Source organism: Methylobacterium sp. BI1 (assembly GCF_056680125.1).
The window spans coordinates 166,536-224,206 of record NZ_CM155267.1 but is presented as its reverse complement, the minus strand read 5'-3'; the positions used below and the strand labels follow the sequence as shown (position 1 = coordinate 224,206).

General features: G+C 61.3%; 36 protein-coding genes and 21 pseudogenes (2 of these 57 cut by a window edge). 28 read left to right on the top strand and 29 right to left on the bottom strand.

All coding sequences use genetic code 11. The annotated features are described in order from the left end of the window. The 3 genes from AC1MGR_RS01100 to lpdA form a co-directional block, all read left to right on the top strand. Positions 1-577, top strand: the 3' end of a protein-coding gene (locus AC1MGR_RS01100) for a 2-oxoglutarate dehydrogenase E1 component (RefSeq protein ID WP_108035627.1). Its footprint begins 2,396 nt before the window's first position; the window shows 577 of its 2,973 coding nt (coding positions 2,397-2,973); its start codon lies off the left edge, out of view; the stop codon is at positions 575-577. A gap of 83 nt (positions 578-660) precedes the next feature. Then, entirely contained in the window at positions 661-1,968 is a 1,308-nt protein-coding gene (gene odhB / locus AC1MGR_RS01095) for a 2-oxoglutarate dehydrogenase complex dihydrolipoyllysine-residue succinyltransferase (protein ID WP_480233386.1), read from the top strand. Between the two features lie 114 nt (positions 1,969-2,082). Continuing rightward, positions 2,083-3,483 (top strand): dihydrolipoyl dehydrogenase, encoded by a 1,401-nt coding sequence (lpdA, locus tag AC1MGR_RS01090; RefSeq protein WP_108035625.1) that lies wholly within the window; start codon positions 2,083-2,085, stop codon positions 3,481-3,483. Positions 3,484-3,598: 115 nt separating this feature from the next. Here the strand turns inward: lpdA and AC1MGR_RS01085 are convergent, their stop codons facing one another. Continuing rightward, positions 3,599-4,183 (bottom strand): phospholipase A2 family protein, encoded by a 585-nt coding sequence (locus AC1MGR_RS01085; RefSeq protein WP_480233385.1) that lies wholly within the window; start codon positions 4,181-4,183, stop codon positions 3,599-3,601. Positions 4,184-4,462: 279 nt separating this feature from the next. Here AC1MGR_RS01085 and AC1MGR_RS01080 point away from each other — a divergent pair, with 279 nt between their 5' ends. Next, on the top strand, positions 4,463-4,750 hold the full coding sequence (locus tag AC1MGR_RS01080) for an MTH1187 family thiamine-binding protein (protein WP_108035624.1): 288 nt from the start codon (positions 4,463-4,465) through the stop codon (positions 4,748-4,750). A gap of 25 nt (positions 4,751-4,775) precedes the next feature. Here the strand turns inward: AC1MGR_RS01080 and AC1MGR_RS01075 are convergent, their stop codons facing one another. Continuing rightward, complete coding sequence (locus AC1MGR_RS01075) at positions 4,776-5,039, bottom strand: hypothetical protein (RefSeq protein ID WP_480233384.1); 264 nt, start codon at positions 5,037-5,039, stop codon at positions 4,776-4,778. Positions 5,040-5,344: 305 nt separating this feature from the next. Here AC1MGR_RS01075 and AC1MGR_RS01070 point away from each other — a divergent pair, with 305 nt between their 5' ends. Beyond that, a complete protein-coding gene (locus tag AC1MGR_RS01070; RefSeq protein WP_181259638.1) occupies positions 5,345-6,820 on the top strand; it encodes a sensor domain-containing diguanylate cyclase in 1,476 nt (491 codons plus the stop codon). A 31-nt stretch (positions 6,821-6,851) separates the two neighbouring features. Here the strand turns inward: AC1MGR_RS01070 and AC1MGR_RS01065 are convergent, their stop codons facing one another. Together AC1MGR_RS01065 and AC1MGR_RS01060 are read right to left on the bottom strand one after the other, a co-directional pair. Then, positions 6,852-7,364, bottom strand: a complete 513-nt coding sequence (locus AC1MGR_RS01065) for an SRPBCC family protein (RefSeq protein ID WP_480233383.1) — start codon at positions 7,362-7,364, stop codon at positions 6,852-6,854. Between the two features lie 62 nt (positions 7,365-7,426). Then, on the bottom strand, positions 7,427-8,383 hold the full coding sequence (locus AC1MGR_RS01060; protein ID WP_480233382.1) for a TAXI family TRAP transporter solute-binding subunit: 957 nt from the start codon (positions 8,381-8,383) through the stop codon (positions 7,427-7,429). A gap of 257 nt (positions 8,384-8,640) precedes the next feature. Between AC1MGR_RS01060 and AC1MGR_RS01055 the strand changes: the two genes are divergently transcribed. After that, a complete protein-coding gene (locus tag AC1MGR_RS01055) occupies positions 8,641-9,987 on the top strand; it encodes a PQQ-dependent sugar dehydrogenase (protein WP_480233381.1) in 1,347 nt (448 codons plus the stop codon). Positions 9,988-10,105: 118 nt separating this feature from the next. Further along, a pseudogene (locus AC1MGR_RS01050) lies at positions 10,106-10,867 on the top strand (SDR family NAD(P)-dependent oxidoreductase); the annotation flags it as partial. On the opposite strand, the pseudogene AC1MGR_RS01045 reads toward AC1MGR_RS01050, so the two are convergent. After that, positions 10,866-11,970 (bottom strand): annotated as a pseudogene (locus tag AC1MGR_RS01045) (IS630 family transposase). The pseudogenes AC1MGR_RS01050 and AC1MGR_RS01045 overlap by 2 nt on opposite strands. 123 nt (positions 11,971-12,093) lie before the next feature. Between AC1MGR_RS01045 and AC1MGR_RS01040 the strand changes: the two are divergent. Next, positions 12,094-12,246, top strand: a pseudogene (locus AC1MGR_RS01040) (IS630 family transposase); the annotation flags it as partial. A gap of 1,787 nt (positions 12,247-14,033) precedes the next feature. Here AC1MGR_RS01040 and AC1MGR_RS01035 read toward each other — a convergent pair. Genes AC1MGR_RS01035 through AC1MGR_RS01025 form a run of 3 tightly spaced genes read right to left on the bottom strand, consistent with a single transcriptional unit; the run spans position 14,034 to position 16,137 of the window. Next, positions 14,034-14,516, bottom strand: a complete 483-nt coding sequence (locus AC1MGR_RS01035) for a glycosyltransferase (RefSeq protein WP_480233380.1) — start codon at positions 14,514-14,516, stop codon at positions 14,034-14,036. Then, the gene (locus tag AC1MGR_RS01030; protein ID WP_480233379.1) at positions 14,513-14,956 is read right to left on the bottom strand and encodes a glucuronosyltransferase; all 444 of its coding nucleotides are present in this window, start codon (positions 14,954-14,956) and stop codon (positions 14,513-14,515) included. The genes AC1MGR_RS01035 and AC1MGR_RS01030 overlap by 4 nt, the downstream gene beginning before the upstream one ends. Before the next feature lie 14 nt (positions 14,957-14,970). Beyond that, positions 14,971-16,137 carry a nucleotide sugar dehydrogenase gene (locus AC1MGR_RS01025; protein WP_480234895.1) on the bottom strand — a complete coding sequence of 389 codons (1,167 nt, stop codon included), beginning with the start codon at positions 16,135-16,137 and terminating at the stop codon, positions 14,971-14,973. Between the two features lie 636 nt (positions 16,138-16,773). On the opposite strand from AC1MGR_RS01025, the pseudogene AC1MGR_RS01020 reads away from it, so the two are divergent. Beyond that, a pseudogene (locus AC1MGR_RS01020) lies at positions 16,774-17,736 on the top strand (IS630 family transposase). A gap of 180 nt (positions 17,737-17,916) precedes the next feature. Here the strand turns inward: AC1MGR_RS01020 and AC1MGR_RS01015 are convergent. Further along, positions 17,917-19,416, bottom strand: coding sequence for a CoA-acylating methylmalonate-semialdehyde dehydrogenase (locus AC1MGR_RS01015; RefSeq protein ID WP_480233378.1), 1,500 nt, complete (start codon positions 19,414-19,416; stop codon positions 17,917-17,919). Positions 19,417-19,449: 33 nt separating this feature from the next. Next, on the bottom strand, positions 19,450-20,787 hold the full coding sequence (aptA, locus tag AC1MGR_RS01010) for an omega-aminotransferase AptA (protein ID WP_108035578.1): 1,338 nt from the start codon (positions 20,785-20,787) through the stop codon (positions 19,450-19,452). Between the two features lie 190 nt (positions 20,788-20,977). Here aptA and AC1MGR_RS01005 point away from each other — a divergent pair, with 190 nt between their 5' ends. From AC1MGR_RS01005 to AC1MGR_RS00995, 3 genes are all read left to right on the top strand, one after another. Continuing rightward, positions 20,978-21,526: a cupin domain-containing protein gene (locus AC1MGR_RS01005; RefSeq protein ID WP_108035577.1), complete on the top strand. Its 549-nt coding sequence runs from the start codon at positions 20,978-20,980 to the stop codon at positions 21,524-21,526. Between the two features lie 97 nt (positions 21,527-21,623). Then, positions 21,624-22,550, top strand: a complete 927-nt coding sequence (locus AC1MGR_RS01000) for a histone deacetylase family protein (RefSeq protein ID WP_480233377.1) — start codon at positions 21,624-21,626, stop codon at positions 22,548-22,550. 86 nt (positions 22,551-22,636) lie between these two features. Then, positions 22,637-23,464 carry an endonuclease/exonuclease/phosphatase family protein gene (locus AC1MGR_RS00995; RefSeq protein WP_108035575.1) on the top strand — a complete coding sequence of 276 codons (828 nt, stop codon included), beginning with the start codon at positions 22,637-22,639 and terminating at the stop codon, positions 23,462-23,464. Here AC1MGR_RS00995 and AC1MGR_RS00990 read toward each other — a convergent pair. Further along, positions 23,355-24,800, bottom strand: a complete 1,446-nt coding sequence (locus tag AC1MGR_RS00990; protein ID WP_480233376.1) for a phospholipase D-like domain-containing protein — start codon at positions 24,798-24,800, stop codon at positions 23,355-23,357. The two genes, AC1MGR_RS00995 and AC1MGR_RS00990, sit on opposite strands and share 110 nt — an antisense overlap. Before the next feature lie 35 nt (positions 24,801-24,835). Then, positions 24,836-25,218: pseudogene (locus tag AC1MGR_RS00985) on the bottom strand (transposase); the annotation flags it as partial. A gap of 101 nt (positions 25,219-25,319) precedes the next feature. On the opposite strand from AC1MGR_RS00985, the gene AC1MGR_RS00980 reads away from it, so the two are divergent. After that, positions 25,320-26,440, top strand: a protein-coding gene (locus tag AC1MGR_RS00980; RefSeq protein ID WP_480233375.1) for an IS3 family transposase whose coding sequence is annotated in 2 segments (ribosomal slippage) — positions 25,320-25,539 and positions 25,539-26,440 — 1,122 coding nt in all. Because the reading frame shifts where the segments join, the coding sequence is not laid out codon by codon here. A 15-nt stretch (positions 26,441-26,455) separates the two neighbouring features. Here the strand turns inward: AC1MGR_RS00980 and AC1MGR_RS00975 are convergent. Continuing rightward, positions 26,456-26,608 (bottom strand): annotated as a pseudogene (locus AC1MGR_RS00975) (IS3 family transposase); the annotation flags it as partial. Between the two features lie 167 nt (positions 26,609-26,775). Continuing rightward, positions 26,776-27,201, bottom strand: a pseudogene (locus AC1MGR_RS00970) (IS110 family transposase); the annotation flags it as partial. A gap of 244 nt (positions 27,202-27,445) precedes the next feature. Between AC1MGR_RS00970 and AC1MGR_RS00965 the strand changes: the two are divergent. From AC1MGR_RS00965 to AC1MGR_RS00955, 3 genes and pseudogenes are all read left to right on the top strand, one after another. Next, a pseudogene (locus tag AC1MGR_RS00965) lies at positions 27,446-27,649 on the top strand (integrase core domain-containing protein); the annotation flags it as partial. A gap of 352 nt (positions 27,650-28,001) precedes the next feature. Then, positions 28,002-29,027, top strand: a complete 1,026-nt coding sequence (locus tag AC1MGR_RS00960; RefSeq protein ID WP_480233374.1) for a calcium-binding protein — start codon at positions 28,002-28,004, stop codon at positions 29,025-29,027. 362 nt (positions 29,028-29,389) lie between these two features. Continuing rightward, positions 29,390-29,998: pseudogene (locus tag AC1MGR_RS00955) on the top strand (DDE-type integrase/transposase/recombinase); the annotation flags it as partial. Positions 29,999-30,016: 18 nt separating this feature from the next. On the opposite strand, the gene AC1MGR_RS00950 reads toward AC1MGR_RS00955, so the two are convergent. Then, positions 30,017-31,137, bottom strand: a protein-coding gene (locus tag AC1MGR_RS00950; protein ID WP_480233358.1) for an IS3 family transposase whose coding sequence is annotated in 2 segments (ribosomal slippage) — positions 30,017-30,918 and positions 30,918-31,137 — 1,122 coding nt in all. Because the reading frame shifts where the segments join, the coding sequence is not laid out codon by codon here. A 102-nt stretch (positions 31,138-31,239) separates the two neighbouring features. On the opposite strand from AC1MGR_RS00950, the pseudogene AC1MGR_RS00945 reads away from it, so the two are divergent. The 3 genes and pseudogenes from AC1MGR_RS00945 to AC1MGR_RS00935 form a co-directional block, all read left to right on the top strand. Beyond that, a pseudogene (locus tag AC1MGR_RS00945) lies at positions 31,240-31,605 on the top strand (integrase core domain-containing protein); the annotation flags it as partial. Between the two features lie 502 nt (positions 31,606-32,107). Next, positions 32,108-33,307, top strand: coding sequence for an O-antigen ligase family protein (locus tag AC1MGR_RS00940; RefSeq protein WP_480233373.1), 1,200 nt, complete (start codon positions 32,108-32,110; stop codon positions 33,305-33,307). Positions 33,308-33,374: 67 nt separating this feature from the next. After that, complete coding sequence (locus AC1MGR_RS00935; protein WP_480233372.1) at positions 33,375-34,412, top strand: acyltransferase family protein; 1,038 nt, start codon at positions 33,375-33,377, stop codon at positions 34,410-34,412. 222 nt (positions 34,413-34,634) lie between these two features. Here the strand turns inward: AC1MGR_RS00935 and AC1MGR_RS00930 are convergent. Both AC1MGR_RS00930 and AC1MGR_RS00925 read right to left on the bottom strand, forming a co-directional pair. Continuing rightward, positions 34,635-35,597 (bottom strand): annotated as a pseudogene (locus tag AC1MGR_RS00930) (IS630 family transposase). A 189-nt stretch (positions 35,598-35,786) separates the two neighbouring features. Then, the gene (locus tag AC1MGR_RS00925; protein ID WP_480233371.1) at positions 35,787-36,734 is read right to left on the bottom strand and encodes an IS110 family RNA-guided transposase; all 948 of its coding nucleotides are present in this window, start codon (positions 36,732-36,734) and stop codon (positions 35,787-35,789) included. Positions 36,735-36,872: 138 nt separating this feature from the next. Between AC1MGR_RS00925 and AC1MGR_RS00920 the strand changes: the two are divergent. The 3 genes and pseudogenes from AC1MGR_RS00920 (at position 36,873) to AC1MGR_RS00910 (ending at position 39,673) form a co-directional block, all read left to right on the top strand. Next, positions 36,873-37,864 (top strand): annotated as a pseudogene (locus tag AC1MGR_RS00920) (IS481 family transposase). A gap of 712 nt (positions 37,865-38,576) precedes the next feature. Then, positions 38,577-38,810, top strand: a complete 234-nt coding sequence (locus AC1MGR_RS00915; protein ID WP_480233370.1) for a hypothetical protein — start codon at positions 38,577-38,579, stop codon at positions 38,808-38,810. A 380-nt stretch (positions 38,811-39,190) separates the two neighbouring features. Continuing rightward, entirely contained in the window at positions 39,191-39,673 is a 483-nt protein-coding gene (locus tag AC1MGR_RS00910) for an acyltransferase (protein ID WP_480233369.1), read from the top strand. 85 nt (positions 39,674-39,758) lie between these two features. Here the strand turns inward: AC1MGR_RS00910 and AC1MGR_RS00905 are convergent, their stop codons facing one another. Beyond that, a complete protein-coding gene (locus tag AC1MGR_RS00905; protein ID WP_480233368.1) occupies positions 39,759-40,463 on the bottom strand; it encodes an SGNH/GDSL hydrolase family protein in 705 nt (234 codons plus the stop codon). Between the two features lie 213 nt (positions 40,464-40,676). Between AC1MGR_RS00905 and AC1MGR_RS00900 the strand changes: the two are divergent. Together AC1MGR_RS00900 and AC1MGR_RS00895 are read left to right on the top strand one after the other, a co-directional pair. After that, positions 40,677-41,373 (top strand): annotated as a pseudogene (locus tag AC1MGR_RS00900) (integrase core domain-containing protein). Positions 41,374-41,633: 260 nt separating this feature from the next. Then, positions 41,634-41,924: a transposase gene (locus AC1MGR_RS00895; protein WP_480233367.1), complete on the top strand. Its 291-nt coding sequence runs from the start codon at positions 41,634-41,636 to the stop codon at positions 41,922-41,924. A 194-nt stretch (positions 41,925-42,118) separates the two neighbouring features. Here AC1MGR_RS00895 and AC1MGR_RS00890 read toward each other — a convergent pair. After that, a pseudogene (locus tag AC1MGR_RS00890) lies at positions 42,119-42,346 on the bottom strand (transposase); the annotation flags it as partial. 103 nt (positions 42,347-42,449) lie between these two features. On the opposite strand from AC1MGR_RS00890, the pseudogene AC1MGR_RS00885 reads away from it, so the two are divergent. After that, positions 42,450-42,542, top strand: a pseudogene (locus AC1MGR_RS00885) (IS5/IS1182 family transposase); the annotation flags it as partial. A gap of 859 nt (positions 42,543-43,401) precedes the next feature. Here AC1MGR_RS00885 and AC1MGR_RS00880 read toward each other — a convergent pair. Together AC1MGR_RS00880 and AC1MGR_RS00875 are read right to left on the bottom strand one after the other, a co-directional pair. Then, positions 43,402-44,598 (bottom strand): glycosyltransferase, encoded by a 1,197-nt coding sequence (locus tag AC1MGR_RS00880; protein WP_480233366.1) that lies wholly within the window; start codon positions 44,596-44,598, stop codon positions 43,402-43,404. 246 nt (positions 44,599-44,844) lie between these two features. After that, positions 44,845-46,305: an oligosaccharide flippase family protein gene (locus tag AC1MGR_RS00875; protein ID WP_480233365.1), complete on the bottom strand. Its 1,461-nt coding sequence runs from the start codon at positions 46,303-46,305 to the stop codon at positions 44,845-44,847. Positions 46,306-46,788: 483 nt separating this feature from the next. On the opposite strand from AC1MGR_RS00875, the pseudogene AC1MGR_RS00870 reads away from it, so the two are divergent. Next, positions 46,789-47,250 (top strand): annotated as a pseudogene (locus AC1MGR_RS00870) (transposase); the annotation flags it as partial. A 35-nt stretch (positions 47,251-47,285) separates the two neighbouring features. On the opposite strand, the pseudogene AC1MGR_RS00865 reads toward AC1MGR_RS00870, so the two are convergent. Continuing rightward, positions 47,286-47,982, bottom strand: a pseudogene (locus AC1MGR_RS00865) (integrase core domain-containing protein). 852 nt (positions 47,983-48,834) lie between these two features. Here AC1MGR_RS00865 and AC1MGR_RS00860 point away from each other — a divergent pair. Continuing rightward, positions 48,835-52,065 (top strand): Ig-like domain-containing protein, encoded by a 3,231-nt coding sequence (locus tag AC1MGR_RS00860; protein ID WP_480233364.1) that lies wholly within the window; start codon positions 48,835-48,837, stop codon positions 52,063-52,065. A gap of 9 nt (positions 52,066-52,074) precedes the next feature. On the opposite strand, the gene AC1MGR_RS00855 is transcribed toward AC1MGR_RS00860, so the two are convergent. The 4 genes and pseudogenes from AC1MGR_RS00855 to AC1MGR_RS00840 all read right to left on the bottom strand — a co-directional run. Further along, positions 52,075-52,829 (bottom strand): IS5 family transposase gene (locus AC1MGR_RS00855; protein WP_480233363.1). Its coding sequence is split into 2 segments (ribosomal slippage): positions 52,075-52,499 and positions 52,499-52,829, totalling 756 coding nucleotides; the frame shifts between segments, so codons are not numbered across the junction. Between the two features lie 66 nt (positions 52,830-52,895). Then, positions 52,896-53,171 (bottom strand): annotated as a pseudogene (locus AC1MGR_RS00850) (transposase); the annotation flags it as partial. A 28-nt stretch (positions 53,172-53,199) separates the two neighbouring features. Beyond that, positions 53,200-54,413, bottom strand: a protein-coding gene (locus AC1MGR_RS00845; RefSeq protein WP_480233354.1) for an IS3 family transposase whose coding sequence is annotated in 2 segments (ribosomal slippage) — positions 53,200-54,134 and positions 54,134-54,413 — 1,215 coding nt in all. Because the reading frame shifts where the segments join, the coding sequence is not laid out codon by codon here. A 57-nt stretch (positions 54,414-54,470) separates the two neighbouring features. Beyond that, positions 54,471-54,650 (bottom strand): annotated as a pseudogene (locus AC1MGR_RS00840) (transposase); the annotation flags it as partial. An 847-nt stretch (positions 54,651-55,497) separates the two neighbouring features. Here AC1MGR_RS00840 and AC1MGR_RS00835 point away from each other — a divergent pair. Further along, positions 55,498-56,763, top strand: a complete 1,266-nt coding sequence (locus tag AC1MGR_RS00835) for a polysaccharide biosynthesis/export family protein (RefSeq protein WP_480233362.1) — start codon at positions 55,498-55,500, stop codon at positions 56,761-56,763. A 99-nt stretch (positions 56,764-56,862) separates the two neighbouring features. Here AC1MGR_RS00835 and AC1MGR_RS00830 read toward each other — a convergent pair. The 3 genes and pseudogenes from AC1MGR_RS00830 to AC1MGR_RS00820 all read right to left on the bottom strand — a co-directional run. Further along, positions 56,863-57,315: pseudogene (locus AC1MGR_RS00830) on the bottom strand (transposase); the annotation flags it as partial. Between the two features lie 22 nt (positions 57,316-57,337). Next, positions 57,338-57,532, bottom strand: a pseudogene (locus AC1MGR_RS00825) (transposase); the annotation flags it as partial. A gap of 101 nt (positions 57,533-57,633) precedes the next feature. Continuing rightward, positions 57,634-57,671, bottom strand: a protein-coding gene (locus tag AC1MGR_RS00820) for an IS3 family transposase (protein WP_480233358.1); it runs 1,083 nt beyond the window's last position. Within the gene, positions 57,634-57,671 belong to an annotated coding region that runs on past the window's edge; the region does not span the whole gene.

The following is a 57,671-nucleotide window of genomic DNA, read 5'->3' as shown; positions in this document are numbered from 1 at the left end:
GCCCTCGAACTACTTCCATATCCTGCGCCGCCAGCTGCACCGCGAGTTCCGCAAGCCGCTGATCCTGATGACGCCGAAGTCGCTGCTGCGGCACAAGAAGGCGGTCTCGCCGATCGAGGCCATGGCGGAGGGCTCGAGCTTCCACCGCGTGCTCTGGGACGATGCCGAGCGCGACGAGGACGGCATCAAGCTCGTCAAGGACGACAAGGTCCGGCGCGTCGTGCTGTGCTCGGGCAAGGTCTATTACGACCTCTACGAGGAGCGGGAGAAGCGCGGCGTCACCGACGTCTACCTGATGCGCGTTGAGCAGCTCTACCCGTTCCCCCTGAAGGCGCTGGCCAACGAGATGGCGCGCTTCCGCAACGCCGAGGTGGTGTGGTGCCAGGAGGAGCCGAAGAACATGGGCTCCTGGGCCTTCGTCGAGCCCTATCTCGAATGGGTGCTCGGCCAGGCCCAGTCGCCGGTGAAGCGCGCGCGCTACGTCGGCCGCCCGGCCTCCGCCTCCACGGCGGTGGGCATGCTCTCGAAGCACCAGGCCCAGCTCCAGGCCTTCCTCAACGAGGCGCTGGCGGTCTGACCGCCGGCCCTGTCCCCACCCCGTTTCTCGATCCGAGGGCGCCGCAGGGCGGCGTCCCAAACCCTCCGGACGGATACTGAACCATGGCAACCGATATCGTCGTCCCGACCCTGGGCGAATCCGTGAGCGAGGCCACCATCGGCCGCTGGTTCAAGAAGCCGGGCGACGCCGTGGCGGCCGACGAGCCCCTGGTGGAGCTCGAGACCGACAAGGTCACCCTCGAGGTGAACGCGCCGGCCGCGGGTCAGCTCGGCGAGATCCTGGCCAAGGACGGTGAGACGGTGGAGCCGGGCGCGCTCCTCGGCTCGATCATCGAGGCGGGGGCCGGCGGCGGCAAGGCGGCTGCGGCGCCGAAGAAGGCCGAGGCCAAGACGGAGGCCAAGGCGGAGACCAAGTCCGAGGGCAAGCCGGCGGAGGCCCCCGCCCAGGAATCGTCGGCCGGCTACGGCAACCATGGCGACGCAGCGCCCCAGGCCGCCCGCGAGTCCGGCGACCACGGCCCCGCGGTCGCCAAGATGGCGCGCGAGTCCGGCGTCGATCCGGCGACCCTGAACGGCAGCGGCAAGGACGGCCGCGTCACCAAGGGCGACATGCTGGAGGCCACCGCCAAGGGGCCGTCCGCCCCGGCGCCCGCGCCCGCCCGGGAGGCCAAGCCGGCCGCCCCGCGCCCGCCCTCGAAGCCCGACGATGCGGCGCGCGAGGAGCGCGTGCGCATGACCAAGCTGCGCCAGACCATCGCCCGCCGTCTCAAGGACGCGCAGGACACCGCCGCGATGCTGACGACGTTCAACGACGTCGACATGTCGGCCGTGATGGCGATGCGGAGCCAGTACAAGGACATCTTCGAGAAGAAGCACGGCACCAAGCTCGGCTTCATGGGCTTCTTCACCAAGGCGGTGATCGGCGCCCTCAAGGACGTGCCGGCGGTGAACGCCGAGATCGACGGGCAGGACCTCGTCTACAAGAACTACTACCACATCGGCATCGCCGTCGGCACCGATAAGGGCCTCGTGGTGCCGGTGGTTCGCGACGCCGACGACCTGTCGATCGCCGGCATCGAGAAGAAGATCGCCGGCTTCGGCAAGAAGGCCCGCGAGGGCAAGCTCTCCATCGACGAGATGCAGGGCGGCACCTTCACGATCACCAACGGCGGCATCTACGGCTCGCTGATGTCGACCCCGATCCTCAACGCGCCGCAATCCGGCATCCTGGGCATGCACCGCATCGAGGAGCGCCCCGTGGTGCGCGCCGGCAAGATCGAGGCGCGGCCGATGATGTACCTCGCCCTGTCCTACGATCACCGCATCGTCGACGGGAAGGAGGCCGTGACCTTCCTGGTGCGCGTCAAGGAGGCGCTGGAGGATCCGGCACGCCTCGTGCTCGACCTCTAAGGCCCGGCAGCTGCCGTCCGCCGGCCGCGCCCCCGCGCGGCCGGACGCTTCCGCGCGCTTCGTCCATCGATGGTGGGGCATGACCCGCCGCCCAATCCAGCGAGTCAGATTCCCATGTCCTACGATCTCGTCGTCATCGGCACCGGCCCCGGCGGTTACGTCTGCGCCATCCGCGCCGCCCAGCTCGGCCTCAAGACGGCCGTGGTGGAGAAGCGGGCCGCCCATGGCGGCACCTGCCTCAACGTCGGCTGCATCCCCTCGAAGGCCCTGCTGCACGCCTCGGAGGCGTTCGAGGAGGCGGGCAAGCACTTCGCCGACATGGGCGTGATGGTCAGCGCGCCCGAGCTCGACCTCGCCAAGATGATGACGTTCAAGCAGGACGGCGTCGACGGCAACACCAAGGGCGTCGAGTTTCTCCTCAAGAAGAACGGCATCGACGCCTATCGCGGCACCGCGCGCCTCGCCGGTGCGGGCCGCGTCGAGGTGCTGTCCGAGGACGGCGGCAACCAGCTCCTGGAGACGAAGAACGTCGTCATCGCCACGGGCTCGGACGTCACGAAGCTCCCCGGCGTCACCATCGACGAGACCATCGTCGTCTCCTCCACCGGCGCCCTCACCCTCGAGAAGGTCCCGGGCAAGCTCCTCATCATCGGCGCCGGCGTCATCGGCTTGGAGCTCGGCTCGGTCTGGCGCCGCCTCGGCTCCGAGGTCACCGTGGTCGAGTACCTCGACCGGATCCTGCCGGGCATGGACGGCGAGGTCGGCAAGCAGTTCCAGCGCATCCTCGGCAAGCAGGGCATGCAGTTCAAGCTCTCGTCCAAGGTGACCGGCGTCGAGGTCAAGGACGGGGCCGCCACCGTCACGGTGGAGCCCGCCGCCGGCGGCGAGGCCGAGAAGCTGCAGGCCGACGTAGTGCTCGTGGCCATCGGCCGGGTGCCCTACACCGAGGGCCTCGGCCTGGAGACGGTGGGGGTCGGCCTCGACAACAAGGGCCGCATCCAGACGGACAGCCACTACGCCACCAACGTCACGGGCATCTACGCCATCGGCGACGTCATCGCCGGGCCGATGCTGGCCCACAAGGCCGAGGACGAGGGTGTGGCGGTGGCCGAACTGCTGGCCGGCCAGTCGGGGCACGTGAACTACGGCGTGATCCCGAACGTGGTCTACACCTATCCGGAGGTCGCCTCCGTCGGGAAGACCGAGGAAGAGCTCAAGAAGGACGGCATCGCCTACAACAGCGGCAAGTTCCCCTTCACCGCCAACGGCCGCGCCAAGGTGAACCACACCACGGACGGCTTCGTGAAGATCCTGGCCGACGCCACCACCGACCGCGTCCTCGGCGTCCACATCGTCGGGGCCGATGCCGGCAACCTGATTGCGGAAGTCGCGGTGGCGATGGAGTTCGGCGCCTCCGCCGAGGACGTCGCCCGCACCTGCCACGCCCACCCGACCCTCACCGAGGCGGTCAAGGAAGCCGCCCTCGCGGTGGGCAAGCGCGCGATCCACATCTGAGCCGCACGCCGCCCCGAGAACGAAGACGGCCGTCGCTTCGCGAGCGGCGGCCGTCTTCGTTTCAGGCGTCAGGTCCTGAGCCCGCCCCCATCGGGAAGGGGCCTCGGGACGCAGGTCAGGGGGCTTGGCAGGTCATCACCTCGGCGGCCTGGGCCACGCTGAGGGCGCGCTCGCGAACCTGACGGGAGAGGCCCGGCCGCTCGGAGACGGCGGCCGCCTCCTGCTTGAGGCGGGCGTTGCAGGCGCAGGACCGGTGCCCGGCCGCGTCGAAGCAGGCATCGTGGCGCAGGCAGGCGGCATCGAGGTCGTCGGTGGGTGGCAGGCCCTCGCCCCGCTGACCGGCCCCACAATAATTGCCGTGGAACAGGGCCTTGCCCTCTAGCACCTGCGCGAGGTCGGCCTTCGGCAGGGGCGGTTCATCGGGACGGTCGACCTGGGTCAGGTCGTTGGCCGGGCCACCGGCTCGGTCGGCCGAGCCGCGAAGCGCCCTGGGAATGCCGGAGTTCGGGCCGAGCTGGTTCAGGGGCTCGCCGGCACGCCCGTTGGAATCGGCGAGGTCCGGTAAGGGCGGTGGCGGCCCCGGGCGCACCTCCCCCTCGACGGCCGGCGCCTCCGTCGTGGTCTGGGCCGGCGCGTCCTGGGCCGTCAACAGCAGCAAGGCGGCGGTCGCCGCGGCGAGGGCGCGAAACCTGTCGGTCAAGGCTCGTTCGTCTCCTGTCCTGCGGACCTCTCCACGGACGCGCCCGGAGCGGGACGATCCGGTCTCGGATGGATCGCCCCTGTCGGACGCGGAGGGGTCCCCGTCGGTCGGCAGATACGGCGAAGGTGGTGATTCCGTTCCACCCTCGAGACCCCGCGCTCGAGCCGCCACCCCCGAGACTCTGCAGCCGCCCCCGCGGCGCGGGCGGTCCGGTCCGTGGGTGATTGACAGGCCGGGACGCCTGCGACCTCTGACAGGGACAGCACCGGGAGAAGAATCATGAAGGTCGTGGCGGATCTGTGCATCGTTCCGATGGGCGTCGGCCCCTCGGTCTCGCCCTACGTGAAGGAAATCAAGGCGATCATCGACGCCAGTCCCCTCAATGCCGAGATGCATGCCAACGGGACCAACATCGAGGGCGAACTCAGCGACATCTGCGCCCTCATCGAGGCCTGCGAGGCCAAACTGAGCGAGATCGGCGTTCAGCGGGTCTTCTTCACCATGGCATTCTCGTCGCGGCGCGACAAGGAACAGGCCATGGCGGACAAGCTGAAGGCCGTTCTCTGACCGAGGTCCGCGCCGGCGCGGACCGTCACGGCTTCGCCGGATCCGCTTTCGGTCGATCGAGCCGCTCGCCCGCCACGCATTCCCGCAGGAAGGTCTCGCGGTGCGCCTCCGTGAGCTTGTTCGTGTCGGCCTGCGCGACGCAGACCGCCTCGTCGTGGGCCTGCCCGGTGGCGGCCTGGGCCTGTGTTGGGGCCTGGGTGGGGGCCTGGGGCTGGGTGGGGGCCTGGGCCGCTGCCGGGGTCGCCAGCCCGAGGGCGAGGAGCAGGATGTGACGATGCCGGGATGCCATGGAAAATCCGTCCTGTGCGCCGGCCTGTTCGGTCCGCGTCGCCTGGGCAACGCGAGCGCGCGGCCCTTGATCCGCCGGCCATCCGGTGCGCGATGGTCCGTCATCGTACGGAGGGTCAAAGACCGGAGAAAGAATTAACTGCCCATCGGTGATGACAGGGCCCGGGCGGTGGTCGTCCTCCCTGCTCAATGCGCGCTCACCGCAGGTCAACGATGGATGTCAGGGTCCTGACGATGCCCGAGCGACCCGTCCTGCTGCAGCGATTTCGATGGACGCATTCGGCCAGATGGCTGAGTGCTATCAACTTGCTTGCGGTCATCGGGCTCTGCGCCGTCTCGGCCTTCATGCTCTGGCAGATGCGCCTCGATGCGGCCCGGCGTTCGGAGGTGACGTCGCGGAGCCTCGTGCAGGTCCTCGGGCGGGATATCGCCCGGAACATCGAACTCTACGACCTCGCCCTGCGGGCCGTCGTCGACGGCCTGAAGCTTCCCGAGCTGGCCCAGGCCGATCCCGAGCTCCGGCAGATGATCCTGTTCGATCGCGCCGCCACGGCCGAGAATTTCGGCCACACCCTCGTGTTCGACAGAACCGGGAAGCTCATTATCAGCTCGAAATCCCTCACCCCCGAGCCCTTGAACTACGCCGACCGCGAATATTTCCAGTATCACGTCACCCATCCGGGCAACGAGCTGCACATCAGCCAGCCCCTGATCTCGCGTCTCACGGGCAAGCGGGTGCTGATCATCAGCCGGCGCCTGTCGGACCCGGATGGCAGCTTCGCCGGCGTCGTCCTCGGTTCGATCTACCTCGACTACTTCCGCCAGCTGTTCGCCGCCGTCGGCGCGGATCATACCGGCACCGTCACCCTCTACGGGCCGGGCGGTACGATCATCATGCGCGAGCCCTACGACGAGAGCGCCATCGGGCGGAGCGTCTCGGCCACGGACAGCTACCGTAGGTTCTTCGATGCACCGGAGGGACACTTCACCGGCCCCGCGATGGTCGGCGAGGGCAGCCGCGACTTCGTGTTCACCAAGGTCGGCGACCTGCCGCTCCACCTCAGCATCGCCGTGGCGCCGGAGGAGATCTATGCCGACTGGTGGCACCGCGCCCTGGTCCTCGGGGCGGTGGTGCTGAGCCTGTGCGCCACCACCATCGTCCTGGCCTGGCTGTTCCGGCGCGAGCTGCACCAGCGCCGGGCGGCGGAGCAGGCGGCCCTCGACCTCAACGTCCAATTGGAGAAGCTGGCCACCACCGACGCCCTGACGGGCCTCGCCAACCGGCGACGGTTCGACGATGCGCTGGGACGCGAATGGCGCCGCGCGGTCCGCAACCAGCTGCCCCTCTCCCTCCTCGTCCTCGATGCCGACTACTTCAAGGGTTTCAACGACCGGTACGGGCACCAGCGGGGCGACGAGGCCCTTCGGCTGATCGCACGCTCCATCGAGGCCAGCATCGCCAATGCCTCTGATACGGCCTGCCGCATCGGGGGCGAGGAATTCGCCGTGATCCTGCCCGAGACCGACGCGGCCGGGGCGGAGATCGTCGCCCACCGGATTCGCGAGGCCGTGGCGGGCTGGAAGGTCCCGCATGCGAGCAGCCCCCTGGGGGTGCTCACGGTCAGCCTGGGCCTGGCCCAGATTCCCGAGGTCCGGGCGGCCGACCCCGCCGCCTTCGTCGAGGCGGCGGACCAGGCGCTCTACGCCGCGAAGGCGAACGGGCGCAACCAGGTGCAGGTGCGGCGCCGGGACAAGGCCGGCCTGCGCCTCGCCGCGGGCTGAGCCCGGCCCCGGCCCCGGCGGTCGGCGGCGCCTATCGCGGCTTGGCCGCGGGGGCGCCGAGTTCCCGGGCGATGCCGTCGAGGCCCTGGTCGTAGACGCCCTCGATGTCGGCCCGGGCCTCGGCCTCGCTCATGCCGGCCGGGTCGAAGGTGGCGCTCCACACCACCGTCGCGCCGGTGCCGTTCGGCCGGACCTGCAGGGTGGCGTTGTAGGCCGCCACGGGCAGGGGACCCTCGATGAAGGCGTAGCTGTAGCTCATCCCGGCCTCGTCGCGCCGGGTCTCGGCTTCGACGAGGGTGCCGAGGCCTCCGGCGACGACGAGGCGGCGGACGGGCTCGTTGTCCTCCCGGTCGGCGTCGTCCCGGGTCCCGGAGGATTGGCAGGCGACCACCTGCGGGTGCCACAGGGCGACGGAGCAGAAGCCGCCGATGAGCGCCCACACGGCGGCGGGCGGGGCCGGGAGGTCGCGGCTGCGGGAGACCTCGATCGCGCCGGCCGGGCCGGCAAGGAGCGTGAGGGCGATTCCCAGAATGGCCTGCCGCATGATCGTTCCCCCCGCTTCCGCTCAGCGCAACCGGGTGGCGGGCGGGAAGGTTGCGCCTCCGCTCACGGGAGGGCACCGATGTCGCGCAGGTAGGCGGCGCTCGCCGGATGCAGCCAGCCCCGGGGCAGGGCCTCGACCAGATTGCGCGGGTCGCTGTCGCCGCCCTGCGGGTAGTGCCGGGCGAGATCGTCCTGGCTCCGCGCCAGGGCCGCCACGAAGCGCGCCACCAGCGCGCCGTCGATGTCCGGCCGGGCGAGGACGAAGCTCCAGGAGCCCACCGTCTCGATGGGGGCGTGCTGCCCCGCGAAGACGTCTGCCGGAACGGTGCGGCGGCGCAGGGAGGTTCCGAGCGCCAGGATGCGGTCGATCGCGTCCGAGGCCGGGCCGAAGAAGCGGGCGCCGCCGGGCGCCTCGGCCAGCGTGCGGAAACCCGGCCAGCCGAGCCCGGCGCCCCAGAGGGCCGCGGCGCGTCCGACCTGTACCATGACCGCTCCGTCGCCGGCCCGGTCGAGGAGGATCGGTACGATGTCGCGGTCCGGGTCGAGGCCCGAACCTGCCAGGACGGTCCGGCCCATGACGGTGAGGCCCGAGGCATGGGTGCCGAGGGCGACGCGCCGGCCGCGCAGGTCGGGCACAGCCTGGATCGCGCTGGCCGCCGGCACGACGAACAGGCCGGGCGAAGCGCTCACCGGCGCGACCGCGGTGATCCGCGGCCCCGCCTCGGGCTCGGCCCTGAGGGCGTCGTAGGCGTAGTCGCCCTGGACCAGGGCGAGATCGACGGAGCCGTTCTTCAGGAGGCCGACATTCTCGGCCGAACCCTTGGACGGCTGCAGGGCGATGGCCAGGGCGGGATCGACCGTGCGGAGCGCCTCCACCAGGGCCTGGCCGAAGGCGGGGAACGAGCCCCCCGGCGTCGCCGTCGCCAGGACGAGCCCGCCCGGCGCGCCGGCCGATCGCGCCCGCTCGGACGGGACCAGCGTCGCCGCCGCGGCCGCGAAGAGGAATGAGCGCCTGCGCATGGGTTCATCCGCTCGGTGCATGGGTTCATCCGCTCGGTGATGGGCCGTTGGATCACGCACCCCTTCGTCCCCGTGGATCGCCACCGGCCCGCCAAGGTCGCGGTATGCATTCAAGCGGAGACCCCGGAGCCTGCGCAAGGGGTTGCCGCTCGGGAACCGGTGCCCGCGGCGAGGGAGCCAAATCCGGTCTCGGGCGCTTGTTCCGATGAGGCGTGGCCCGCTGGGCCCCGCGCACCCTGCAAGCGGACGAGATCATCATGCGGACCCGATCGAAACTCGGCCTCGCGGCCCTGGCCGTCGTTCTCCTCGGCGGCGCGGCCTTCGTGCGTTTCATCGTCTATCCCGAGAAGGCCACGCTCGAGGCCTCGGCCGGACAGGGCGCGAACCCGACCCTGCCGGCGCCCAACCCGACCCTGATGCCCACCGTGAACATCGCCCGCGTCGCCCGTTGGGAGAACGGCGCCAAGCCGCAGGCCGCGGAGGGGCTGCAGGTGGCGGCCTACGCCGACGGCTTCGACCATCCGCGCTGGATGTACCTCCTGCCCAACGGGGATGTGCTGGTGGCCGAGGCCAACAAGCCGCAGACCGACGATCCCTCGACGGGCGTCGCGGACTGGGTGGCCGACAAGGTCAAAAGCCTGGCCGGCGCCGGCGTGAAGAGCCCCGACCGCATCGTCCTCCTGCGCGACGCGAACGGCGACGGCATCGCCGAGGAGCGCCACGTGCTCCTGAAGGACCTGCACTCGCCCTTCGGCATGGCGCTGGTCGGGTCGGACCTCTACGTCGCCAACGCGGATTCACTGGTGAAGGTGCCCTACCAGGCGGGCCAGACCGAGATCACCGCGACGCCGGAGAAGGTCGTCGACCTGCCGTCCGGCATCAACCACCACTGGACCAAGAACGTCATCGCCAGCCCCGACGGGCAGAAGCTCTACGTCACCGTCGGCTCGAACAGCAATGTCGGCGAGAACGGGCTCGACAAGGAGACCGGCCGCGCAGCGATCTGGGAATACACGATTTCCACCAAGCAGATGCGCGCATACGCCACCGGCCTGCGCAACCCCAACGGCCTCGGCTTCGAGCCGGTGACCGGCAAGCTCTGGACGGCGGTGAACGAGCGCGACGAGATCGGCAGCGACCTCGTGCCCGACTACATCACCTCCGTGCAGGAAGGCGGCTTCTACGGCTGGCCCTACAGCTACTGGGGCAACCACGTCGACGCGCGCGTGGAGCCGCAGAAACCCGACCTCGTCGCCAAGGCGATCGCGCCGGACTATGCGGTGGGCACCCACACCGCCTCCCTCGGCATCGCGTTCTCCCAGGCGAGCAGCCTGCCGGAGGCCTGGAAGAGCGGCCTGTTCGTCGCCCAGCACGGTTCGTGGAACCGCCGGCCGAAGAGCGGCTACAAGGTGGTCTACGTGCCCTTGAAGGACGGCAAGCCGACGGGGCAGCCGGTCGACGCGCTGACCGGCTTCCTCAACGCCGACGAGAAGGCCCAGGGACGCCCCGTCGGCGTCATCCTCGACAAGACCGGCGCCCTGCTGGTCTCGGACGATGTCGGCAAGACGATCTGGCGGGTGAGCGCCTCCACCCAGACCCAGTAGGCGCATCCGGCGCGACCGCCGGCCCCGGTCCGCCCGTGCAGACGGGCGGCCGGGCCAAAATTCTCCCAAGGCGCGGCGATCGTCCGGCCTCCCGCCTCGATGAGCAGCGAAAGTCCTGATGACCGAGACCAAGAGCGATCCCTCGCGGCGCGCCCTCGTGGGTGGCCTCTCCGCCGGCATGGTGGCCGTTCTGGGAGGTTCCGCGGGGGCCCAGGAACAGGTCGCGCAGACCGATACCGCCCCGAACCCGCCGCGCAGCTACCCGAAGCCGCCTTTCGAAAAGCAGCAGCAGGCGTGGCCGGGGTTGGCCAGCCGGATGGTACCGCGCCCGGACCACGGCGAGACCAGCTACAAGGGGTCCGGGCGCCTCGCCGGCCGCAAGGCGCTGATCACCGGCGGGGATTCGGGCATCGGCCGGGCCGCCGCCATCGCCTATGCGCGCGAGGGCGCGGACGTGGCCATCAACTACCTGCCGGCGGAGGAGCCGGATGCGGCCGAGGTGGTGGCGCTCATCCGGCAGGCCGGCCGCAAGGCGGTGACGCTGCCGGGCGACATCCGCGACGAGGCCTTCTGCCAGCGCCTGGTGGCGGACGCGGCGCGCGAACTCGGCGGACTCGACATCCTCGTCAACAACGCGGTCTACCAGAAGTCCCAGGTCTCGATCCTCGATATCACCACCGAGCAACTCGACTAAACCTTTCGGACCAACATGTACGCAAGGTTCTGGATCAACAAAGCCGCTCTCGCGCATCTCGGGCCCGGCGCGGCGATCATCAACACGGCGTCGGTCGACGCCTACGAGCCCTCCGAGAATCTCCTCAACTACGCTGCCACCAAGGCGGCGATCGTGAGCTGGAGCAGGCGCGTAATCCCAACTCTCATTGATCCGCACGCATAGTCCATCGGCGCAGTCCGATGGACGTGATGCGCCAGGGCTGAGGGATGATTCTGTTCCAAGCGTCGCAACAGTGGTCGAGAATGTCGGCATAGGATCGGAAGTTGTGATTGCCGAGCCAGTTGTCGCGCATGAACTGCCAGAGGTTTTCGACGGGGTTGAGTTCGGGTGAGCGCACCGGCAGGGGCAGCAGGGTGATGTTGTCTGGTACGGGCAGCTTCCTGGTGGTGTGCCAGCCGACCTGATCGAGCAGGAGCACGGCGTGGGCGCTGGGCGCGACGGTTGCGGAGATCTCTTCGAGGTGATGGGCCATGGCTTCGGTGGTGCAGCGGGGCCTGACCAGGCCCGCGCCCGCGCCTCGGGCCGGGCAGATCGCTCCGAAGATAGAGGCTGACTGCGTGCGCTGATCCTTGGGGGCCGAGGGTCGCGTCCCGCGTGCTGCCCAACGCCGGGTAAGCGTGTTCTTCTGGCCGATCCGCGCCTCGTCGCAGAACCAGACCTCTATGGGTTTGCCGCCGACGGCCTGCGTGATCTGCGTCAGACAGTCGGGGAAGTCTTTTTAAAAGCCGCCGCGGCATCCGGGTCCTGGGCGTGATGGCGCGGGCGAGCCGAGAGTTTGCGGTAGCCCATCGCCCGCAAGACCCGGCTCAAGGTCTGCTCGCAAGACCGACACGCCATGATCCTCGCACAGGATCTAGGCCAGGTCGCACAAGCGCCAGCGGACCACACCGTGGGCGGCGGGTGTCAGCTCCTGTTCGACCAGGGCCCTGAGAGCCTCGCGCTGCTCAGCATTCAGGCGGGGGCGGGCACCGGGGGCCTTGCCGTCGATCAGCCCGTCCGGGCCGTCCGCGTTGAAGGCCACGACGAAAGTCACGCACCGTCTGCAACTTGACCCTGCCGATCGCGGCCGCCTCCGAGCGCGAGCCGCCCGCCGAGATCACGGACAGCGCCAGCAGGCGACGGGTCTGGGCTGGATCCCGCGACCCCTTGGCGGTAGCGCGCAGGGCCGGCGCATCAAAATCCGGTCGCAGCGGAACCGGAGCAGCCATCGCATCCTCCTCAGGCTTCAAACCCAAGGACTGGATCACACCCCGCCCGACACCGCGACTCGGTGTGAGTCCTGCTCAACGAAACTTGGTATCAGCTTAAGGCGACAACATCCCAACTATGCCCCAAAGCAACGCCGGGAGCAGAAGCCAGCCACACCATCAATCGAGATAGCATTTTTGAAGCTGGAAGCGCTGCTACGCAAAGCTGCGGAGCGAACCGTCACGGATCTAAGGGTCGCTATTCGAATTCTCGTCGACACCGTCGTGCCAGCTGAGTGCCGCAACTATCTCGTCGCTGCAGGTTGCGATGCCTAAGACCCAGCCTGACCAGCAGCACATCTAGTATAATACCAAGCAAAGTTTTTATTTGGTTTCTATTGAAATTCCATAACGTTTTGTATTGATTCCCTCGCGAATAACACACGCTGGATTTGCTGTTAATATCAAGTGCGGAGCAGCATCTACAGTTACAACAGAAGCGGAATTGACCTCTCAGTGGTTGCTAATTGTTACACCTGGCATGATAAAACTGCGCGCTCCAATAAGGCAATTTGATCCAATACGAGTTTGGGCTCTCTTGCGTCTTATCATATCGTGGGTCAATATGGCCGCGCCAAATGCCACGTTAGTGTACTCGCCTATGTGAAGACCGCTTAGGAAGGTTTTGTCTAGATTGAAACTTAACAATAATCTTGCTGTTGGATGAATATTCATCTTCCAAAATTTGTTATAACAATATATTCTAATCTTTATTGGAATCCTTTAAATCCAAATAATACGATTGAGATTAGGCATACCCACTCCAGCAATGCGTCGCAGACAGTCACAAATTATCACACAGCGAACAACGTGCCTGCCTATTACCGATTAGGAGCTCGCTTTTCCGTATACTCTTAAAACAGAATTTTCAAGCATTGATCGCCTTGCGTGCCACACCCTGACTATATTTCCGACTGAACAATGGACACGCAATACGCATTGTTTTAGTTCAGGCTCAACCAAGCCAGCGCAACCTTCGCAAGCAGTCATTGTTAATTCTGATCTCAAAGAGAGCCGCCGGCTCGATTACTAAAATGGAGACTTTAAGCTTGGTATTGGCGTTGCCCCCCCAACATCGAGCGGCAGATTGCTTGGCCGCACACTGGGGTCTGCTAAGTTCATAGTCCTGCGATCTAATTGCTGTGACGCACTCTCAGGTGTAGCGATATACCTCGGCGAAGGAGCGTAGGAGCCTGCAAAGCCTACGCGCGTGTCTACGTCTCCCCGTAACCGAACAGTATCATGTATCAGCTGAGCTGTCACAGGCTGACCGTTGTTCCCGCAATCGCGCGCGGCCATTCCAAGTCCTCGTCCGATAAAATGCCTTTGTATTGGAACGCTAGTCTTAAGCAAATTGAATATAAGAAATAGTGTCCCTGCTGGATCAGCGCCGACGATGTTTCGCACTAGGTTCGACATGTCATTCCCACCACGAGGGAACCGCTCAATGATGCTGACCGGACGTCCCTTAAACGAGTCGACTAAGGGCTGGACCTCCGCGAGGGAGCGTCGGGTACAAACAGCAGAGACTGCGCTCGAAAGCCCTGAAAAAAGAAATGATAATGATATAAACATAGTAACAATCTTCGATTTCATTGGTATTCCTTGATTCGTTAGATCTTTCTCGGGCCATATATTAAATACATGAATAAATCTGCAAATGATAGAAAAATAGGTGACAAATGACCGACAGCAATTTTGCGCAACTTAGTTGTTGGTAGACACCGAAGCTAGCACTACTTTGGCAGAAATGCATTTTGACCTAAACGCCTAGCATAAAAAGGAATGTTGTCTGTGTCAGCTGCAATCTCAAGTACCTCAGGTCAGTTGAGTCTGATGCCTATTTTACCTGAAGGATGGGCTATCAGGGCTCTTCAGGCGAGACTGTCAAAGTAGTGCTAGCATGCTTGGCACCGGGGTAGGTCGTGCAAATGAATTAGCGGCCCAGCGAAACGACGCTAAGTCTGAAGCTTTCAGCGAGCACCGCCCTATGGCGGGGCAATCACATGGAAGTATCTGTGTGCGCTGTCCGTTCAAGACAGTTTTTGAGATTTGCCAAAGGTTCATAGCGGGTTCAAAGTGACTAGCCTCCGGACGAAGCCGACGAGTTGACTCCGGCGCTCCAGCATGTCGTTCGTGACGAGAGCGGGCTCAAGATCCCGGGACAGCAGCGATCGAAGTTCCTCCTCGGTTTCAGCGGCGTGGATGCCGACACGCGAGCGGAGCTGGGAGACGGTCGCAAGCTGGTGATCGTTCCGATGCTCGCCGAGCGCCGCTTTCCGCGGAACGATGATGATGGGCTTGCGATACTTATACGCCTTCAACACCGTGCCCATGCCAGCGTGCGCGACGAGGACGTCGCACTTTTTCACATAGTCATCGAATTCGATTGGCGAGTAGTTGGCTGCCGCCTGAATATTCCGACACGTGTAAGTTCCCACCCCTGTTTGAGCCATTACCGGCTTTCCAAGGTCCGAAGCGATGTCGTCCATCATCTTGATCAGACGGTCGAACGGCAGCTGGGTGCCGACTGTTACGATAATCACAGCAGCTCACCGCGATAGAAGGGACCCTTCGGCGTGGCCAAGTGTTTCCACTGCGTCAGCCATTCGTGCACGATGTAGCCTGCGATCTTTCCCGACATGGAAAGCTTCTCGACATTGGCGAAGCTGTCGATCCAGATCGTCTTGGCGCCGGTCAAGCGGCCGAGGACAAGACAGATCAGCCCAGGCGCCGCTCCGGTGGAGATGATGACGTTGGGCCGGACGTTCCGGATGATCTTGATGCACTGCCAAACGCAGGTGAGCGTATCGCCGGGACGATTCCGATTGCAGTCCTTGACCACGAATCCCTGGCGATTGGCCTGCTTGAGCAGATCCTGCGTCGTGGTCACAAACACGGCGTCCATATCGTCGAACGCCTCCGCCACGATCTGCAATTGCTCCCAGTGACCGCCCATCGAGGCGACCGCCAAAACTTTCGTCACGATTTGCGTTCCTCTCAATCGTTGCCAAAGAGATCGCGTGTGTAGACCTTGGCTTCGACATCGACTAGATCCGACGACAGACGGTTGGCAACGATAATATCTGACATTGCTTTGAATTGGGCCAAATCATTGACCACAGGCGAGTTGAAGAACGTCTCGTCCGCCATGGCCGGCTCGTAGACGATGACGGCGATACCTTTCGCCTTGATACGTTTCATGACGCCCTGGACGGACGAGTCTCGGAAATTATCCGATCCATATTTCATCGTAAGACGATGGATCCCAACCGTCTTCGGCTTGCGCGCTAGAATATCGCTTGCGATGAAATCCTTGCGGGTCGAGTTCGCGTCGACAATCGCACGCATCAGGTTTTGCGGGACATTGGTATAATTGGCCAGCAGTTGCTTGGTGTCTTTCGGGAGGCAGTAGCCGCCGTAGCCGAACGACGGATTGTTGTAGTGGCCGCCGATCCGTGGATCCAGGCTGACCCCACCAATGATCTCGCGCGAATTCAGGCCGTGCTGGGCGGCGTACGTATCGAGTTCGTTGAAGAATGCCACGCGCATCGCAAGATAAGTATTCGAGAAGAGTTTGATTGCCTCAGCTTCGCTCGAATTCGTGAAGAGAACGTCGGCGTCCTTCTTGATCGCACCTTCGCCCAGCAATTCGGCGAATTTCTCCGCGCGCCTAGAATGCTCGCCAATAATGATGCGTGACGGATAGAGGTTGTCATAGAGCGCCCTGCCCTCCCGAAGAAACTCCGGAGAAAACATAATGTTGCTCGTGTTGAAACGTTCGCGGGCCGAGGCCGTGAAGCCGACCGGAACCGTGGACTTGATCACGATTGCGGCGTCCTTGTTGACGGCCAGTACATCGCTGATTGCTGAATCGACGTGCTGGGTGTCGAAGTAGTTGGTCTCTGGATTGTAGTTGGTTGGCGTCGCAATGATCACGTAATCGGCATTATTATAGGCTTCTGTTCGATCGCCAGTTGCTTTCAAGCCTAGGCTGCGATTCGCCAGATAGTCCTCGACCTCAGTGTCCACGATGGGGGAGGTCTTTTGATTCAACATTTCAACCTTGGATGGAACGACATCGAAGGCGACAACATCGTTGTGCTGAGCTAGGAGAATGGCATTTGAAATACCGACATATCCAAGACCCGCGACGGCCACCTTCATCAGGCTCACCTTCCAATTCGTTCCAGCAAGCGCGATCAATAGTTTATTGCGCCGCAATACTCAAGCGCGGGGCCTTCGGAGAGCGTCCTGCTCCCCTCTCATCACGCCTTCTCCCGGCAGTCTCGGCGTGAGGTGTTGCAGGGCGTAAGCAGGCGGACGAGGCACCGCGATCTGTTTCGCGAATGCCTCTTCGCGTACGGAGAGGCGGGTCCGCGCACAACAGCCACGCAGGCCATGCCGCATCCCGTTAGCGGGCGATCTGCAGGGTTGGAGGCAGGCCTGATCGCGTGCGCGTTGCGCGTCGAAATGGAATGCTCTGCCTCGTCGCTTCCGTGCGAGCCCCCTCGTCGCTGCGGTGGGGGCTTTGTCGGCAAATCGCGGACCGAATACCCTGGCTGGTCGGTGCCGCCCTGACGGCGCGAGGCGCGTATGCACGATGTCAGGAGTTGCACGGGCGGCGTCGCGGCCGATCCCATTCGGCATCGACCGCGAAGTTGAGGCCGGCGCCGCGCCCGTGTCTCCGTATCCGGCGGCTTTGCGCTTGGCCGACCGTCCCGGTTAGAGCATTTTCCACGATCCCTGACTCGTTGCGGCGAGGTGAGCGTTGATCCCTGAAGGTTTGTCAGGGAGATCGCCATGGCCCGTGCCTACAGTCACGATCTGCGTGTTCGCGTCCTGGACGCGGTGGAAGCAGGTCTGTCCCGCCGGGCCGCGGCCCTGCGCTATCGGGTCGGCGTCGCTACGGTGATCCGCTGGGCCGCGCATGCGACGATGACAGGAGAGACGCGGGCTCAGCGTCAGGGCCGTCCACCCGGCTCCAAGCTCGACGTGCATGAAGCCTTTCTGCTCGCCCTCACCGAAGAGAAGGACGACATCACGCTTGCCGAGATGCAGGAACGCCTGCGTACCGAGCGCAGCGTCTCGGTCGGATTGGGCACGCTGTGGCGTTTCTTCGCCTGCCGCGCGGTGACGTGGAAAAAAAGTCAGCGCACGCAACCGAGCAGGATCGCCCCGACGTGGCCGCATCCCGTGAGGCGTGGTTTGCCGCGCAGCCCGACCTCGATCCTGAGCGCCTGATCTTCATCGATGAGACGGGTCTCTCCACCCGCATGGCGCGCCTGCGCGGTCGCTGTGCTCGCGGTCAGCGCCTGCGCTCGGGCATCCCGCATGGCCATTGGCTCACGACGACGTTCGTTGCGGGCTTGCGCCTGTCGGGGATGAGCGCGCCCATGGTGCTCGACGGACCGATGACGCGGGAGTGGTTCTTAGGCTGACGTCGAGCAGGTGCTCGCCCCAACCCTCAGGCCCGGCGATACTGTCATCCTCGACAACCTCCCCGCCCACAAGGGCACAGCGATCCAGGCCGCCATCGAGGCCAGCGGCGCACGGCTTCGCTTCCTGCCGCCGTACTCGCCCGACTTTAATCCGATTGAGATGGCCTTCGCCAAACTCAAGGCGCTGCTGCGCAAAGCGGCCGAGCGCACGGTCGATCGGCTCTGGACTGTCGTCGGCGATCTGCTCAACGCCTTCACACCAACCGAGTGCGCAAACTACTTCGCTGCCGCCGGATACGATCCGGAAGAGTGGAAAACGCTCTAGCCCGGTTCGGAGCTGGCCGGTCCGGATCCCACTGCCGGAGCGCACCGGCACCCCGCGCGGCCTCTCCGCCAGGCCTGCACGCTGACGGACGGGGTTCGGGCCGCGCCGGCCACCCGGACTGCCTGCAGCGGAGCCGAGGACTCCGGACGCGTTCGGGGCGGGGCGACGGCTCCCGGCCCACTACTCCATGGTGGGCATGACGAAGTCGGCGCCGGCGCGGATGCCGGTGGGCCAGCGCGTGGTGATGGTCTTCAGGCGCGTGTAGAAGCGCACGCCCTCGGGGCCGTGCATGTGGTGGTCTCCGAACAGCGAGGCCTTCCAGCCGCCGAAGGAGTGGAACGCCATCGGCACCGGGATCGGCACGTTGATGCCCACCATGCCGACCTCGATCCCGTGCGCGAACTCGCGCGCGGCATCCCCGTCCCGGGTGAAGATCGCCGTGCCGTTGCCGAACTCGTGCGTGTTGATCAGGCGTGCGGCCGTGGCGTAGTCCGGAGCCCGGGTGATCGCCAGGACGGGGCCGAAGATCTCCTCCCGGTAGATCGACATTTCCGGGGTCACCCGGTCGAACAGGGTGCCGCCGAGGAAGTAGCCGCCCTCGTAACCCTGCAGGCTCAGGCCGCGCCCGTCCACGAGGAGCTCGGCGCCCTCGGCCACGCCGGCATCGATGTAGCCGCTGACCTTGTCACGGTGGACCTGCGTCACGAGGGGGCCCATCTCCGAATCGGGATCGGTGCCGGGCCCGACCTTGAGGGCCCGTACCTTCGGGATCAGTCGGGCCACCAGGGCGTCGGCGGTCTTCTCGCCCACGGGGACGGCCACCGAGATCGCCATGCAGCGCTCGCCGGCCGAGCCGTACGCCGCGCCCATCAGCGCATCCACCGCCTGGTCCATGTCGGCGTCCGGCATGACGATCATGTGGTTCTTGGCGCCGCCCAGGCACTGGGCGCGTTTCCCGTTCGTGGTGGCAGTGGCGTAGATGTATCGGGCGATCGGGGTCGAGCCGACGAAGCTGACGGCCGCGATGTCGGGGTGATGCAGCAGGGCGTCCACCGCCTCCTTGTCGCCCTGGACCACGTTGAACACGCCGTCGGGCAGGCCCGCCTCCTGGAGCCAGGCCGCCACCAGCAGGGCGGGCGAGGGGTCGCGCTCGGAGGGCTTCAGGACGAAGCAGTTGCCGCAGGCCAGTGCCACCGGGAACATCCACATCGGCACCATGACGGGGAAGTTGAACGGCGTGATGCCGGCCACCACGCCGAGGGGCTGGCGCAGGGAATGGCTGTCGACGCGGGTGCCGACGTTCTCGGTGACCTCGCCCTTAAGGAGCTGGGGGATGCCGGTGGCGAACTCCACCACCTCCAGCCCGCGCTGGATCTCGCCCTTGGCGTCGGACAGCACCTTGCCGTGCTCGGCGGTGATGAGGGCGGCGAGTTCGTCGGTGCGCGCCTCGGCGATGCGCAGGAAGGCGTTGAGGATGCGGGCGCGGCGCAAGGGGGGTGTCAGCGCCCAGCTGCGGGCGACCGCCTTGGCGGCGGCCACCGCGGTGTCGACGTCCGCTGCGCTGGCCAGGGCGACCCGGCCGGTCTCCTCGCCGGTGGCCGGGTTGAAGACCGGGGCGGAGCGCGTGGCCGTGCCGGCGGCGAGCCGTCCGCCGATGAAGTGAGAAATCGCGGTGGGCATTGAGGATCCTGACGGACGAGTGGCGAAAAGCGTTCAGGCGGCGCGGGCGATGGCGTCGCCGAGGATCGACGCCATGGTGTCGATCTGGTCGCGCTCGACGATGAGCGGCGGCGACAGGGCGATGATGTCGCCGGTGACCCGGATGAGCAGGCCGCGTTCGAAGCAGTCGACGAAGACGTCGTAGGCCCGTGCGCCGGGCGCGCCCGGTCGCGGAGCCAGCTCGATGCCGGCGACGAGGCCGATGGTGCGGATGTCGATGACGTGCTGCGCGCCCCGCAGGTCGTGCATGGCGCCCGCCCAGTCCTCGGCTAGGTCCGCCCCGCGGGTGAGCAGGCCTTCCTGGGCGTAGATGTCGAGGGTGGCGAGGCCCGCCGCGCAGGCCACCGGGTGGCCCGAATAGGTGTAGCCGTGGAACAGCTCGATCACCGCCTCGGGACCGTGCATCAGTGCATCGTGGACGCGCCGCGCGCAGAAGACCGCACCCATCGGCAGGGTGCCGTTGGTGAGGCCCTTGGCGGTGGTGACGAGGTCCGGGACCACGCCGAAATAATCGGTGGCGAAGGGCGTGCCGAGGCGGCCGAACCCGGTGATGACCTCGTCGAAGATCAGCAGGATGCCGTGCCGGTCGCAGATCGCGCGCAGGCGCTCGAGGTAGCCCGTCGGCGGCAGCAGGACGCCGGTGGAGCCGGCCACCGGCTCGACGATGCATGCCGCGATGGTCTCGGCCCCGTGCAGGGCGACCAGGCGCTCGAGATCGTCGGCGAGCTCCGCCCCGTGCGCGGGAAGGCCCTTGGAGAACGCATTGCGCTCGGGGTCGTGCGTGTGGCGCAGATGGTCGATGCCCGGGAGCAGCGGGAAGACGCGGCGGTTGTTGACGAGACCGCCCACCGAGATGCCGCCGAAGCCGACGCCATGATAGCCGCGCTCGCGCCCGATCAGCTTGGTGCGCGTGCCCTGCCCGATGGCGCGCTGATAGGCGAGGGCGATCTTCAGGGCGGTGTCCACGGATTCGGAGCCGGAGCCAGTGAAGAACACCCGGTCGAGGCCGGCCTCGGGGCCGCCCGGCGCGATGGCGGCGAGGCGCTCGGCGAAGTCGAACGCCGCCGGATGGCCCATCTGGAACGAGGGCGCGAAGTCCAGGGTGGTGAGCTGGCGCTCGACGGCCGACGCGATGCCCTGGCGGCCATGCCCGGCATTCACGCACCAGAGGCCGGCGGTGCCGTCGAGGACGCTGCGTCCGTCGGTGGCCGTGTAGTGCATGCCCTGGGCCGCGGCGAGCAGGCGGGGCGCCGCCTTGAACTGCCGGTTGGCCGTGAACGGCATCCAGTAGGCGTCGAGCCCGGGGGCATTGGCGGCGTGGTGATGATCCATGGCGATCCTCCCGTGGGGACGTCTATGGACCCGGAGGAGGCGCCGATTGCGCGGAACGAACAAGTCCTTTTCTTTCCCGCGCGATCTCCTTGAAAAGACGGGGCAGCCGAGGGCAATGTCAGTGAATCCTGAACATCCCTAACAGGGCGGTCCGCCCGGGGGGCGACCCCGAGGGTTTCCGAGGGTTACGATGAGCATCGATCTCGGCGCGCGGCTGCGCACCATCCGCACCCTGCACGGCCTGTCGCAGCGGGCGCTCGCCAAGCGCACCGGCGTGCCGAACTCGACGATCTCGCTCATCGAATCGAACGGCGTGAACCCGTCGGTCGGTGCCCTGAAGCGCATCCTCGACGGCATTCCCATCGGCCTGTCCGAGTTCTTCTCCGTGGAGCCGGAGCGCCCGCGCAAGGCGTTCTACCGGGCCGACGAACTCACCGAGATCGGCAAGGGACCGATCTCCTACCGGCAGGTGGGCGACAACCTGTTCGGGCGCGGCCTGCAGCTGTTGAAGGAGCGCTACGAGCCCGGCGCGGATACCGGCCGGGTGCCCCTGGTCCACGAGGGCGAGGAGGGCGGCATCGTCCTGTCGGGCCGCCTGGAGGTGACGGTGGATGCCGAGCGCCGCATCCTCGGCCCCGGCGACGCCTATTCCTTCGAGAGCCGCCGCCCGCACCGCTTCCGCTGCGTCGGCCCGGTCGCCTGCGAGGTGGTCAGCGCCTGCACCCCGCCGACCTTCTGACGCGACCGGGATCGGGCGTGCGCGTGAACGGCGGGCGCTCTGGCCTCCCGCGCGCCATCTGGTATACCACGCTGAGACGCAGGTCCGGGAGAGCCGCATGACCATCCTGTTCAGCCACGATGCCGCCCTCGGGCACCGGACCCCGCACGGACATCCGGAGCGCCCGGAGCGGATGCAGGCGGTCAGGGAGGCCCTCGGGACGGAGGCCTTCGCGGCCCTCGACCGCCGGGCCCCGGAGGCGGCGAGCCTGGAGACCGTGGCGCTGGCCCATCCGGAGGAGTGGGTGCGGGCCATGGTGGCGGCGGCGCCCACCGAGGGCTTGGTCCACGTGGATTCCGACACAGTGCTGTCGCCCGGGACCATCGACTGCGTGTTGCGCGGCGTCGGCGCCGCGGTTCAGGGGGTCGACGCGGTGATGGCGGGCCAGGCCCGGAACGCCTTCTCGGCCATGCGTCCGCCGGGACACCATGCCGAGCGCACCCGCGCCATGGGCTTCTGTCTGTTCAACAACGCCGCGGTGGCCGCCCGCCACGCACGGACGGTGCACGGCGTCGACCGCGTCGCCATCGTCGATTGGGACGTGCACCACGGCAACGGCAGCCAGGACATCTTCTGGGCCGATCCCTCGGTGCTGTTCTGCTCGACCCACCAGATGCCGCTCTATCCCGGCACGGGTGCGGTCTCGGAATCCGGCGACCATGACACGATCGTCAACGCGCCCCTGAAGCCCGGCGCCGACGGCGAGCGCTTCCGCGAGGCGTTCACCGCGCGCATCCTGCCGCGCCTCAAGGATTTCCGGCCCGACCTGATCATCATCTCGGCGGGCTTCGATGCCCATTGGCGCGATCCCCTGGCCAACCTGATGCTGGAGGCGGAGGACTTCGCCTGGGCGACGCGCCAGGTGATGGAGATCGCGGCGCAGAGCTGCGACGGACGCATCGTCTCGCTGCTCGAGGGCGGCTACGACCTGAAGGGTCTCGCCGAATCCACGGCGGCACACGTCGCCGTCCTGATGGAGTCGTGAAGTGCCCGTGTCGTGACGCGCCAAAACCCACGACCGTAGCCCGGCCCGGGCTTTCCGCCGGGCGTGCCTGACCCACCTAAGGGACGATGCTGAACGATCGCCGCCTCGCGCGCCTGACGGCCCGTGCCCTCCAGACCTCTCATGGGCGCCCGGGCCAGGACCGTCCCGGGCTCCGCAAGATCGTCAGCTGGAACCTGCTGCGACGGGTCGGCGCGAATGTCGCCGGCATCGCGGCGCTGATCGAGCGCGAGCAGCCCGACCTCGTGCTGATGCAGGAGGCCACCAAGGATATCGAGGCTCTGCAGGCCAAGGTCGGGGGCCACTATGCCTGGGCCCAGATGCCCGGGCGCATCCACGGTCTCGCGGTCTGGAGCCCGACGCCCTTCACGACGGCACCGAAGGCGATCGAGCTTCCTGCCGGCGCGATGTTCGACCGGGTAAGCCAGGTGATCGATCTCGGCGAATTCGGCGTCGCCAACGTCCACCTCTCGCACGGGCAGATGCTCAACCGGCGGCAACTGCGCTGCATCGAGCAGAGCCTGCCGGACCGGGCCGCCGTGATCGGCGACTACAACCTGGTGGGGCCGACCCTCCTGCCTGGGTTCCGCGACGTGGGCCCGCGCCTGCCGACCCACGCCATGGCGCGGGTGGTGCCCCTGCGGCTCGACCGCTGCCTCGTGCGCGGGCTGACCTGCCACGGGCGCAGCGTGCTGCCGCGCGGGGCCTCGGATCACCGGCCGATCATCGTGCACCTGGCTCCCACGCACGAGTTCGTCCGGACGGAGACGGCGGAGCCGGAGCGCATCAAAGGTATGGCAGGAGTAATCGGACGCCTGCGTCGCGCAGCCGGACGGGGAGACCGCGCCGGGACAGGTGCTCGCGCGTCAGCCGGACGCTCATCTTCTCCTGCATGAACGCGTCGAGGTGCCGGGCGAGCCCGGAATCATAGACCTCGACGTTCAGCTCGAAATTCAGGCGGAAGCTGCGGGTGTCCCAATTGGCGCTGCCGATGAAGCACCAGACATCGTCGATCACGAGGAGCTTGGCGTGGTCGAAGGGCGGGTCGTCGAGCCAGATCCGGACGTCGCTGCGCAGAAGCGGATCCACATGGGCCCGGGTCGCCCAGTCGACCACCGCGTGGTCGCTGTCCAAGGGGATGATGACGTCCACCGTCAGGCCGCGCAGGGCCGCCAGCGACAGGGCGCTCACCAGCACCTCGCTCGGCAGGAAGTAGGGCGTCATGAGGCGGATGCTGGTCCGGGCGCAGGTGATCGCCTCGAGCACCACGAGCTCGATCTTGCGCAGGTCCGCGTCCGGCCCCGAACTGACGACGCGGGCCTGCGTCTCGCCCCGCGCGGCGAGGGGCGGAAACCAGGCGGGGCCGTCCAGTTCCTGGTCCATCACGAAGGCCCAGTCGCTGGCGAAGGCCGCCGTGAGCTGGATCACGACCGGCCCCTCGATGCGGAAATGGACGTCGCGCACCGGATCCGGCGGATGGGTCGCCACCCGGTTCTCGTCGGCGATGTTGATGCCGCCCGTGAAGGCGGTTGTCCCGTCGAGGATGAGCAGCTTCTTGTGGGTGCGCAGGTTCAGGAATGGCATCCGCCAGGGCAGGACGGAGTGCATGAACCGGCCGACCGGGACGCCCCGACGCCGCAGGCCGCCATAGACCGAGGCGAAGAAGTAGCCGCTGCCGATGCCGTCCACGAGGACCCGAACGGCGACCCCCCGGTGATGGGCATCCTCCAGCGCGTCGAGGAACGCCCGGCCGATCTCATCCTTGCGGAAGATGTAGCTCGACAGGGCGACGGAGTGCCGGGCCTCCCGGATGGCCGCCAGCATCGCCGGATAGACCGCATCGCCGTTGCGCAGCGGCTCGATGCGATTGCCAGCCTCCAGGGGGAGGTTGGTGATGCGCCGGACCGCCAGGTCGAGGGGCTGGAACCGCTCCGGCAGGATGGGCGCCGCCGCCGCACCACCCGCGTGCCGCGGGCTCGCCTGAGAGGGCTTGATGCCGAGCTTCTGCGCCCGCCGGGTGACCCGGTTGACCCCGAACAGGGCATAGAGCGCACTGCCGAACAGGGGCGCCAGCCAGACCAGGCCGATCCAGCCGATGGCCGCCCCGACCTCCCGCTTGCGCAGGAGGACGTGGATGCTGACGAGGCCCGAGAGGATCGCGCCGAGGACCCAGAAGACCTCGGTCCGGATCGACGTCAGGGCGCCGATCCATGAGAGCAATGCCTGTTCCAACGCCGGTCCCGCTTCGCGATTCCCGGGGGCATACGTCAGGGTAGGCCGGAACACCAAATGCAAACGCAAATTTCGAGGCGTCGTCCCTTCGCCAGCTTGAGGAGGTTGTGGGCGGTGCAGATCAGCCCCCATTCGCCCCGGACCTGATCGAGCCCGCGGAGTAGGAACTGCCGGAAGCCCCGGGCCTGCTTGATCTGCCCGAACACGGGCTCGACCACCTGCTTCTTAGGCGATACCGGCTGCGGCGGTCAGCTCGCTTAAAGCGGGCCGCCATCACGCTCATCAACGACATCTTCGTCAGCTTCCGACGGCCGGCCGCGTCCGCCTCGCCGTGGCGTACTCGCCCCGGAGCCAGATAGGCCGTGATCTGTCGCTGCTTCATGGCACCTAGGTTCGCTTCGTTGGCAGAGCCAGCATTGGACTTGCTCCGGAAAAGTGGAGAGCTCTTTTTCCTGAAGGAGGAGGGTTTCCAAGGCAGTCGGGAAGCAGACCTTTACCCCTGAGTTTCGTGCCGAGGCGGTGCGGCTGGCCCAGACGAGCGGGCGGTTCCGCCGGGAGGTCGCCGCCGATCTCGGCGTCGGGCTCTCGACGCTGCGCAACGGGATCGACGGCCGACGTGAGCGCGAGATGGACCACCCGCCGGCCGACCGACAGGAGGACATGGCCGCTGAGCTCAAGCGCCTGCGCCGTGAGAACGAGGTGCTGCGCCAGGAACGGGAGATCCTGAAGCGGGCCACGGCTTTTTTCGCCAAGGAGGGAAGTCGATGAGGTTCCACCTCGTCGACGCGGCGAAAAGGGACTTCCCGGTCGCGCGCCTGTGCAACATTCTCGACGTCAGTCCGAGCGGCTATTTTGCCTGGAAGAGTCGTCCAGCCTCGACGCGCCAGCGCGAGGATCTCGTGCTGCTCACCCATGTCCGGTCCGCCTTCATGCTCTCGCACGAGACCTACGGAAGCCCGCGCATGACCCACGAACTGCGCGAGCAGGGCTTGGCGGCCGGCCGGCGGCGCGTGGCCCGGCTGATGCGGGAGAACGGGCTCAAGGCCCGCCAGCCGCGCCGCTTCCAACGCACGACGGACAGCGGCCACGCCTTCCCGATCGCGCCCAACCACCTCGACCAGGACTTCACGGCACCCGGACCGGATCGGAAGTGGGGCGCGGACATTTCCTACATCTGGACGCGGGAGGGCTGGCTGTATCTGGCGGTGGTTCTCGACCTGTACTCCCGACGCGTCGTGGGTTGGGCGGCGGGCGACCGTCTTCACAAGGAACTGGCATTGACTGCGCTGCGACGTGCCCTTGTCGTCCGACAGCCCGGACCAGGTTTATTGCATCATTCCGACCGCGGCAGTCAGTACTGTGCGAACGAGTATCAGGCGGAGCTACGCAGACATGGCATCGTGACTTCGATGTCCGGCAAGGGAAATTGCTATGACAACGCGATGGTCGAGACGTTCTTCAAGACGCTGAAAAGCGAACGGGTCTGGCGCACCGCGTTCCAGACGCGAGCCGAGGCCATCGACGCGCTGGCCCGTTACATCGATGGCTTCTACAATCCCCGACGCCGTCACTCGGCGCTTGGCTTCACCAGCCCCACACTATTCGAAAGGGGTATCGCCCACCAAACCGCTCTCCATTAAACCGGTGCAAGTCCAATCCACGACGGTCAGTATCCGGAACGGACGTCCGTTAAAGAGGCGGTCGGATACAAAGTCCATCGCCCAGACCTTGTTGGGTCCACCGATTGCCGGTCGCGCTTGGCGATAGAGCCGAGCGCGCTTATGCTTAGGCAGCTTTGACTGGATCGTGGAGTGGGCCCCTGACGGCGGGCACGATTAGGCGGCGGTTTTGGGCTCCGACGCACTTTCGCTGATAATTTAGCAGGCGAAGCCTATCCGCCGAGCTTGAAGCAGCTCGATCTTGCCGCTGCCGTACATCTGGCGCTCTACCAGCTTGAGGTTCGTGATCTGCCCCCCTGGATGTGGTTCTTCAATCGCACCCTTTGGCGGATCAGCTGGGTGCGCCGTGCGATCTGCCGCCGGAGGGCGAGGGTCGCCTCGTCCGGAACCCACACCTCTGGCAGGAAGCCGGTCGCGTAGAACTTGGCCAGCACCGCCGCATCAATCGCGTCGGTCTTGATCTTCGCATGCGCGATCAGCCTCACCTGTTTGGGATTGGCGATGACCACGCGGTCGACGTAAGGCGCAAGCACCTCGACGACGGCTGCAGCGTTGCCGGTCGCCTCGACGACGACATGATCGTCGTACGTGAGCTCCGTCCTGGCAAACGCCTCGAGGCGTTCGCGTAGCATGGGAATGCGGCCGAGCTTCACCAACTTTCTATCGAGAAGCGCCACAACCTCGGCCGATACCCGATGAATGTCCATGCCGATGATCCGCATAGCCTCCTCCTTAGTCCAACAAGGTTGAGGGAGCTGGGGGGCAACACGACAATTACGGATCCGCGCTCGCAGCGCATCCGGGCTCGTTGCAGGGGCGGCCAGATAACGACCTCGAGCTCGCAGCTCATGTCAGTGCGACGGCCTGCCCGCACTCTCCGTGCTCCCGGTGCCTCATAGTCCGGATCAGCAGAAGCTAGCGGCTTCAACTAATCTCAGGAACGGTGCACCGCCACGCATCATGCCGGATAACGCCTACGTCGAGTCGTTCAACGGCCGTCTACGGGCGGAGTGCTTGATCGCCTCTTGGTTCCTGTCGCTAGCTGATGCCCGTGAGCGCATCGAGGACTGGATGTGCCACGACAACAGTGACAGACCTCATACGGCCCTGGGCGGCTTGACGCCCCGAGCCTTTGCCAACCAAGCTGTCACAGCCCAAGATCTTGCGTAGGTCGCGGACCACAAATTAGGTCAAATCTAAGATCGACGATGCACTGATTTTGTAAAGGGACTGCTTATCGGGGTCATACCAGGTAAGCTACGGCCCGTCTGTGCAGCTACGCCGGCCCAAACGGTCCACCGATCCGCTCCAGCACCTCGTCAACGCTTCGCGCCCACATTGCGGACATCGATTGAATATTTATTAATCCGACATCCCATTTCACATTCTATGGCGCGGCATTTTGTCTCAGACTAAAAATTACCTATTGCTTTACGATTCGTTGCAGTGACATTGCGGACTGCTACAGAACTTCATCAACTACATGAATAACGAATTCTTGTAGCTGACCGCGGAGATTGAAATGGCGAACCTAAAAATAAACGTTTCTTATTCTGGCACGTTGGATAGCGATACTTTTAATGTAAACGACTACGATCTACCTAATATTGGCCCGTACGATTTAAATGTGAACGTGTTGGGCAACAACGGTGATGATCGGGTTGTATTCAACTTAGGCGCTTACGCAGTCAACTCGGGGACGGTATACGGATTTTTTTCCGGCGGCGCTGGAACGGATACTTTAGAGTTGGACTTCGCTGGCGCAAGCTCCGTCCTTAGCAAGATCGATGCTGATGGTTCGGTCCGCTACTCCTTCCTGAAAGAAGATGGTACAAATTCATTGAAGGGAGGATTTACCGCGGATACGAGTGTGGAACGGCTTGTAATCAAAGGAAGTGAAGGAGCGGATACATTCCACGGCGGCGCCGGAGCTGATTATTTTGACGGTAGAGGCGGGGGCGATACATTTTTCGGCTCCGCAGGGAACGACTCATATGTCTTTTCGTCGGCGAGTGACCGGGTGACCGACGAAGTTACGGGTGGCGGCACTGATACGATATTCTCGAGTGTTACTGTTGATCTTCGCCAGCAAACAGCAGTAGAGAATCTTCGGCTGAGCGGGACAGCGGAAATCAATGCAACCGGCAATGACTTTGCAAATCTGATAACCGGAAACAGCGCGGCTAATGTCGTAGCCGGCGGCAAAGGAATCGACAGTCTGTATGGAAAAGGCGGAGCAGATTCATTCTATTTCGCGGAATCCGGGACGGCGAATAAGGATAGCATTTGGGATTTCGATTCCGATGATCGGATACTGCTGAGCAAAGAGATATTCTCCGGGTTGAACGTTGACTCTGATGGATCGGTAGCAACGTCATCGTTCTCCCTCAACGTTGCAAAGGGGGCTGGAGCTCAGATTATTTATAATCAGAACACCGGGGTTCTTTCCTTTGACTCAGATGGAACTGGAGCTCAGGCTAGTCAAGATATTGTATTCGTCGGCAAGAAGCTTGCGTTTTTTGATCACAGCGACGTATTTATCGTCTAAGGTCTTCGGATTGAATTGAAATCTTTCAGGGGCAGGCGCTCGGTCTGCCCCTTTTTCCATAGCCGTAAAAGTTGTTCTGAGACACCGAGGTATAAAAATAAAATCTATACAAGTTCTGAGGCGATTTATAAGTAGACCAGCGTGCCACCCTAGAACTTCATTCGGTCAAGCTGGACAAAGGCATCGTATCCAGTAGTTATCAGGTCGTTGCGGCATTCGTTCAGTGTAAAGCTCCCAAAAGCCTGTTTAAGCGTGTCGCAGAGGTTCACAATCGTGCGGGCGCCCTGGGCTCGCAAACGAGCCTTTAGATGTTCGGTCCCACTGTGTGGTGGTACGATTGATGCCGCCTTGAGGGACGCGCTATGGGACAGGTTCTTCACGGCAGCGTCACGACGACTGAGACGGTCCGTCGAGCAATCCAAGCTCGTCAAGAGAGCGTGAGGGCCGCCGCCAAGCGCTACGGCGTCAGCGCCACGACGGTGCAGAAGTGGCGCTCACGCCAGACCAGCACCGATGCTCGGATGGGACCGAAGGAGCCCCGATCCAGCGTACTTAGCTTGGAGGACGAGGCGGTCATCGTCGCTTTCCGCCGGCACACTCTGCTGCAGCTGGACGACTGCCTCTACGCGCTGCAACCGAGCCTGCCGCATCTGACCCGCTCGTCGCTTCATCGCTGTCTGCAGCGTCACGGCATCAGTCGCCTGCCGGACGTCGAGGGCGACAAGCCGAAGCGTTCGAAGTTCAAGGCCTACCCGATCGGCTACTTCCACATCGACATCGCGCAGGTCAGCACCGAACAAGGCAAGCTACACCTGTTCGTGGCCATCGACCGCACCAGCAAGTTCGCCTTCGTCCAACTGCATGAGAAGGCGACGCAACGGATCGCTGCAGCCTTTCTACATGATCTGATCGCGGCGGTGCCTTACATGATCCACACGGTGCTCACGGATAACGGCATCCAGTTTACCGACAACTGGACTTGCACCGGTTTAATGGAGAGCGGTTTGGTGGGCGATACCCCTTTCGAATAGTGTGGGGCTGGTGAAGCCAAGCGCCGAGTGACGGCGTCGGGGATTGTAGAAGCCATCGATGTAACGGGCCAGCGCGTCGATGGCCTCGGCTCGCGTCTGGAACGCGGTGCGCCAGACCCGTTCGCTTTTCAGCGTCTTGAAGAACGTCTCGACCATCGCGTTGTCATAGCAATTTCCCTTGCCGGACATCGAAGTCACGATGCCATGTCTGCGTAGCTCCGCCTGATACTCGTTCGCACAGTACTGACTGCCGCGGTCGGAATGATGCAATAAACCTGGTCCGGGCTGTCGGACGACAAGGGCACGTCGCAGCGCAGTCAATGCCAGTTCCTTGTGAAGACGGTCGCCCGCCGCCCAACCCACGACGCGTCGGGAGTACAGGTCGAGAACCACCGCCAGATACAGCCAGCCCTCCCGCGTCCAGATGTAGGAAATGTCCGCGCCCCACTTCCGATCCGGTCCGGGTGCCGTGAAGTCCTGGTCGAGGTGGTTGGGCGCGATCGGGAAGGCGTGGCCGCTGTCCGTCGTGCGTTGGAAGCGGCGCGGCTGGCGGGCCTTGAGCCCGTTCTCCCGCATCAGCCGGGCCACGCGCCGCCGGCCGGCCGCCAAGCCCTGCTCGCGCAGTTCGTGGGTCATGCGCGGGCTTCCGTAGGTCTCGTGCGAGAGCATGAAGGCGGACCGGACATGGGTGAGCAGCACGAGATCCTCGCGCTGGCGCGTCGAGGCTGGACGACTCTTCCAGGCAAAATAGCCGCTCGGACTGACGTCGAGAATGTTGCACAGGCGCGCGACCGGGAAGTCCCTTTTCGCCGCGTCGACGAGGTGGAACCTCATCGACTTCCCTCCTTGGCGAAAAAAGCCGTGGCCCGCTTCAGGATCTCCCGTTCCTGGCGCAGCACCTCGTTCTCACGGCGCAGGCGCTTGAGCTCAGCGGCCATGTCCTCCTGTCGGTCGGCCGGCGGGTGGTCCATCTCGCGCTCACGTCGGCCGTCGATCCCGTTGCGCAGCGTCGAGAGCCCGACGCCGAGATCGGCGGCGACCTCCCGGCGGGACCGCCCGCTCGTCTGGGCCAGCCGCACCGCCTCGGCACGAAACTCAGGGGTAAAGGTCTGCTTCCCGACTGCCTTGGAAACCCTCCTCCTTCAGGAAAAAGAGCTCTCCACTTTTCCGGAGCAAGTCCAGCCGACTTCTGCGTCGAGGTCATGGAGGACGCGCTTGCCCGGCACCGCAGGCCGGGGATCTTCAACACCGACCAGGGCTCGCAGTTCACCAGCCGCGCCTTCACCAGCGTGCTGCGGGAGGCGGAGATCGACATCAGCATGGACGGCAAGGGCGCCTGGCGTGACAACGTCTTCGTCGAACGGCTGTGGCGCACGGTCAAGTACGAGGAGATCTACCTGCGGGCCTACGACACCGTCAGCACGGCGCACGCCTCGATTGGCCGGTACCTCGCCTTCTATAACGAGCGCAGGCCCTCTTCGAGCCTTGACCGGCGTACTCCCGACCAAGCCTACTTTGACAGGCTGCCGCATCCCGCGGCTGCCTGAACCCGGCAGAAGATCCACTTACCCAAGCCCAGGTCGTTGTTTAGACAAACCAAGCCACCTCTGAGGGCGCATGCTGCGGCTCCCTCATGAATGTCCGCAACCTCAATGCCGCCGGCATTGGCGAGAGTGAGTTATAGCCTTAATTGGACGTGAACCGTCTTCGATCGTAGCGGGAGGCCGCAGCCTAGGGGCAGCGTCTGAGAGCAAGTGGGCAGGCTCAACCGGCTGCTCAACCTCGGACGCTTGCGCATTTCTTTTGGAATATACTTCTGTAGTCAATTCGCTAACATTGGAGACCACCAGAATTAATTGCATTTTTGAGTCGCAAAAGAGGGTACAGCAGTTCCGCTTTATGTTTTGAGGTGCTAAAATTATTCCGAGTTTGGAAACATAGATTTGCGTGCTATCAGCTCCTTATATTATGTTGAAGCCAATAGATGTTGAACGAATTGAGAATGCATGATCCGCAATATCGGCTGGACCCCTGGCAGGAGATTCTGGTGTGATTTTTCGTATATCAATCGTAGTCGCCTATGCAGTATTCATAATTAATATTGGAGGAATATTTGATCTCGGCTCGGTCAACGCGTTCGAAAAAGCGATATTTATGTTCGCAGGCTTTTCCTTTCTTATTGGAAGAGAGAAGAACTTTTTTGTGATTTCGCTAATGATCGCTTGTTCGACGCTCGTTGTTTTCCTCGGTGCACTGAGTGATTATGATCAATTTGACTGGACGCTGCTATTCGGCGCCTTTAACCAGTTTGTGCTGATCTATTTGCTGCTCGCCGCTAAGCCAACGGAGAAAGACAGGAATACTTTACTATTACTCTCTGCTTGGATGCCGGCAGCGTGCTCGATGGTCGGAGTGGCCTATCAGATTGCTGGACTAAGATCGGCATTCCCAATCGAGTTTAATACCGGAGAAGGCAGATTCGGCGGGTCTCTAAACCCGGCATTCCTCGGCGGATTATCAATGTGTGGTATATACGCATCGTTAAAGCTCACTGAGCTAGATCTAAAAAAATACTACATAATAATGGGAGTTAACATTTGTATTTTAGGTTTGAGTGGAGCGCGAATGCCGCTTTTAGTTGCGTTTATAGTATGTTTTTTTAGCTTCTATATCTCCAGTAACCGTACAATAAATGCGAAAATCACGGGAACCGCCATTGCTTTTTTTGTCGGAATAATCATTGGACCATTGCTTTTTGTGTTGTACTCGAATCGCATCGCAATGAGTGGTTCAAGTGGACGAGAATTAATTTGGCCGTGGCTGCTCCAAATGCATGATCAGTATCCATATTCAGGAATCGGATTTGGACATCAATATTGGGCAACTCCGAGAGAAATTTATGTTAGATTTACTTCAAAAGCTGCACATAACGACTATCTTAGACTTCTGGTTGAGCTCGGTCAATATGGTGTATTTGCGTTTTACTTTTTGCTCTGCACCGCTTTTGGAAGCACAGTACGGCGTTGGGGAAGCCATGATCATTCCTCATGGGCCGCTTTAGTAGGTTTTTTGATTGTTGGAATTTCAGACAATGCCCTCGCGACGCCAACACATTTTTTAATTTTTATTATCGGATCGTTCACAGCATGCGCAAAATCAAAAACTGGGAGTGCTGTAGATCTTACCGCAAGATCGCCGCCACAACGATTATTGCAAGTCAAATCTCATATGTCTAAAGGAAAATTATGAAATCAGCATCACATTGTATCGGTGCTTTTAGAAGTCTGATCCTGTGATCTTTTAGGGAGTTAACCATTTGACCAAGCGTCACTATGAGACACTCGATGGTATGAGAGGGATCGCTGCAATCGCGGTTGTTGTATACCATATTGCAACCGTGCCATATTTAAGAGCGCCATCTGGATATCTAGCAGTAGATTTTTTCTTTGCTTTGAGCGGGTTTGTTCTTGGTCACGCCTACCAAGCAAAACTTTCTGGCGGGATGGAGTTTTGGGATTTTGTGCGCATACGTGTAATCCGTCTGTACCCAATCATGTTTCTTGGTTTTGCACTTGCATCTGTTCGGGGAATAGCGCTTTATTTGATGCGACACCCGAACGCTCCTTCTTTTTTAGAAATAATTTATGGGTCGACCACAAATTTTTTGCTATTACCCATACCTGTATTTTCAGCTTACATGTTTCTGAATGTGCCAGCGTGGTCGTTGATGTTTGAGTTGATAGCAAACATAATATACGCACATACCGCTCGGTATTTGAGTATTAAAACACTAGGTGTTTCTACCGTTGCGCTAGCAGTTCCCCTGTCGATTATTATTTTTTCTGGGAAATTTGGGCAGGGACATCATCTTGATACCTTTTACATCGGGCTACTACGCGTATTATTTTCGTTTTCGTTTGGTCTTTTGCTTCAGTTCAGTAAGCAATTTTTGCCCCAGATGGCAGTAAATCCATTAATTGTTTGCGCAGGCATATTTCTGAGCTTATTTATTCCAGTGCATGGTCCGGAATATGAGTTTCTTTTTGTCTTTTTGATTTCACCCATCCTTATTATCGCGGGAGCAAATGCACCGAGTTTTTACGGAGCGAAGTTTCTTGGGAATCTATCCTACCCAATCTACGCTATGCATTACGGTTTGATATCTCTCGGAACATTTTTGGCTGAAAAAATTGGTTATAGCTCATGGACCGGCGCCCTTACGTCAATAGTTATCTTCAGTTTTGCTACACCTTTAGTCATCCGTTTCTATGATCTACCATGCAGAATCTGGCTCAATAGCAAACTAAATTTTTCGAAAAGAGACAAAGGCGGTGTAAGAAAATATACAGTATAAATTAGATTTTTGTTTAGACATGAGGATATCGCTGTTTTGAAGATTTGCCCGATCAATCTGGCGGCTTACAAATGATTAAAGGCGATTGCTGCGCATCAATGTGCTTAATATAAGACAAATGTGCTCGGTTTGATAGAGGTTTATGTAGAATCTGTGGCGGAGCCACAGGTCTCTTGGGGCACTGCCAAAGGGTACCGAGAGTGTGTCACGGATCTATGAGAGCTAGAGCGTTTTCCACTCTTCCGGATCGTATCCGGCGGCAGCGAAGTAGTTTGCGCACTCGGTTGGTGTGAAGGCGTTGAGCAGATCGCCGACGACAGTCCAGAGCCGATCGACCGTGCGCTCGGCCGCTTTGCGCAGCAGCGCCTTGAGTTTGGCGAAGGCCATCTCAATCGGATTAAAGTCGGGCGAGTACGGCGGCAGGAAGCGAAGCCGTGCGCCGCTGGCCTCGATGGCGGCCTGGATCGCTGTGCCCTTGTGGGCGGGGAGGTTGTCGAGGATGACAGTATCGCCGGGCCTGAGGGTTGGGGCGAGCACCTGCTCGACGTCAGCCTAAGAACCACTCCCGCGTCATCGGTCCGTCGAGCACCATGGGCGCGCTCATCCCCGACAGGCGCAAGCCCGCAACGAACGTCGTCGTGAGCCAATGGCCATGCGGGATGCCCGAGCGCAGGCGCTGACCGCGAGCACAGCGACCGCGCAGGCGCGCCATGCGGGTGGAGAGACCCGTCTCATCGATGAAGATCAGGCGCTCAGGATCGAGGTCGGGCTGCGCGGCAAACCACGCCTCACGGGATGCGGCCACGTCGGGGCGATCCTGCTCGGTTGCGTGCGCTGACTTTTTTTCCACGTCACCGCGCGGCAGGCGAAGAAACGCCACAGCGTGCCCAATCCGACCGAGACGCTGCGCTCGGTACGCAGGCGTTCCTGCATCTCGGCAAGCGTGATGTCGTCCTTCTCTTCGGTGAGGGCGAGCAGAAAGGCTTCATGCACGTCGAGCTTGGAGCCGGGTGGACGGCCCTGACGCTGAGCCCGCGTCTCTCCTGTCATCGTCGCATGCGCGGCCCAGCGGATCACCGTAGCGACGCCGACCCGATAGCGCAGGGCCGCGGCCCGGCGGGACAGACCTGCTTCCACCGCGTCCAGGACGCGAACACGCAGATCGTGACTGTAGGCACGGGCCATGGCGATCTCCCTGACAAACCTTCAGGGATCAACGCTCACCTCGCCGCAACGAGTCAGGGATCGTGGAAAATGCTCTAGATGTTTGATCCCGGGGTTTGATGGTGCACTTTTCACGCCGGAGTGGAGGGACGCGCTATGGGCCAGGTTCTTCACGGCAGCGCCACAACGACGGAGCGGCTGTGTTGAAGATCAAGCGGTGATCGACCGCCAGGGGGTGCGGTCGCGAACGATGGCGTTGAGCGTCACCAGGAGCTTTCGCATCACGGCGACGAGGGCGACCTTCTTCGGCCGACCGCGCTGGGTCAGCTGTTCGTAGAAGGACCGAAAGGGAGAGCCTCGCCGGATCGCGGTCAGAGCGGCCATGTAGAGCACGCCCCGCACCGAGGTTCGTCCACCCGCGATGGATCTTCGACCTCGCATCAGACCGGAGTCGCGGTTGATGGGAGCGATGCCGACGAGGGCCGCAATTTGGTGGCGGCCAATGGTGCCGAGCTCGGGCAATTGCGCCAGAAGCGTGCGTGCGGTCACGTCACCGATCCCGGGCACGGACTTGAGCAGCGCCTCGGTCTTGCACCAGACCGGAGAGGCCTTGATGGCTTGTCCAATGTCGCTGTCGAGTTCCGCGAGTTCTTTCTCCAGGAAGCCGATGTGTCGGTCCATCCGCCGGGTCAGGTGCTTGTCCACGGCTTGATCGCGACGGTTGGTCTCCATGTTGATCATCCCGATAATCTGCCGCCGCCGGCTCACAAGCTCGGCGAAGTGCCGTCTCTCCGGCTCGGGCAAGGGCCTGGCCGGTGGTCTGATGCGTTCGGCGAAGAGGGCAATGACCTCAGCGTCGAGCGTATCTGTCTTTGCCAGCCGGCCCATGGCTCTGGCGAAGTCGCGGATCTGGCGCGGGTTGACGATACAGAGCGGCAGCCCGACAGCGGCCAGTGCTGCAGCCACGCTCGCCTCGAAGCCACCGGTAGCCTCCAGGACGATGAGGGCTACAGGTAAGCCACTGAGCCGACGCGCGAAAGCATCCAACTCCTTAGTGTTGCGCGGGACACGGAATGCCTGGTCCGACGGTCTGAGGTGAACGTCGAGGCGATCCTTGGACACGTCAATGCCGACAAAGATGGTGGGCTGTTCGTCCATGACCCTACCTTGCAAATGCGGGCTCTGGCCCAGGCGGCTGTCCGGGTTCGGGACTAAAATGGTGAGGGTCGCGCCATGCTCTGTCGCGGGCTTGAAAACCCTAGGCAAACACGGGCTGACCCTCACCCTGTAGCCTCACTGGTGTCGCTCCAGCGGGCAACCGCAAGATACAAGGCGATCCGTCGAGCGATCCAGCATAGTCAAGCGAGCCTGAGGGCCCTCTCGAAGCGCTATGGGATCAACCCGAAGACAGTCGCCAAGTGGCGGCAGCGGACCTCGGTCGCCGACCAGCGCACGGGGCCGAAGGATCCTCGCTCGACGGTGCTGTCACCGGAGGACGAGGCGGTGGTGGTCGCCTTTCGGCGTCACACACTCCTGCCCCTCGACGATTGCCTTTACGCGCTCCAGGCCACGATCCCACACCTGACCCGCTCCTCGCTGCATCGCTGCCTCCAGCGACACGGCATCAGCCGATTGCCGGAGGTCGACGGCGACAAACCCAAGCGGTCGCGCTTCAAGGCCTATCTGCTCGGATACTTCCACATCGATCTGGCCGAGGTCCACACGGCGGAAGGGCGGCAATACCTGTTTGTCGCCATCGACCGCACGACCAAGTTCGCCTTCGTTGAACTCCATGAGAAGGCCACACGGCGGGTCGCAGGCGACTTTCTCCGGCACCTTATCGAGAGGCGGTGCCCTACAAGGTGCACACGGTGCTCACCGACAATGGCACCCACTTCACGACACCCGGCGACGTCGCTTCAGCCGCCTCCATCATTAGGGAAGCGATCGCAGCCGGCGAGACATTTCGGGCCCACAGCTTCGAGTCCGCCTGCGCCCGCAACGATATCGACCCTCGCCTGACCAAGCCGCGGCACCCTTGGACGAATGGGCAGGTCGAGCGAATGAACCGCACGATCAAGGACGCGACGGTCAAACACTACCACTACGAAAGCCACGAGCAACTCCGCGCCCATCTGGCCGACTTCGTCAGCGCCTACAATTTTGGCCGCCGCCTGAAGCCCCTGCGGGGTCTCACGCCCTACGAGGCCATCTGCAAAGCATGGTCCGCCGAGCCCAGCCGCTTCAGGTCAAACCCGCTCCACCAAATGCCGGGACCAAACATCTAGTCCCGTCAACTTCATGGCCAAGCCGGCCACGCTGCCGGATAGCACGAAAGGACCCCTCTCAAACCGTCGTCGATCCGGACATCGGCCTCTTGTTCCTACTTCTGATAGGCATCATGTTCTGTATCAGCCTGCTCAATCGAAAGTGAGCGCACGTGCCTCGAGCGTCCATTCTTGGCGGTCTCGGCTCACCGACTTCAGGGCCAGCATGGCGTACGATGGCGCAACCGCTCCGACTTTGAGGAAATGCGCTCAGAGGCCTCGCAATGAGGTCGGCACTTCGGTGCGGCGTCAATACTATTTTAAGCTGTCCCCGATTCACGCGATTGACCACTTTATCTGGGGCACCCCAATCTCCGAAGGCAGACCATATATGATCTAAAACAACCAGACTGGCAAAGACTAGCCCTATCCAAATCAAACTGATATAAGTCATCGCATCCGATATTTTGGCATCTAATCACTTGGTTTCTGCAAGATACCATCTTGCTATCGACGCATTGTGAGGCATTGGGTGTCGCCGCTGTCTGAGACAGAGCTATTGTTGGCAAAAATGGAGGAACAGCGAGCAAGGGGGCTGCAACAAGCATTCTATACATCGAGGGGTAGTTCGCGGGCATGGTCTAAGCGTTCCTGCTTATCTGCGCTTTGATTGGCGCGAGAATATCTACGCATTCCGTACCAAGCGCCGATCTAGCTGTCAGCAACATGCCGGATGGCTAGAGCTGGCGCGGTCGACGGCGTCGTGCCGCGGCGCAATCGCATCGTGCTCGGTGTCGACATGGGCGTGGCCGTCATGGGCATCTGCGTGGTGCTGCGGGCTCGGCTGGACATCTCGGACTACGTCGAGCCCAGTAGCTTCGTGCTCGAGGACACGGCGTCGTGGCTCATAGGTCTTGTGGATCGTGGTGGCGCTGCGGTGCGATCGTGGCTCGCCAATCCAGGCTGACCGCCGTGCACGAACGCCTTCATATGTGACTGCGTTGAGCGTCTAACCTGCTACGATCCATCTGCTGCTCGCCCCCTCGTAGAATAACACCCTACCTTCACCCGCCCGGAGAAATCCGCGGCGGGTTTTTCATCCCCGGTCATCACAGTGTTGCACGGATCCTGCAAGCGACGCAGCGAGCAGCCAGAATGGTTCTACGCGGTGATGCCTTCGTGCGGGCACCACCTTCACCTGTCCGAGTCTGGCTGTGGCGTGTTTTTCATGCGATTTGGATAAGGTTCCAGTCTCGCGAAAGGCAGCTTGATGTGGCATTAGGATAGCACTTCGCCATCGTAGCATGTCATCTATCACACCCAATCGACCAAGCGCTGGATATCCTTATGCCGAGCCTCAATAAGTTTCTTTGGCTACAAAGGGCTGTTATCAAGTTAAGAATAAAATACTATAATAATATTTGGAAAATGGATATCGATCCGACCGTACGACTCTCAATGAGCGTAAGGCTCGACAAGACATACCCAATTGGTCTGCACATACGAGAATACACTTATGTCGCCTTCGATGTGGCTATCTTAACCCACGACATGATCAGGAACAAAAAAGTTCATACTCGTATTGGATCACACTGCTTTATCGGTGCGCGTAGCATAGTCATGCCAGGCGTCCGCATAGGGGAACACTCCGTGGTCGCCGCATCGTCGGTTGTGACAACGGATGTTCCGCCTCATTCAATCGTCGCTGGAAATCCCGCTCGGGTGATACGCGAAGGCATTAATACAGATCGCTACGGCGTTCTCTTAGATCGTGGTGCAAAAGTTTCTGTCGAGCCAGATTACGACGGCTTACTTCGTGGTAAGATTTGAGAGGTGAACCAAGTTAGGACCTATCGACTGAGGGTTTAGGGTTAGGTAACATTTGTGGCGCACTCCTCCGCGCCACATGCACGACCTACTTGATTGCACCGCTGTCTTTGAACGCCCTCACGATAGCGGGGACGGTGATCTGCAGGACAGCATCTCGCTTAGGATGCACGCCATCTGGGATTTCTCCTCGTAGATCAACTCCTAGCTGATGCCACAGAGGGGTGATATCGATAAGTTTGACATTGAGCATCTTACTGATCTCTTTGTATTGTTCATTGTAGCTAAGGATAAAGGGGCGAAGTAGCCACCGGCGTAGCCCTAACGCTGGACTCATCGTCATCAGATAAATTTTCACCCCAGGCAGATCGGCTCTCAGTTTATCGACAATAGCAACATGATTATCGCGGCTCTCTTTCAGCCAAAGTCGATGCCGAACGTCGCTGTCATTGATGATAAATTCAATCAGGACAATCTGGGGCTTCAACGCGGTCACGCGATCAACATTTTCCAGCCCCCATCGAGAGGTTTTTCCGCCTTGCGCCACCTTTTCAACGTGGAAATTCTTTGACCATACCTTGGACAGTTCTGCGCTTAGGTCTTGTTGCCAGTCGTTCTGATTCGTCAGGCTTGTTCCAAAGGTGACCATGCGCGTTGGGTCGGTCAGCTGAGACGTGAGCTTTTCGTTCATCGCTGCACCTTCCTGGCTTTCTAAAGACATTGCCCGGCATGACACGCACAAAATCAGCGCCGAAGCCAGAACGGCGCGGTTGACCCGCAGCATCGGCTTCATATTGGCAGGCACCTCCGACGCTGAAGCAGCGGCCGGGGCGCCGCGTGGGTTTTTTTCCATTTCTGGCCCTGCTCACGCTCACGCGCCAGAAACCGAATAGCCTCTACGTAGATCCCAGCCGCCGACCCCGGTACGAAGAAGCCGCTGCCCTTGCGCTAGATGTTCGGTCCCACTGTGTGGTGGTACGACTGATGCCGCCTTGAGGGACGCGCTATGGGACAGGTTCTTCACGGCAGCGTCACGACGACTGAGACGGTCCGTCGAGCAATCCAAGCTCGTCAAGAGAGCGTGAGGGCCGCCGCCAAGCGCTACGGCGTCAGCGCCACGACGGTGCAGAAGTGGCGCTCACGCCAGACCAGCACCGATGCTCGGATGGGACCGAAGGAGCCCCGATCCAGCGTACTTAGCTTGGAGGACGAGGCGGTCATCGTCGCTTTCCGCCGGCACACTCTGCTGCAGCTGGACGACTGCCTCTACGCGCTGCAACCGAGCCTGCCGCATCTGACCCGCTCGTCGCTTCATCGCTGTCTGCAGCGTCACGGCATCAGTCGCCTGCCGGACGTCGAGGGCGACAAGCCGAAGCGTTCGAAGTTCAAGGCCTACCCGATCGGCTACTTCCACATCGAAGATCGAGCACCGTCTGACCAAGCCGCGCTGCCCATGGACGAACGGTCAAGTCGAGCGGATGAACCGAACTATCAAGGACGCCACGGTCAAGCGCTACCATTACGAGAGCCACAAAGAACTCCGGCAGCACCTGCAGCTGTTCGTGGATGCCTACAACTACGGACGCCGGCTCAAGACCCTGCGCGGCCTTACCCCCTACGAGTTCATCTGCCAGGCCTGGACGAAAGAGCCAGAACGCTTCAGGCTCGATCCGTCACACCACATGCCGGGACCGAACATCTAGCCGATCCGATCAGCAGTAGCACGAATGCCTGCTGGAAAGTGATCCGGCTTCTCGGCTTCCGGGGATGGCTTGGGTGGTACGGAGGCTTTCTCATTACTCATCACTTTTCTCAGGCTGCTTCAGATCATCGCCCTCGGATGCCGCGACGGCGTTCCCAGTGGGATTACCCCGGTTTGGTGGACACCGAGAACGCTTTCGCGTGAGGTGTTTGTCCAATGCCGAAGAGCCGTCCCCCTTACCCCATCGAGTTCCGCCGACAGATGGTCGAGCTGGCCCGCGCCGGCCGTGATCCGAATGATCTGGCTCGCGAGTTCGAGCCCTCCGCGCAGGCCATCCGCAACTGGGTGGCCGAGGCCGATCGTAGCGAAGGCCGGCGTGAGGCGAAGCCGCCGCCTGCCGATCCAGGCCTGACGGTCGCCGAGCGCGACGAGCTCGTCCGGCTTCGGCGTGAGAACCGACAACTCAAGCTGGAGCGCGATATCCTCTCTCGCGCGACGGCCTGGTTCGCTCGGGAGACCGGGGTTCTCCCGTCGGGGTCTTCCGGTTCATGAACGCGAACCAGGCCGACTTCCCCATCGCCGCCATGGCGCGCATGCTCGGCGTGTCGAAGGCCGGGTACTATGCCTGGGTCGACCGCCAGCCCTCGGCGCGACGGTTGGCAGACACAGCCCTGCTGAAGCGGATCCGCACCGTCCATCTCGGCTCGCACGAGACCTATGGTGCACCGCGCGTCCACCTCCTTGGCGAAAAAAGCCGTGGCCCGCTTCAGGATCTCCCGTTCCTGGCGCAGCACCTCGTTCTCACGGCGCAGGCGCTTGAGCTCAGCGGCCATGTCCTCCTGTCGGTCGGCCGGCGGGTGGTCCATCTCGCGCTCACGTCGGCCGTCGATCCCGTTGCGCAGCGTCGAGAGCCCGACGCCGAGATCGGCGGCGACCTCCCGGCGGAACCGCCCGCTCGTCTGGGCCAGCCGCACCGCCTCGGCACGAAACTCAGGGGTAAAGGTCTGCTTCCCGACTGCCTTGGAAACCCTCCTCCTTCAGGAAAAAGAGCTCTCCACTTTTCCGGAGCAAGTCCACCTCAAGGATTTCCGCCGCATCGCCACACACTACGACGGCTCGGCGACCTATCTCGCCGCCGTCTACCTCGCTGCAACCGTCAGCTACTGGTTATCGTTCCGAACCCTAGGAGGCAGGAGAGCACCAAGCGCAATTGTCAGAGCTTTGTACACGTCACGAACGAACTGACCTCCCTGAATACGTCCGAGTAGGACGAAAACGAATCCGACGGCTAGTTTTCGGGCAAGTTCGCGTCCCACACCGGGTACTTTGACGTTTCGCGCAATCGCAATAAGGGCACCTTGATAATACTTTGAGGAAAATTGGCGGTCAGGATCACGGTGGCCAATGATGGCCTTGTCGACAAACTGTACCTTCCTAGCTCGGCCGAACGCTCGCAATACGAACTCCGTATCCTCGCCCCCATTAACGGGCGCGCCGACTCCTAGGCCTTCGTCAAAGCGGAAATGCGAGTGAGCAACCAAGCTGCCGCGGAACACCATCGTATTGGACGAAGCTCGCCGGACGACGTCTGATGCGGAGGCAGTACGACTGTGACAAAACTTTATTGACTCGGGTTTTGAGCTGTACCGGCTGAACCAAAGGTCGAGCGCTTCGTCGTCCGCGAAAGCCGCAGAGATCGACTTGAGGACCCCGTTTGGATACCAGCAATCGTCGTCGGGAAAGAACAGAATGGATCCGCTGTGAAGTGCACCTTCAGCGCGCCTTAGCTCAAGCATTCGGTTCCGGGCCGCAGATAAGGACAGTCGCTCGGGGGTCATGACGCAATCGACGATTTTGGGTGGCGCGTTCAATGCGAAGTCAGCCGGGGCACGCTGCACCAAGAGAGTAAGACGGACTGGTACTTCTGGGTACGTTTCAACGAACTGGATCACTGACGCAATCATGCGATCAAGATGTTCGTGTCGGCCTCCCGCTCCGTCGGTCGTGGAGAGAAGAACGAGTGCAGGCTTCACGACGACCTCCAGCTTGAAGCCGCATCCGTATTGTCTGAAGGAGATGCGGCTGCAGAGGATAAATCGCCTTTACCGTACAACAAATTGCTCATCAAAGCAATGTATTCCTTGGCGCATCGCTCTATGCCGAAGTCTTTCCCGCGGTCGAGGTTAGCAGTTCGCGGCCGGGGATAGTCAAGCGCATCTGCGATGGCGTTAGCCAATGCACGAGGATCCTCGATGGGCACAAGATGCCCGTGAATCCCGTCGGCAAGAATTTCGGACGGCCCGAAAGGACAATTTGTGCTGACCACCGCTGTTCCACACGCGAGCGCCTCGCAAAGGACAAGACCAAATCCTTCATAACGCGACGATAGAACGAACAAGTCGGCAGCTTTGACTGCGGGATGGGGATTGCCGATGAAGCCCGGCATATGTACTCGCTCAGATATGCGGAGTTGTAGGGCCAGAGCCTCAAGTTCGGAGCGCAGGGGCCCCTCACCAATGATGACGAGATGTGGTGTGTGGCGTGGCGGCAGGAGTGATAGAGCACGTAGCAGGGTCGCTTGATCTTTTTGGGCGGCAAGTCGCCCAACCGTGACTAGTGTTTTTTCTTCACTCGGCCAGAAGTCCGGCAACGGGGCGGCCGAGGCCGCTTCAATGTCTAACATTGCAACGCCGTTATATATCACAGCGACCCGTTCACGTGGGAATCCGGTAGTGCCTGCCAGGTCATCAGCGACACCGCGCGAAACTGCAATATTGGCTGCTGAATGCGGTAGGGACCAACGATATAGTAGAGGCAGTGCCTGAAATTTTATCCCCGGGCGCTTTGCTTGCACCGATAAGGGATTGTGCTGAGTGAGGACATGGTGGGTCTGGCGACCGGAGAGGCGGCATGCGATCGACGCCATAATGTTCATGTGCTCAATCGCCGAGAGAAGAATTTGAGGGTTGGCGTCACGTAAGTAATGCACAAGACGGGGCAGGGCCCTAACCTGACGAGCCGCATCAAGGGATACAACAGGAATGCCGGGTGGAACCCGATCCAGCATTTCGCCTTCGCGACGGTCCAGCAGCAAAGTTACATCAAATCCCGCTTTCTGGAAATACGGAGCGAGTCCGAGATAGAGTTGGGGAACTCCTCCACCGTCCAAATCGGGCAGGTAGATAGAAAGCGAGCCAAAACGACCGGCGCGACTCGAGGCTCTCATGCTGACGCATCCTCAGGTTGTCGTTTCAATCGAGGAGAGCCATGCTCCCATGAGCCTTCTTCAGCAGTGCCGAGCTGTTGTTGCCATCGTATCGACGCTCGACAAGTGAGCGAGCGCAATATTCCAAGCGAGATAAGCTTAGGGCTACAGGGCGACGAATAGACTGAACTACCCAGAACGGGACTATGAGTACTCAAGACTCACCTCTAAACTCAATCAGGTATGACATCCTGCCCGGTCGTTTTATCACGCGACATCTGCCACGGTCTTAACTGCTGCCCCACGTGAAAAGACGGCCTTCATGACTGTCCGCGTTGCGCGGAAATCGAGCAGCAAAGCGCATACCATATAAAGCAGAAAGAGCATCGGGGTGAGGGCAGCAAGGTTTAGGAGATCGCTTCCCTGCGTCAATGGTGCAATCAGTTTCCGGAGCGGGTACGAGACGCCGAGCATTACAGCGCAAGCAACCAGGAACGGTAGGACGATTCTAGCTGTCTTTAGGCTTGAAGATCCGACGAGACTACTGCAAGCAATCGTCGACATCGGCAGCAGAGTGGCTTGGGCCATTGAGAAGGCGGCAACCGCGTGATCGAGCGAGCGGCTGCCGATCAATGAAGCAAGCATCCCTAGCAGTCCGGCGACTAGAAGCATCATTCCGACGATGTAGGGCCTCCCTGAAACTTGGATAGGAAGATAGTTTTGATAGGTGATAGCCTGAAATCCGCCGAGAATAGCGGTAAACACAAGTACATTGGCTGATCCATCGCCCTTTACACCGTACATGAGGCCGGTAATCTCGGGGGCAATGGAGGCGACCCCGAAAAACATTGGCATAATCAGCGCAGATGCGAATCGTACAGAGCGATAGAGCGTGTCAAGAAGCGCATTTTTGTTGTTGGGACTGACCTGCGCCAAGTTTACATAATTTACTTCAGTGGCGACTGCCGACGTGAATTGCGAGGCGATGGCAGTGATACGCGAACCCATGATGTAGGTTGCGAGAGCCGCGGGGCCGAAGAAGAGCGGTACAATGATTTCGATGCTACGGGTGGCTAAATAAGCGCAAAGCTTCGTTGAAATCATACCGAACCCGAAAGGCAATAGCGATTTAGCCAGGCGCGGATCACTCCAGCGGAGCCGGTAGGGCGACCGATACCAAATCAGGACGGTCGTTATCCCGGCCGCGAGAATGTTTTGAATGATTAAACTCCAAACGCCGAAGCCTGCGAAGAGGAGTGAGATCCCAACTATGCTACTACAGGTCACAGCATACATACTCGCGGTTGCGAGTGATCGAAAAGCCATTTCTCGACGCAGGAGCGCCTGAGGCACGTACGCGACCGCGTTCAAAACGAGCGACACGCACAGAAACGGCAGCAAGTTAGCTAGACCGGGTACATTTATCGCCCGCTCGATTATCGAACGGCTGGCGACGATGGCGCCTGATACAATAAGCGCGATCAGCACGTTGAGCCAAGTCGCAGCAAGCAGCACAGATTCATTGTGTTCGCGAGTTTGGATGGCGGCATCTCCCATGCCGCCCTCGGCAAAGATGTCTGCAACTGCTGCAACCGCGACTGCAACAGCAAACAGGCCAAGCTCGCTCTTCGGCAGGATGTTCGCGGCCACGATAAAGGCGACGAGCGTGCCTAGCCTCATCACAATCTGACGTGCGGCCGACCAAGCCAGTTGCAGTCGCAAGCTCACGCCCATATTCCCCTTCGATCTTCATACAGACAAGGACCTATCACCTGCAAATCGCTATGCGCTACGTAATGTGTGCATGTGGGTCCACGCGAGTTGACAAGGTGCAGCGTTAAACTAGTCAGAGGTCGATTGCCAGTGCAGACCCTGCAGACCCTGCAGAGCCGTGCGCCGGAGCATACCAACCTTAACAGTCAGGATTTGGCAAGAAAAAAGCTCCTAGATAATCCAATATGCGCCGAGTAGTTAGATGTGAATTAAAATATTTTATCTTCAACTTCTCCCATATCCTACCAAGCGAAGAGCTTGGAGTATTCGTTTGGCGTGTTTGCGTTGAAGAAGCATATGATGGCTGACCAGAGACTCTTTATGACTCGTTCGGTAGATTCGCGCGGCCGGGCATTCAATCTCTTAGCACTACTGTGTCACAAAATTTGGATGTAGGACTTGCTATTCGATCTGGCAATGGAGTGAGGCATGGATCGCATGAACTCTCCGCTGGGTGCCGACCAGTTGCGTTTTGCGAGCTATCTGGAGGCTTTGTCAGGCGTCCTGGGTCATGCTGATCGGATCGCACCGCTGAAGGCCTACTGCACGGGTCTCCTCCTGCCGGGTACTCGTAAGAGCATCGAGCCGATGGCGGTCCGGATCGCGCCGGCGCGGGTCCAAGCTACACATCAGGCGCGGCATCATTTCGTGGCCAAGGGCGAATGGTCGGACGACGCTTTGCTGGCCCGGGTACGCAGCGAGGTCCTGCCGGTGATCGAGTGTCAGGCTTCGATCCAGGCCTGGATCGTCGATGACACCGGCTTTCCCAAGAAAGGCCGTCACTCGGTCGGGGTGGGACGGCAAGACTGCGGTCAGATCGGCAAGCAGGACAACTGTCAGGTTGCCGTGACCCTCTCGGTGGCCAACACCCAGGCCAGTCTGCCGGTGGCGTATCGCCTCCCCTTTTCGGCCCTTCTACGAGCGGCTCACAGAGCTTAGATGTTCGGTCCCGGCATGTGGTGTGACGGATCGAGCCTGAAGCGTTCTGGCTCTTTCGTCCAGGCCTGGCAGATGAACTCGTAGGGGGTAAGGCCGCGCAGGGTCTTGAGCCGGCGTCCGTAGTTGTAGGCATCCACGAACAGCTGCAGGTGCTGCCGGAGTTCTTTGTGGCTCTCGTAATGGTAGCGCTTGACCGTGGCGTCCTTGATAGTTCGGTTCATCCGCTCGACTTGACCGTTCGTCCATGGGCAGCGCGGCTTGGTCAGACGGTGCTCGATCTTCGATGTGGAAGTAGCCGATCGGGTAGGCCTTGAACTTCGAACGCTTCGGCTTGTCGCCCTCGACGTCCGGCAGGCGACTGATGCCGTGACGCTGCAGACAGCGATGAAGCGACGAGCGGGTCAGATGCGGCAGGCTCGGTTGCAGCGCGTAGAGGCAGTCGTCCAGCTGCAGCAGAGTGTGCCGGCGGAAAGCGACGATGACCGCCTCGTCCTCCAAGCTAAGTACGCTGGATCGGGGCTCCTTCGGTCCCATCCGAGCATCGGTGCTGGTCTGGCGTGAGCGCCACTTCTGCACCGTCGTGGCGCTGACGCCGTAGCGCTTGGCGGCGGCCCTCACGCTCTCTTGACGAGCTTGGATTGCTCGACGGACCGTCTCAGTCGTCGTGACGCTGCCGTGAAGAACCTGTCCCATAGCGCGTCCCTCAAGGCGGCATCAGTCGTACCACCACACAGTGGGACCGAACATCTAGCCGACCGAGGAAGGTCGCCCTCGTGGCGGTGATGCGAAAGCTGCTGGTGACGTTCAACGCCATCGTCCGCGCGCCCTGGCGGCCACTCCTGGTCAACCTTCAACGCAGCCGCTTAGTCGTCGTGGCGCTTCCATAGAGAACTTGGCCCATCGCGCATTTCTGCAATCTGACAAGGAAAGTGCACCATCAAACCCTGGGATCAAACTTCCAGCGATCAACGTAGCCTTCGCAGCTGATGAGCCGAAAGGCTCCAGCCTTGCCAAGGCTAGGTACCAAGACCGTTCTGCTTGCCCCGATGACTACACGTTGGGGGTGGAAAAGCTCAACTACAGTGAGATTAATACAATATCTTTTAGGCTTAAAAATCAGATAAGGCTTAATTAGTTAGGCTGCGTAAGCTTAAAACCAAATCGGATTACATGTTTTGAAATCTGAAAATTGTATTGCCCTCCGTCCTGCGAGGTCAATTCAAATCCAACATGGTTCACAATTAATCCAAAGCGTCTGTGCGGCCAAACGTAAATTCAAATCGCGCGCTCGACTTCGCCGTCGTCATACGAGCCCCATCTTTCCGCACCTGGCATCATCGCCCCCTCTACTTCTGCGAACCCCATAGAACGATAGTCAGGACGTAAGTAATAATTTCATATCCATACCGGGCCGATCGTTCAAGTTTTCATGATCTGTTTAAACTGGCCGATTAGGACCGGTGATAGAAAGATTCTGGATTAAGGCACGGGCTAGCCCGGAGTCATCCAATTTTACACTATTAATGATTACCGCGGAGTGGTGTTGTGTCAAAAATTATTAACCTTGCATCCGGCGCAACTGAACGGGATCTGGCTGCTGCGGTTGCGAGCCTGATTTCAGATGGTGGTACGATTGTGCTTGCCCCAAACGAGACCATCCTACTGAGCAAGACGCTGACAGCTACAATCGGGTCAGCGGACGTGACCATCAATCTCAACGGATCAACCTTGAAATCGACCATGACTGGTTCGCAGCCGACGATGTACGTCATCGGGGCTGAGTTGCCGCAGGTTTCGGTGGCCCTCGGAGTCGACAAAGGCGGTAACGCAACATTAACTTATTCTGCGCTTCCGGTGGGCCTAAGTGTTGGTTCCTGGGTTAAGGTCACGTCTGATGATATGCTACCAGGGGATCATATAGACCCGAGCGATAACAATCAGCCGACACGACTAGGTCAGGCCGCCAAGGTTGTCGAAATCGTGGGAAATACGGTTAAGCTGGAAGGCAGTTTGATTGACCAGGCCCTCTACAATACAAATGTTCGTGCGACTATTTACGCAACTGGACGGTTTACGCTGAAGAACGGAACAGTTGATGCGAGCGAGCTCAGCTACGCCAATGCGGTCCGAGACGTAATCCAGATTCGTAATCTGGTCGACGCAGAAATTATAGACGTTACCGCGAAGAACGGAGGCGCTGGCGTTAAAGTCGTCAACAGCGTACACGCCGAAATTAAAGATCTGACTGGGCTTAATGTAGGTGCCGCCGCCTATTCAGCGGCTTCGCTCGGAACGCATGTCAACGGCCTATTCGCAGAAAATGTTAACCATGGCGTCATGGTGCATGGCGTCGGTGTCGTTGCGAATACAGACAGTGCCTCGCGATATGGAGCGGACATTGGCCTTTTAGGTGAGAATGCTGTCGTCTATGGCGCAATTCGTTCAGCTTACGACTTCCATTCCGAGACCCGCAACGGCCTTTATCAGGACGTATTAGCTTTCAATTCACAGATCGCTGCCGACTTCCGCGGGATTGGAAATGTCATGAAGAATAGTGCAGGGATTGGCAATCAATTCGGCTTGCAGTTCTACCAGTATGGCCAAGGTGACGGAAAGGACGCGGTCGTCGACAATGTAAGCCTACGCGAGACAGCAAACTATTCTTTCATGTTGTCCAACAATGCGCAAAACAACACAGTCAAGAACAGTATCTTTGAGAGCGACGGTACCGGATACAAGATTGCAAGCGCCAACGTCGCCATTGTCAATACGTCGGTTAAGCAAGGGACCGTCGCCACCCGGAACGATGTGATGATCGGGAGCACGGCGTCCGATAAGCTCTTGGGTGGTCAGGGTACTGACACGATCTCGGGCGGTGCCGGATCGGATTACATCTGGGGTGGTGCAGGCAAGGATTTGCTGACCGGAGGTATCGGGCGCGACCGTTTCGCCTTCAACGACCTGTCGGAAGCAGGCGACACGATCACCGACTTTGAAGCCGGTCGAGGCGGTGACCTCATCGACGTGTCGGTCCTCGGGATCCGGCTCGGCTGGGCGAGCGATGACCCCTTCAAAGCCGGCCTTGTGCGCGCTCAGCAATCCAGTACCGACACGCTGGTCCAAGCCAAGGATGGGACGGGCTCATGGACGACACTTGCAATCCTGAGCGATGTGAAGGCGTCGAACTTCGTTGCTGCGAACCTTCAGACTCGCCTGTCTGATCCTGAAGGAAAGATCGGCGGCGCTATATCGATGAGCCTGCCAGCACTCAGTGGAAACAATGTGATCCAAGCTCCCCCAGTACCGCACGCGACCGGATATCACTTCAGTCATAATGGTACGGTGAAGGCAGGCATTGTTTTGACGATCAGCGTGGATTTCTCGGACGCCGTCAAGATTGGCGGTACCGGAATCGAGTTGCACCTCAACAATGGCAATAGCGCGAAGTACGCCTACGGGGGCGGCAGCAAAACCTTGGTCTTCATTTATAAGGTGGCCGCAGGCGACGACGTGTCCGCTCTTGAAGTAGACGAGATCGCCCTGAACGGTGCAACGCTACGTACAAGCGTCGGGCAGGCCGTATCGACGAGCGGTTCCTTGCAGGGTCCATTCGCAACGCTCGCGATCGACACCCGTGCACCGTCCCCAACGGGGAAGCTGACTTATCTCGATACAGGGTTCAGCGGAGACGGCATAACGAACTCGAAGCTGATCACACTCAACGGAGCAGGCGAAGCCGGAGACATAGTGACGGCCTACGATAATACCCGATGGGTCGGAAGTTCCAAGGTAGGGCAGGATGGCACCTGGCATATCGACCTGCCCAACCTCGGGGATGGGGCACACAACCTGTCCATTAGTGAGCGCGATCAAGTTGGGAACACCAGCGCTGCTGTCCCTATCGGGAATGTTATCCTCGATACTCGGGCGCCGGTTCGCGCATCTATCCTCGACTTTGACGTCGCTGACGGTTTCAAGGGCGATCATGCGACCGACGCGCATCATTTGACGCTGAAGGGGACGGCTGAACCCGCATCCACCGTCACAGTGTCAAGTGGAACCAACGTGCTCGGCACGGTCAACGTAGATGCCGGGGGGACGTGGGCATTCGCTCTGGACGACCTACACGAGGGGAACTACGCTTTGACGGCTACGGCTACCGATCTGGCCGGCAACAAGGGAGCGGCGGGGACGTATTCTCTCACAGTCGATCGAACTGCGACTGATGTGACGCTGACCCGACCATATGTTGTAGCTGATTCGACAAGCGCACAGCTACGAGGCAGCGCGGAGGCAAAATCAACTGTTTCGGTGTACGATGATGGCTTTCTGATCGGCGCTACCAAGGCGGCGGCGACCGGCGCGTTCCTGTTCAATGCGACGAAAGCAGGAGATAAAGTCCACACATATACCTTCTCGAGCGACGACGCTGCCGGCAATAAGGGGCTCGGTCATGGCAGTGTGGTCATCGGAACTAGCGGTTCCGACGTCATTATTGGAACCTCCGGTGACGACATGCTGGTGGGCGGCAAGGCGCGCGATATCTTCCTATTCAAGGCCGCAGGGGGGCACGACACGGTCGTAGACTTCGCGGCCGGCCGCAATGGGGATACCATAAGCTTTGACCACCATGTGTTCGGTAACGTCGACGATGTTCTCGCCCATGCGCATCAGAGTGGCACCGACGTGACCATCGCAATGGACGCACATAATGATTTGACGCTTCTAAACGTGAAACTAGCCTCCCTCATCTCCGAAAATTTTTTGTTTACCTAGCGTCCGGACTCATAACCAGTAGCTGACGGTCGCGGCGAGACAGACGGCGGCGAGGAAGTTGACCGCCGAGCGGTCGTAGCGCGTAGCGATGCGGCGGAAGTCTTTCAGGCGACCGAACATCCGCTCGATGCTGTTGCGGCCCCGATAGAGCACAGGCGAGAAGCACGGCTTCCAGCGCCGGTTGACCTTGGGCGGGATGTTGGGCGCGGCTCCGGCCGCCTCGATTTGTCGGCGGATGGCATCGCCGTCGTAGCCCTTGTCAGCCAGCACGACGCGGCAGGCGGGCAGGCGTTCGAGCAGCAGCGCACCGGCCTTGCAGTCGGCGACCTGCCCGCCAGTCAGCAGGAAGGCGAGCGGGCGGCAGGCGCGGTCGGTGAGAGCATGGATCTTGGTCGTGCGCCCGCCCCGCGAGCGGCCGATGGCCTGGTTTTGCTCCCCCCTTTACCCCCGGCGGCGCAGCGATGGGCTTTCACGGCGGTGGAGTCGATCAGCACCTGTGAGGGCGGCCCGCCGGCCTGGGACAGTGTCTCGAATAACCCGACCCAGACCCCCTTGGCCGCCCAGCGCACGAAGCGGTTGTAGAGCGTCTTCTTCGGCCCGTAGACGTCCCGCGGCGCGTCCGTCCAGCGGCCGCCAGACTTGAGCACGTGGACGATACCACTGATCACCCGCCGGTCGTCCACGCGCTCCTTGCCCCGCGTGTCGGTGGGCAGGTGCGGCGCGATCCGCGCAAACTGCTCGTCCGTCAGCCAGAACTGATCCATCGGCCCCTCCCATGGGAGCCGTGAATCACACCTACGCCGTTCGCGCCACCGTTATGGGTCCGGACGCTAGAGCGTTTTCCACTCTTCCGGATCGTATCCGGCGGCAGCGAAGTAGTTTGCGCACTCGGTTGGTGTGAAGGCGTTGAGCAGATCGCCGACGACAGTCCAGAGCCGATCGACCGTGCGCTCGGCCGCTTTGCGCAGCAGCGCCTTGAGTTTGGCGAAGGCCATCTCAATCGGATTAAAGTCGGGCGAGTACGGCGGCAGGAAGCGAAGCCGTGCGCCGCTGGCCTCGATGGCGGCCTGGATCGCTGTGCCCTTGTGGGCGGGGAGGTTGTCGAGGTGGGATTGCCCCGTTTCTGTGGACGGTTCAGGGGGCTTGGCTGAGCAGGGGCTCAGGCAATGGGTGCAGGAGGGTCTCGTTTTCGTAGGCGGCGGGCGAGCGGTAGCCGAGCGCCGAGTGCCGGCGTAGCGGATTGTAGAAGCTCTCGATGTAGCTGAAGCAGGCCATCCGGGCCTCGGCCTGCGAGCGGAAGCGGCGGCGGGCGAGCAACTCACATTCGAGGGTCGAGAAGAAGCTTTCGGCCATGGCGTTGTCGTAGGCATCGCCGATCGAGCCCATCGAGGGTCGCACGCCCGCCTCCCGGCAGCGATTGCCGAAGGCCAGCGACGTGTATTGCGAGCCCTGATCGGAGTGGTGAATCACGTTGCGGGGCCTGCGCTGGGTGACGGCCATCTCCAGAGCGTCCAAGACCAATTCCGAGCGCAGGTGATTGGTCATCGCCCAACCGACGATCCGGCGGCTGAAGGCGTCGAGCACCACCGCAAGATAAAGGAATCCAGCCGCCGTGGGCACGTAGGTAATGTCGGCCACCCAGAGCCGGTTCGGGGCGGCGGCTGCGAAGTTGCGGTCGACGAGATCGGGGGCCGGTCGCGCCTCTCGATCCCGCTGCGTCGTGGCAGGCCCATTACGCCGATGGCTGGTTCCTACGAGCCCGGCCTCGCGCATCAGCCGGGCAATGCGCTTGCGGGAATGCCGTTCACCCTGGTCGCGTAGATCGGCGTGGACGCGCGGTGCACCATAGGTCTCGTGCGAGCCGAGATGGACGGTGCGGATCCGCTTCAGCAGGGCTGTGTCTGCCAACCGTCGCGCCGAGGGCTGGCGGTCGACCCAGGCATAGTACCCGGCCTTCGACACGCCGAGCATGCGCGCCATGGCGGCGATGGGGAAGTCGGCCTGGTTCGCGTTCATGAACCGGAAGACCCCGACGGGAGAACCCCGGTCTCCCGAGCGAACCAGGCCGTCGCGCGAGAGAGGATATCGCGCTCCAGCTTGAGTTGTCGGTTCTCACGCCGAAGCCGGACGAGCTCGTCGCGCTCGGCGACCGTCAGGCCTGGATCGGCAGGCGGCGGCTTCGCCTCACGCCGGCCTTCGCTACGATCGGCCTCGGCCACCCAGTTGCGGATGGCCTGCGCGGAGGGCTCGAACTCGCGAGCCAGATCATTCGGATCACGGCCGGCGCGGGCCAGCTCGACCATCTGTCGGCGGAACTCGATGGGGTAAGGGGGACGGCTCTTCGGCATTGGACAAACACCTCACGCGAAAGCGTTCTCGGTGTCCACCAAACCGGGGCAATCCCAATCCAGCTGCTTGAGCCGTCGGATCTCAGGCACGCCCATGCCGACGAACTGCTTCTTCCAGCGGTAGAAGGTCGGCTCAGATACGCCCATCTTCCGGCAAACTTCGTCCACCGTCGCGCCGTTCTCCGCCTGCCGCAGGGCGAAGGCGATCTGTTCATTCGTGAAGCGTTTGCGAGGCATGGCATCCACCCTCCTTCAGGGTTCAGGATGCCCGAAAAACTTGCGCTCAGCGCGGACCAGTTTGCTGGGTCAGGGTCAGCATCGCCACCCGCTACGACAAGCTGGCCCGCAACTACGCCTCGGCCGTCGCACTCGCTGCCGTCATCGCCTGATGGTACTCATCGGGCCCAGACCCTAAGACCATTGCTACCCGTAAGGGAAGGGTTCCAACGTATTGAATGGGTGAATAAATTGAAGCGTGTTGCCACTTCGCAACGTCGATTCGGATTATGAGGAAAATCGAAATTTTCAGCTGAACTAATTTGACTTAATGCATATAATAGCGCGCGACAACCCGTCCGGAAATCGATAATTTAGCCCCCCACCCCTTCATCGTCGCATTACCGCGGTTAACATCTTGGAGCGCTGTTGTGAGACGTATCGCATGTCCAATTATCGGTATATTAGTCGTATTTATCGCTCAGAAGGCAGCATCTTCAGATATACAAGATCGCGCTCAATACGCCTCTTCATATAATGAGACTCAAGTGTCGTGGCCAAAAAAAAGAGCCATGCCCTACGCTCACAGGCGAACCTTTTGTGAAGAAAATGCTACGTCCGTGACGCTTAAATGTGAGCCCGGAGTTACGTACGTTCCTGATCCTCAGGATTATACAGCATGGAACGCCTATACCTCACATCTTGGCCGGCAGAAAAAGCCTTATGACGAGTTTTTTCGATGGTAACACCCACTTTAAGTGCCAGCTTGTTTGAGTGGCAATTCATTTATTGGGCATAAAACGCAGCTGCAATTCCGCCGTGCAGCCAGCGTTAGCTTACAAACCCGCATACATCGAAGGCTAATCGCTTGTTAAAATTAGGCAATAAAAATCATGCGCCTAAACCAAAGTTATCATGCCCGCACCGGGTGGCGATGACATTCGACGCTGCCTCGGTATGTACAGTGGCGACAATCTCTCTTTTTGCTTCTGCATGCTCCTTCGTCCCCAGCGATGGTCCTCAGGGTTCTGCAGTAAGGAACAGCTCGCAAGTAACGATAGAAGATGCCCCGGGGCTGGTAGGCTACGCAATTATTAAGTTGAGCTCAACTGCAATCCGCGCTGCAAACGAAGCAACTGAAGCGCGTATTCCGCGATTTACCCGCATTCACGGCGGAGAGCGAAACAGCGTTGTGTCTGCTGGTGACATGGTGGCCGTTTCCGTGTTCGAAGCATCAGGGGGCGGGTTGTTCCTGCCAGCCGACAATGGAAACTCAAACAGGCAAGGCAATTTTGTAAATATTCCCATACAACAAGTCGACTCGTCGGGAAGCATTAGCGTCCCTTTTGCGGGCAAAGTTCGTGCATCTGGTCGGACTACACTGCAGATCTCCGAAGAAATTAGAGGGCTTATAGCTAATCGCGCCGTTGAGCCACAGGTCGTAGTTACAGTGACGGAACGTCGAAGTGGGGGCGTCAGCGTCTTTGGGGACGTCAATCTGCCAGCACGGCTACCAATGGAACCGGGCGGCATCCGAGTGCTGGAAGCTATCGCCCGAGCTGGTGGAACAAAAAGCAACTCATTTGAAACCATCGTGACCTTGCAGCGAAAAGGCAACACTCAGCAGGCTTTGCTGAGCAATATTCTTAAGGATTCCGCACAGAACATACTTCTCTCGACAAACGACTCAGTTTTTCTCTCGAAAGAGCCAAAGTACTTTGTCGCACTTGGGGCGACTGTTAATCCGGGCTCTTTAGGCGCCTTAAACAACCGCAGATTTCCATTTGAGACAGACAATTTGACGTTGACAGAGGCTGTAGCTAGGGCTGGCGGGTTAGACGCCGCACGTGCTAATCCACAGCAAATATTCATATATCGGCTAGAAGAAAAGCCTGCGCTACGAGAGCTAGGCATAGACCTTCAGATCTATTCAGGCCCTCGCGTTCCAACAATATATACGATCGACTTTAGTCGTCCCGATGCTTTCTTTTTAGCGAGCGATTTCTACATGCGGGATAAAGATGTGATATTCATCTCTGAGGCACCGAGCGTTGGCTTGTCTAGGTTCACAGCAGCTCTGTCAGGTATATCAGGCAATGCTTCCTCAATCTCCACTACTATTACACCGCGTTAGAAAATCGGAAATAATCATCTTTTAATTCTGCATGTACCGATGCTATTAGATGTCGTTTTGAACATGGGAACTCGGCTTACCGCTACCTAGTGCACTGACTCAGACGGATGGTTCAGGGGATCGGCTGACGGCCGCGAGGATGCTGGCGGCGGGTTTGGTCCAGACGAAAGGTCTGGCGCGTCGGTTATGCTCGGCGATGTCGCGTTTGATGGCCGCGTGCAGATCGACGACGCCGGTGAAGGACCCGCGTCGCAGCCGACGCCGCGTGAGTGCTGAGAAGAAGCCCTTGACGGCGCTGAGCCAGGAGGCCGAGGTCGGGGTGAAGTGGAAGGTGAAGCCGCGGGTGGCGGGCGAGCCAGGCGCGCACCTTCGGATGCTTGTGGGTGGCGACGTTGTCGAGGATCGCGTTGACCGCCTTGCCGGGCGGGACGACGGCCTCGATTTCGTTGAGGACGCGGATGAACTCACCGTTCGGTGGCGCTGCATGCCGCGGCCGAGCACGGTGCCCGCCAGGACGTCGAGGGCAGCAAACAGCGTCGTGGTGCCGTGACGGGTCTAGGGCGTCTCTGCAAAGTCATGTGAGCCAGAGCATGGCCATGCCGAGTGTGACCATGGCGAGGTAATTCGTTGCTCGCTTCTCGTAGCGGGTTGCGATCCGGCGATATTGCTTCAGCCGGCCGATCAACCGCTCGACCTTGTTGCGCTCTCGGTAAGCCGCTTTGTCGAAATCGGGCTGACGCGGCTGATCCTTGCGGGTCGGGATGACCGGCCAAGCCATTAGCGCGAGTCAGGTCATCTTGCGGGCTTATGCAGCTGGCATGGCCGATGCCGCCTAGGCGTCGGCGACAGGAAGCTTGGACTTGCACCGGTTTAATGGAGAGCGGTTTGGTGGGCGATACCCCTTTCGA

Excerpts from the sequence above, each read along its gene's own strand:
- AC1MGR_RS00910 (WP_480233369.1), top strand. The coding sequence starts at position 39,191 with ATGCCGAGCCTCAATAAGTTTCTTTGGCTACAAAGGGCTGTTATCAAG.
- AC1MGR_RS01080 (WP_108035624.1), top strand. The coding sequence starts at position 4,463 with ATGAAGGTCGTGGCGGATCTGTGCATCGTTCCGATGGGCGTCGGCCCC.
- AC1MGR_RS00905 (WP_480233368.1), bottom strand. The coding sequence starts at position 40,463 with ATGAAGCCGATGCTGCGGGTCAACCGCGCCGTTCTGGCTTCGGCGCTG.
- AC1MGR_RS00960 (WP_480233374.1), top strand. The coding sequence starts at position 28,002 with ATGGCGAACCTAAAAATAAACGTTTCTTATTCTGGCACGTTGGATAGC.
- AC1MGR_RS01015 (WP_480233378.1), bottom strand. The coding sequence starts at position 19,416 with ATGCCCACCGCGATTTCTCACTTCATCGGCGGACGGCTCGCCGCCGGC.
- AC1MGR_RS00915 (WP_480233370.1), top strand. The coding sequence starts at position 38,577 with ATGGCTAGAGCTGGCGCGGTCGACGGCGTCGTGCCGCGGCGCAATCGC.
- odhB (WP_480233386.1), top strand. The coding sequence starts at position 661 with ATGGCAACCGATATCGTCGTCCCGACCCTGGGCGAATCCGTGAGCGAG.
- AC1MGR_RS00880 (WP_480233366.1), bottom strand. The coding sequence starts at position 44,598 with ATGAGAGCCTCGAGTCGCGCCGGTCGTTTTGGCTCGCTTTCTATCTAC.
- lpdA (WP_108035625.1), top strand. The coding sequence starts at position 2,083 with ATGTCCTACGATCTCGTCGTCATCGGCACCGGCCCCGGCGGTTACGTC.
- AC1MGR_RS01075 (WP_480233384.1), bottom strand. The coding sequence starts at position 5,039 with ATGGCATCCCGGCATCGTCACATCCTGCTCCTCGCCCTCGGGCTGGCG.
- aptA (WP_108035578.1), bottom strand. The coding sequence starts at position 20,787 with ATGGATCATCACCACGCCGCCAATGCCCCCGGGCTCGACGCCTACTGG.
- AC1MGR_RS01025 (WP_480234895.1), bottom strand. The coding sequence starts at position 16,137 with ATGAAGGTGGCCGTCGCGGGTCTTGGATATGTCGGTATTTCAAATGCC.
- AC1MGR_RS01060 (WP_480233382.1), bottom strand. The coding sequence starts at position 8,383 with ATGCGCAGGCGCTCATTCCTCTTCGCGGCCGCGGCGGCGACGCTGGTC.
- AC1MGR_RS00925 (WP_480233371.1), bottom strand. The coding sequence starts at position 36,734 with ATGGACGAACAGCCCACCATCTTTGTCGGCATTGACGTGTCCAAGGAT.
- AC1MGR_RS01000 (WP_480233377.1), top strand. The coding sequence starts at position 21,624 with ATGACCATCCTGTTCAGCCACGATGCCGCCCTCGGGCACCGGACCCCG.
- AC1MGR_RS01055 (WP_480233381.1), top strand. The coding sequence starts at position 8,641 with ATGCGGACCCGATCGAAACTCGGCCTCGCGGCCCTGGCCGTCGTTCTC.
- AC1MGR_RS01005 (WP_108035577.1), top strand. The coding sequence starts at position 20,978 with ATGAGCATCGATCTCGGCGCGCGGCTGCGCACCATCCGCACCCTGCAC.
- AC1MGR_RS01065 (WP_480233383.1), bottom strand. The coding sequence starts at position 7,364 with ATGCGGCAGGCCATTCTGGGAATCGCCCTCACGCTCCTTGCCGGCCCG.
- AC1MGR_RS00995 (WP_108035575.1), top strand. The coding sequence starts at position 22,637 with ATGCTGAACGATCGCCGCCTCGCGCGCCTGACGGCCCGTGCCCTCCAG.
- AC1MGR_RS00895 (WP_480233367.1), top strand. The coding sequence starts at position 41,634 with ATGGTCGAGCTGGCCCGCGCCGGCCGTGATCCGAATGATCTGGCTCGC.